We start from the raw sequence: 41,335 nt of genomic DNA on the forward strand, positions 1-41,335 counted from the left end.
CGCTTCCGGCTGCAATCCTGCAGCAGCTTTAAGATTGCCTTTCCCGTCTCATAATCAAGAGCCCCTGTCGGCTCATCACAGAGCAGAAGCTTCGGATTCTTTGCGAGTGCACGCGCGATTGCCACCCGCTGCTGTTCTCCCCCGGATAACTGTGCCGGGAAGTTATTCATACGCGCTTCCAGTCCGACATGCGCAAGTACCTCCGATGGATTCATCGGATCTTTCGATAACTGCGATGCGATCTCGACATTCTCCAGCGCAGTCAGGTTCGGAATCAGATTATAAAACTGAAATACGAATCCGATATCCCGCCGTCTGTACGTCGCAAGCTGCTTCTTGTTATAATCTGAAACCGCTGTGCCATCCAGATACACCTCGCCCTCGGTCAGCCGATCCATACCACCAAGGATATTGAGCAGGGTGGTCTTACCTGCCCCCGACTGTCCGACGATGACGCAGATCTCGCCCTTCCCGATCTCAAAGGATGCATCCTTTAAGGCTTCAACCTTGACATCCCCGGTCTTATAGGTTTTGCTTACGTTCTTAAACTCTACATAACTCATTTGCGTCTTCCTTTCTGATTTATCTGTGATAATTGCAAAATAATCGATATACCTGAGTATAACATATCGTTCACATTCGATATATTAATTTCATTTGCATATAATGTATTGCAACCAAGAAATACTAAATGTTCCAATCTACAATCTCTCATGCTTCCGCAGCCGCTGCCAATTCGCCATCCCTGGCTCAGTGGCAGCTTGTTTGAACATCGTGTTCAAACACTGCTGTTTTATTTATGAAACATCAAGTATTTCTAAGTTGCAAACATATCATATGCTTCATGAAATTATATATCACAGGTGAACAATCATGTTATATCTCACTCATATCCAATTATATTTTGCAATTATCTATAACTAATATTACTTCCTCCAGCTTGCGATTCGGAGCAGTACTTCCTTGTCAAGTGGATATGGACAGAGCGCAAGCTTCGCTTTATTATCGGCTACAATGTCAACGACCTGACGGATGTATTCTTCCGGCAGGATACCACAGTCGCTCACAACCTGGAAGAAATCTGCGAATTCATCCACGGAAGCAAATCCAATTGCTGATAACAGATATTCCTGATCTGCTGCATCTGCCTCACGAATATATCCCGGCAGGAAATATCCGATTGCAATGCCATGCGGCACGCCAAGTTCATACGTGATTGCATAGCTTAAACTGTGCGGAATCGTCGTTCCCGTCTGCACAATCGCCATACCAGCAAGTGTCGATGCCAACAGGAAATTGCTATAATCTTCGTCTGTCATCTCACGTATGCCAAGCAGAGCATCCTTGCTTCGTGCCCAGACCTTTAGTCCCTGGTCAACAAACATCCGGCTGTAATCCGTTGCTGTGGTATTCAGATAGCTTTCGATCATATGACCAAGCGCATCAATCGCGGTCTGTCCGATGACTTTCTTCGATGCAGTCTTCAGATATTTCGGATCGGCCAACGCAAGCACCGGGAATACACGGTGCGGCAGCGATGCCTTTGTCCGCTTCGCATGGACGGTAAGTACAGCGACGCCCGTTACCTCTGATCCGGTTCCACAAGTCGTCGGAATCGTCACGACAGGAAGTGCCTTTGTATATGCAACACTCTCATACAGATAATCTGCATCCTTCTCTGGGTTGGCAAGCATAATCGCAATCGCCTTTGCCGCATCCATCGGCGAACCGCCGCCAATCGCAATCACGAAGTCCACGCCATTTCTCTTTCCAAACTCAGTTGCTTTCATAACTGTTTCCACAGATGGGTTCTCTTCAATCTCATCATACTGGACATGCTTCTTTCCATATGTATCGAGCGCTGCTTCTACATCTGCCAGTGCCCCATTCGCACGCGCAGAATATTTTCCTGTCACAATGAGTGCGCAGTTTCCATAACCTGTCAGCTCCTCCGCATGTGTTTTTACTGCATCTATCTCCTGATATACTTTTGTCGGTATGTAATATTTCATATTCTGCCTCCAATCATCTGTCTTATTCCGAAGTCCGCTTACGGCGCAGACTTCTAATAATATGTTATAATGGATATCCATATTTTTCAAGCTTAGCTTTGTGAATTGTTTGTGTTTTGCGCATCAAAAAAGACATGACATACATTTTGATGTGTATATCATGTCTTTCTTTTTACTCAAACAATCTCATCAATACATCATAGACTTCCTTTGCCACCGCCAGTTTGTACATTAACCGGCTTGGCTGCTGTGGAATCTCAACAACATACGACCGGACACTACCTTTCAAGCTTATTGCGAAATATACCTGTCCGGGAACCGATGCATCCGCATTGTCCGGATCCGTATTTCCCATCGTTCCGGTGACTCCAATTCCGATGTCCGCACCATACATATTCGCGCATGCGGCAGCCATGGCTTCCGCTGTCTCCTTCGAATACACTGTATACTTATGAATCACCTCTGCAGACACACCCTGCATGATCTTCGTCTCATTGCTATATGTAATGCTCGCACCTTTGAAGATGGCAGATGCCCCTTCTGTATCCGTAATCAGAGACGCAATCTGTCCGGCAGTCGCACTCTCCATCGTCGTAATCGACATGTTCCATTCGATCAGAAGCTCTGTCAATTTATGATAGTCCTGGCGGATATCCTTCTCCACATATTTTTTCTTGACCGGACGAGCCTTTGGTTCTTTCTTCTTAGCTGCCTTTTCCTTTTTTGTTTTTTCCAGCTTCGAAGTATCTGGATTTTTCAGGAGATTCGCATCCTCGCAATATGGGCAGATTTTGTATCTGTCTCCGTTATAAAAATGATCATTTTCACATTTTCTGATATTCATAATTTTAACCTCGGTTATGTTTATTCATTTGAAAATTATCTTTATTATAACGTAAGTGCAGGAAAATAACCAGAATTTAATATGAAATAAATCATGCTTTTATCTCGTTTATCTTCTCATACAAATTACTTGCCATATCCCCTATAAACTCATATTTGACAATGCGTCTTTTAAATTCATCTCCGATCCACATGGCCATTCTGCAATAATGCAGAGCTTCTTTCTCTCGTCCTGGTATTTTACAAAGCAGTTCCGCTATATTGATACACGTCCAAGCTATAGCAGGATCATTTTCTATAGGCCAAATCTCATTATAGTCCTTTTTTCTAAAAAATAACGCATCCTTCAACAGTTGTTCTGCCAGATCGAGTTGCTGATTTGTTCTTGATAAGAAACTTCCGAGATTATCTTTTAGCCAGGCAATTGTCGACAGAATTTCCTCTTGGGAATGTGGTTGAAACAACATTCCTATTCTTTTAGCATATATGAGGTTACCATAATCCTCCATTATTTTTTCATACTTACTGATTGCATCTTCGGTAAGTCTTATTATCTCATCCGTCCTTTTACTATCAGAATCTTTTGTTGTCATTTCCATAAATGCAGCCAAAAGTTCTTCTGAAATTGCCTGTTCTATATCTGAATCAGCTTTATTACCTTTCAACAGATCTTCCGCTTTCTGAATATTTTCATCATCCGCATATAATCTTAGGTCATAATAATAAGCTGCCTTCACATCTCTGTAGGTCCAGAACCATACTCCCCAGTCACTTGGGCTTGTTAAACTTTCATCGCTACATTCATCTCGCATGAATGCCAGCGTATGCTTTTCTTTTTCAAAGTATTTTTCTTTTTCAAAAACAGCCATCTCTGCTGCCTCCAGATACATACTGGGTTCAAAACAGACCGGCGCATATATGTGTTCTTTCTGTTTTTTACTGCCAAACGACTGGGTTTCAACTTTACAGATTGGAATCTGATATCCCTCTTTGTTTGCTCTCGGCAATTCAATATCATACTTTGTTAACAACTGACGCACACTTCTTATTAATTGCTTAATACGTCTTCCATCCCGTTCTTCATTATAAAAAGTATCATATTCTTTATCATACACTCGCGCAAATAGCTCCTCTTTTGAGGCTCTCCGTCCATCCACGCTTGCTTTTACAATCACCCGCAACGCCTTCTGTCGGTATCCTATAAAATCCCAGGTTGTTTTCTCCTTGTACAGAAAGTGGTCAAGTGATTCTTCAAAACATAAATCATCGCTTAAGTAAATTTTTCTTATCATACTTCTCTCCTTCTTCCGATTGCTCATATTCTAAGTTGTCTAAACTGTTACTACCTGATCCGTCTCAACACAATAACAGCTCAGGCATCCTCCATTCGCTTTATGTCCATTTCCTGTATCGATATCCATATAAGAATCGCCCTTATATACCCGATATGATCCATCCAGATTAAGATTCGTAGTTGGAACATGTCCACATATGATATATTTATCCAGCTTTCTTCGTATTGCAGCTGCACAATCATGAATATCTCCCGATATCAAAAACTGATATTCGTTCTCCTTTACACCTCTCTGTATAGACTCTTCCACATCCACAAATCCATCTTCGTTATATACTAAATAATCTATGTCGATACCGGAATGAACCACTATCGTCTCTCCATATATTGGACTATTCAGTTTTGTGTATATCGGTAAGTTCTTTATAAACTGTTGCAACTCATGTTTTTCAATCTGGGATATCTCATCTACTTCCTGCCTTGTCTTTTGTCCCCCGAATCGGTCCCAGGTTCCTGCACTAAGTGTTCCCTGTAAATACATTTGAAAGAAAAGCTCATGATTTCCTTTCAAGAGCATCACATTATAATCTTCGCTTTGCACCATTCTCTTCACATATTTTAAAAGCCTTAACGGCTCCGCTCCACGATCAACGATATCTCCAACTAAAATCAGCATATCCTGATTATTGTAACCGATTTTATGTAATATGTTTAAAAAACCTTTATAATCCGAATGTATATCTGATATCAGGTAAGTCATAGACTATCATCCTCCCTCACTTCATCTTAACAGTACACTATATAAATTAGTCAGTTCGTTCCATCTCTATTGCAAGTACTCCATTTTTTTGCTCATCTTCTACAGAATAATATGTATACATCTGCTCTACAGCCAGATCTTTTGAAATATTTGCAAAGCCACACTTCTCAAAAGGGATTTCCTCAAACATATCTCTGAATGATTTATAATGATACAACCCTTTAACAATAACTTCCATTCTTTCATTCTGATCTTCAAGTTTTTTGAAAACAATATGGTCATCAACCTTTATCTGTTTTCTTTTTACATCAAGTAATCTTAATTCATAAATTTTCTCTCCTGATCTTATAGCTTCAAATGGATCTTTTTTCAATTTCATATAATGAATCATTGTCTTATCTCCTTTCGTTAATATAATAAAGCATTTGGAATGACTAAGCCAAAATATCTTCAAAAGAATCACTCTTCTTCATGGTCATAAATTTGTTTAAATCAACTACATTTTCATTAAAAAGCATGAGTTTCTCTTTCTCGCCATCCCATGGGTATAATCTATCTGCATGAAAGTGCCCCCACGCCCAGCGTCGATAATTCAGTGTTGCTTCAATCTCTCCCAGATACATCTCCATCGTTTTATCTATCTGCGATTGGGCAACTATTGTATGAAATAAATCTCTCGGCTCATAAGCGATAGGACAAGTGTGGGAAATGACCAAATCAAAAGTTTTTTCTTTCTCAATAAGCATTCTCCCATACTCCATTTCCTCTTTTGTAAGTTGTTCATTCTCGTACCATGTCCAGTGATTATACAATCGTACCCATTTATCTATGCTGTATGCCCCAGGGATCGACAGTGTTCGGTATCCATCGAACATATAGCTGGCAGGTTTGTCGTCAAGGTACTCGATACTTGGAAACTCCGTTTCTGTATATACTGTACCGCTATATTTCTGTTTGATTGTCCATTTATCCGGATACTTATCAACTACATCTGTCACCCGTGCTTCGTGGTTCCCCCGGAGGAGGATATAGGTAAATGGAAATCTTGACAAATTCTTCTTGAAATTTGCATCCCGGTTACCAGTAATTGCAAAATTACATCCCACATCGCCAAGAAGGATTATAGAATTCTTACAGGCATCAAGCTCTAATCTATCTCTATTTTGATTATAGAAATATTCAATTGGACCTGACTCCCCATGAATGTCCCCAAGCAAAAACCAATTTTCTCTCATATGCTACCATCTTCCTCTTCTCTGACTTCATTTAAAAAAGTATCTTTTTGCTCTGACCAGATAATATTAGAAACGAAACACATCATTATCTCTTCTGCGGATAATAAACTCATATACACAATCACCCTAAATATAATTTTAGTAACTAAAAAGCTATCCACAAAATACCAATCTACAATATTCACTCCCATCTTCACATTGAACGGGATTGTTGAGAGCAAAGTAATCACAAACATCCATATCCTTTCCCATCCTCTCATAAAAGACACACTTTTTACGGCCAAAATTAACAGAATCATAAAAACAGGAATGTTCCACCAACTAAACCTGTTGTGCGCCATACCATATGACTGAAGAATCAGCAATCCAATAGTTATAATCCCAATCATTGTTTTGAATATGTCATATCTTTTGTTCATGAAAACACCCCTCCCACGAAGATACTTATTTCTGCAAGAATTAACAATGGTATAAATATCTGAAATACCAGGACAACCATACTCGTACATATATTTGCGATTCCATTTATACCATTCTTTCTAAAATAATTTCTGCGTTTTTTAGAGGAAAACATTTGTTTTAGATTAGCCTTAGCTGCATCTACAATTGGTCCTCCAAACAACGCACGCATTGTATGTTCCCCATCAAAATTCTCCACAAGGCTAATATTTATAAGTGCCAAAATTACATTTTGCACAACTGCATATAGCATTGCAATTTTCCACTCTCCAAGAAATGAGTTCTCTCGTACAGATGTCATCAAAATCATTAACAGACCAGACAATAAAAGATTCACCTCTATCCCTGCAAGATATATCTGTGCTTTCTTTCGTCGATTCGTAACATCTGTTGCATCTATCATCACATACGCCCCAGGCAAAATTCCACGAATCATAAATCCAGCCTCTAAAAATGCACCTTTCATATTCGCCAAACAAGCAATTGCATGCCCCACTTCATGCAAAATCATCCCCAATAACAGTCCACCAACAATACCTATAATAACATTCGCAAAAAAATAATTACACTCCATGCCAAACTCGATATCATATCTGGATAGTCGAAATAAACCATACAGGAATACTGGAAGAAATGTCAGCCATAATAAGGAATTCAATATCTTAGGAATAATAGTTCCTGCATATTTTCTCTCTGGTATATAAACTGTATGCAACATAATCCCATCAGCGTGAAGTGTCCTTCCTTCATCCCGAATCAGCACTTCACTATCTAAATAGTCATAATACGCCTCACATTCCTGTTTCGTAAAACCCTTTATTTTACAGGGATTCCTATTTCCGTCTAATCTCATGAGATATTTTGCTTGTCTGTCTGTAAGCTTTACCGTTTCCTGATTCAGACAGTTTCTAGCCACTATACCATTCTTCGTAGATTTTAAGATTACCCAATTTGCTTTGCAAGGGTATCTTCCATCAATATTTATCTTTGGCACACCTCTCACATCCCTTTCCTTGTTTAAATACCATATAATCTTTTGGCATTCATTGTAGTTTCTCTTCCTTCCGGTATTACATATGGTGAATCCGTTTCCAAAACAATCGACTCCAACGACACCTGTTTTACAATATCTCGAAGTTCTGAACTTTCCGAATATGTAACGGCACCTCCAATTCCCAACATATATCCCATATCTTTTTGTTCCTCCTTCTATATTATCTTTGCTCATTCTCTGCATTTTCTTGCTTCTTGGCTTCTTTTTCCTTACGTTCCTCTTCCTCAATCTGCCTTTCAAGTTCTGCAATTATACTATCAATCTTTCTGTTATATTGCTCCACTGTCATATTATCTGCAGCCTCATCCAGTATCTTTTTCAGTTCTTCTTCTCCTTCAAAATGCACTTCAGACTCCTCTTCCACTTCTCCAAAGAAAAATTCAATACACTTAATAACTCCTGTTCCAGAATTATTCACAATCCGTTCATATGGATTTGTTTTTATATTGTCTAGCAGATATATCAAAGCATCAATGGTTCCTTTCTCATCCAATTGCTCATTTTCGACGGACATAATATATCCCATCGCCTCTATATAACCATCGGCTTTGATAATATCTCCATCATAACAATACGCTTCTATTTCCGAAAGCCTTTCTACAACTTCATTCATCATAAATGGAATCGGAATTTCATCAAAGAAGTGTTCAAATCTAAGTCGATTTCCTAACTTATTGTCAAAATTCATACGTTCAAAATCGTAAAGTGTAAATAACAAGCCTTTCCAAAACATCTCTTTACTAACTCTGTCAGAATTTAAACGATTCAATATCTGATCTCGTGACATATTTTTGATGTTTCCCAGTTCGTTCCTTGTTCCATTGCTCTTCAGGCAGATAAGCATGCCTTCTTCAACAAATAAAAGAGTTCCATTCTCGAGTTGATCAACAATTTTCCCATTCATCCTTGAGTAACTATATCTTCCACCTCTTATATTTCTTGCCCTTATAATTAATTCCTCTGTTGATTGAACAAACACTGTTCCGTTGTCAAAATAATAGATTCTGCCATCTAGCAATGTTTCATTTCCGAGCTGCGAATCCTCTCTATCATCATACTCCTGACTGAAAAGCGAACTGATATTCTCGTTCTGATGAACATACAAATGAATATCCTGTCCATCTTTTTTCGTAAAAAACACCTTATCCTGGCAAACATAAAAATCAATCCAGTCTTCATTCAATGGAGGCTGAAACGCCTTATCTGCATAACTATTGAGAACTCGCTTAACCCCTTCATAAGATTCCCTGCCACAAAGAGAATTCTTCATAATTGGATCACTGCATAATTCTTTGGTAATCCACATTATAAATTCTCTAAGATCAAATGAATCCTGCTCATGAATCTCAGTATTGACCAATACCACATCATTGGTATGTCTTGAAATTACCTGCATTTTTGATAGATTCATATCTCTGGTCAGAAAATTTTCTATTTTCTTTCTGGTCGTGTTTGCAATCATACCCGCAGCAGCTAATCTGCCACATACATGCCTAAGACGAGTCACACAACTGCCAAACTCTGTTCCACCTGTGTAAATTGTCTTATATGTTGCCTCAACAATATCGCCCAAATAATCAAACGTCATAAACGGATGCATACATTCACCCCCTATTCCCACACATACTTTATTACTTCTTCTACTGTATCAACGGGAACTATTTCTATATTCAATCTGTCAATTTCCTTCCTTTCCACCAGTCTCTTATAACACTCTGATGGAACAATCACTTTCCCAATTGAAGCGCGTTCTGCAGCTATACACTTCTCATACACGCCACCTACAGGGCCTATATTCCCAAAAAGATCAACACTACCAGTGAATGCAACATTCGGAAGTGTTTTCTCTAATAAGCATGAAAGTATTGACATGGTAATCGTTACTCCCGCGGAAGGGCCGTCTTTTTTTGCCGCATCTGTCATATGAATATGGATTTTGGGTAATTCCTTCTTCATATATTTACTTACATAACAACATGCAATTGAAACAGATTCCAAGCAGGAGCCTTCCAGCAACCCAGTTACCTCAACCTTCTTCTCCTGATATGGGTTCACGACCGTCTCCACAGCTGTACTCACTCCAATCCCTCCAGCAGTAACTGCAAGAGCTTGCGCCATACCACATTTTCCTACAGACTGGGGCGGAATATCATTTAATCCAAAAGATCTTCGTTCTCCCAAAAATTCTATAATAAAACTCTTATTAACACTTACCGTTTTCGCAAATTTCCCTTTATTATTTCTGGCTATATTCATAAGAATATATTCAAAATCTCGTTCGACATTTCTCATACCTGGTACAACATCATAATCATGAATGTATAGCTCCAATGCATCATTTTCAATTGTCAACTCTCCAATCGAAAACTTTTCTTTTAGCTTAGGCAATATATAATTCGAGATAATTACTTTCTTATCCTGCATAGAATAATTACTATATTCAATTATTTCCATACGATCTCTGATTGGTAAAGGAATGCAACTAATATCATTAAAAGTAAGCATTACAAGAAAATTATTCTTAGGAATACTGCACTCCAAATACTGATCATATATATATTCCTCGTTAGGATCAAGGAACTCATACAATGCATTAAAAAATTCCGGAGTCGCCTTGTCCACCTCATCTAAAATAATCACATCTGAATAACATCCATGACCACTTTTTGCTAACTCCCTAACAATCATCGAAGGTCCCGCATTACGTAAAACCTTGTTTGTTCCTTTTATTATTTCAGCGCCACCGGCACCACCTACATTTATTTTCACACAATTTCGTTTTAAAGCTCTGGAAACACTAATAGCAGTACTGCTTTTACCTGTTCCCGCATTACCATCTAATCCTATAATCGTCATTTTATTTGTATTATGTTCTAACTGCTTTGAGAGAATAGCTGCCTCTATTCTTTCTCCAAAATCATTCTGGAGATAATGCGTCTTACTTAACTCCTTAATTACTGCCCCAATAGCAAAAGGTTCTATCCGTCCAGTAAAGATATTACTAAGATAATGGATTGCATCTCTTGCATATTCTTTCAGACTTTCATCACTTTCCCAGTTCAGGATTTCAAAAAACTTAATTACTTTCTTCTGTATACAAGCAGGATATTCATCATAACACGTAAAGAATTTATGCTCTGTTCCAGTAATTTCCCGCACATATGTGTTGCGTGTCTTTCCATAATCCTCCTCTGCATAATAAAACTCATTAATATCTCTTACACTGTAGTCTGGGAATATTTTTTCACCATTTGTCACTGTTTTAACAACAATAGAACGTATCAAATTATCCAACTTATTCATATCCCTGTTGGCAAATTTATAAATAAACGTCCTACAACATTCATCTGGAATCATTTTGGAAAATTCAATCCCATATTCCCGACAATACTTTGGTGCAATAATCTTATTAATTGTTTCTATAATCTCATTCTCTTCTGCATCCCGGAAGTAAATAGTCGTCATATTTGCTCTTAGTGACATCAGGATATCCTTTATGTCACTACATGTCACAATCACAAACATATTAGATAAATTAATCTCTACTTCTACAAACTTGTCCAAAAATGAAGTCTTCTGAAGTACAGGGGTCAGTGTGTTCCTAATTTCAGGATCGTAAGATTCAAAGTCCTGAATAACAAGCCCTCCTCGTACCCCTGCCTGTTTGATACGTTCAAATATTAAACCTGATCTCGCATTCTCATATATCTTTGACGTACCTGTGAGTGAATCTGTCTCTTTCATATGGATACCTGCAAGGTTAAGCACTGAATACCCCCGCCCAATGGAAGATGCAATTGTCTCTGCCAGCTGGTTAATACCAGTATCCGGATGGCCAATCAAGCATATCGTTTTAGGCATTATTTCTGATATATTAGCAGCTTCAAACTCAGTATATATTTCTTCTAACTGTTTGCGATGCCCAATATGTGTTGCATTGATTTTCTCCCTGAGATAAGAGATATCTATATATTTATAGTCAGCATCCCTGATCCAGTTAAACTCCATTATGTCTGCCATTTGCTTTAGATAATTTTTCTTTTCAGAAACTGAGCAGTTCTTATCCAGTCTGCATCTCACAGATTCATATATATCCCGGAATTCCTGTGGCATAACCTTCTTTAATACCATATAAAGTGCATCATACTCTTCTGGATCTTTATATAAGATTTTTTCTGATTCTTTAACCTGCTCCTGCTTGTCCACGAGCTCAAGCCTTTTTAAACCAAGATCTCTTTGTATCTCTGGACTGAATTTTTCAATGTTTCGCTGAAACATCTCCTTCTCTTCTTCTGAAAGCTTATTACTATTCGCAATACTTTTCTCTCTGTCCGTCACATCCTTACAGGAACGAATATACCACGTTTCCCCCACTTCCTTCTTACATAAAGATTTCAAGCCCGAAATATATACAGTTCTGTTTTCGAGGCCATCGAAATATTCTGCTTTACGATCGGTTAAAATACACTTTTCCTTTCCGCCTACTTCTACTTTTAAAATAGCCATCCCCTCTGTATTCGCACCTATCTCCAACAATCTGACGGTCTCACCTAAAGTTTTGCACCCTTGATTCGTAATATCATGCTTAACTGCACCAAATGCACGATCCTCCATCTTAGTGTTTACATCATATAATGCATCTTCAAATGTCATCCCCATGTTCCTCCTTAATCTAACCTCATCGATCTGTATAATATTATTCTTTATAAGACATCTTCCTCTCTGATTTTCTATTTCATATATGTTATATCTCTATAATCAAAAAAAGATCGCATAAAAATAGACACATTTTTTTAAATGCGCCTATCAAAGTATTCATTATATTATAACCAAAGAATAAAGCCTGCCCAATAAACAGGGTTTGAAAAAAGCCTAGTATCTTTAGGATAATGTGCCAGTTCCCTCATACTATCCGCAACAAGTCCCATCCGTCGCACTCTCTGTTCCCCAAACCAACCATCTCTTGTAAGTTCTTCAACTGTCACAGACATCAGGTATTTCTTAGCTCTCCACAAAGCTTCAGAAACCGACATATCCTTTAAATTCTTATAAAATCTGGTCATAAGAACGGCAGACGCCAGATCATCAACCTCCCACAAACTAATAATCGCTGCTTGCACTCCTTGAGCTATAAATGCGGTATTCATCCCAAAAAGCCCTTCTTCATAGCTTATATCTCCTGATCCCGAAAAACAAGCTGACAGAACTACTAACTTCACCCCAGTCCAATCATATGTGCATATTTCCTCTGCACTCACAAGCCCCGTTCCATATTGGGAATCAATCTTTCCTGTTGCAATCCAATCATTTGCACCAGACATAAAAAAACACGTTTTTCTAAGTGGCATATCATATAAAAGATACCTATTTTTTTCCAAAAAAGTATTGTCCATCAAATGTTCACCATGCGTTGCTATATGTAATATCGGAGCATGAACTTCCCTAAATATATTTTTATTCGCATTCTGTTTCTGTATTACTTCAGTTTCCAACACATCTGCTACAGCCTGAACTTCAACCTTAGTTAATGGTAATGCCCCAAATGTTCTATCACTTTCCAATACCCGATTCTTGTCTATCGTAAATCTGGGATTACCAACGACCATACATTTCTCAACATTTCCAATTGGAACATTATTTTCTATCCAATCGTTCATCCACAAATCATTTTTTATGTTTCTAAGTGAATTTACATAATTTACATTATAGCTCTCAGCAAGATATCTTCCAGACGAATCAAGTAATATATCAAATGCAAACGCTGATAACTCTATATCGCCTGATATGATTATTTTTTCAATATTACACTCTAATTCTATCACTTTGAATACTGGTAAAATAAGTTGATTATACAACATATTTTGAATATTTTTATTCAACCATTTAATCATCCCTCCAGAAGAATTTCCACACCCCCTACTCCTTCTTATCTCAAGATCCAACGAACTAAATACTGTACGAATATTATATGCGTTTATCATATCTAGTCGCCGAACATAAACTTCTGCTCCTTGTCTGATCGCAACAACTACTCCATATCTTAAATTTCTTTCTGTAACATCCTTCTGCTCGTTCGTAAACTGCACATAATCTATATATATTGTCTTATCCGGAATCAGCAAAAAAAGGTCTTCCACACTCTTCCATGCAAACTCGCTATCATCCGTCCATTCTTGGGAAGTATATATTCTCTTCTCTAATTCATGTATTTCGTATTTCAGTTCACCAACTGCATCATCAACCTGATGACCATAATATCTTACTCCATCCAAATCAAGCAACTTTCTATGTAAGTCATTTAACCTTTTCATTTCAGGAGTATTTGCATATTTTATTTTACGTTTTCTTAATACATCTGGATACACATTTTTCATATTGCATACCAATTCAAAGAATTCATCGTCGCTACATGATATATCGTTTCTATACACGGCTGCAACTATAACCTTAAACAATATACCTACCCTTGATACCTTGTTTATCAGTCCTCTCTCATCTCCTACATCACAGGCCTGTTCCAATCTGAACGGAGTTCTCCTTGCAAGTGAAAACAAGAGCGACCCTAAACTATCCCTGTCCATTATTCCCTTTATTCTATCATATTCCTTAAACACAATCTCTATAACTGCATCCATATCAGGAGAATATCTATTGCTCACACAATATAAATTGTCAAATGCAGACTTACTCCTCTGTATATCTCCTATGTATTCATAAAAAATAACCTTTACCTGCCAGTAAAATAAAATTTCTCCATCTATATCCTCCGGATTCAATTGACTTCCTATCAAATTCAATACCCGTTCCACATATGCTACATCTTTATCCTTTATTTTTTTGTTATTTATATTTAATCGTATACTATTCAGAATCATTCCAAACATTGTTACAGGCAACTTTTCCACATCTGACTGCCATAGCCATGACATTACACGCTGTGCTGCCTCACCACTGAATTCATTCTCTGATAAAAGATTCCACGTATTATATAATACTGCAGCCCCCATAGATTCCTGAATTCCATACTTGTTTATAATTTCAAGTCCCTCATTAAGATACTGTATACTCTCTTCCAACATTTCCTGGCAACAGAAACAGACTATAAGATTGTTTATCAATGCAAGTCTCAGCTCGCTGAACTGCTCTGAATCTTCACACATACCATATCCCTGTAAAGCACACTGCTCTGCATTGGCATATTTCCCTTGTTCCACCAATATGCTGGATTCATACAACCACAGTTTAAGCATTACAGTATTTTTTTTGTCATTATCATCGTTCAGTTTTTCCACCCAGTTCTTCAATTGATCAGCATACTTCTTATACTCCTTATACCTATTTAGAACCATATATGTATCGCACATATTTTCCAGACAACATACATAATCTACCTCTGTTATTTCTTCAATTTTTGAATAAATATCAAGGGACATTTTCCCCATTTCTATACACTTCTCATCCCTCATAACATTCATTAGCTGCATCATTTTATCAGCATAAAAAAATGGAAATTCATTCAAACATTCTCGTATAATTTGAGTATTAATATCTTCATATGCTAAATTAAACCAATCAATATCACCAACATACGCAAAACATACCGCCAATTCTATACACACTACCTGAAAAACTTTGCTATTCTTCGAAAATGATTTACAAAACCTCTGGTATACCATGCCTAAAAGTCTATCCGCCTCATCAATTCCAAACTCATCACAACACGCACCTAATACAGCCTCAAACATCTCCATAACAAAGTATACATTTACTTGTTCACATTCATATGCTGATACAGGAATTATTTCATCATCAAAACACGCAAAAAGAGCAGAGACATCCTTATCAAATTCTTCACACATTAATTCAGGTGTCTCTGCCACTAATTCACTGAACACATTATTCTTTATATCTTCTACAATTTTTAATAGCCTGTCTTCCATATCCTTCGCAACACAAATTATTATCTATTCTTCCATATTTCCAATACTAATCTCATATCTACCTGATACATCAATTGGTATTAAAGCTTCATATCGATCATTTCGTCTTAGCATATTTACGCTGCAACTCTTGCCGTCCAAAGTTTTCGCCTCTAATACAGGTTTTCTTCCATCCCACTCATCAGCGTCTAATGTAATTTTGAGCCCTTCTGTATCAAGTATAATTTTATTGTAATCATTTTCTTCATCAACAAGTGCCATTTCATTTTTTTGAATTTCACTTGATCTAGTAGCAAGTGCGATCGGATGCTCAAAATTATATTCAAATGAATTCAAAAAATTATCAATACCATCAAGTGTCAATCTTATTCCTTTTTCTATAGAAACTACTATTCTCGTTGTTACCCTCATCCCCCCTGTTTTATTTACTTCATATTTTTCAGACGCATATTCTTCAAGTGTATTATCCACAACAATATCATCCTGCACCTGCTTTACTCTCAATAATTTATCATACACATCACGACATTCACGACATTTCAATATATGGGACTGAACCTTATGAAGTAATTTCATATTGTCTGGAGTGATATCTCTCATATACACACATTTTTCTATATCTTCAAAATTTATGTGTTTTGTCTTCAAAACTCATCTCTCCTTCCAAACGTTCAAGATAAACCTTATACATGTCTTGAACTTTCTGATTTATACGATTTGACCCATCAACAATCTGCCTTACTGTAAGATTAAAACGTCTGTTACCCACCAAACTGCCATCTTTCTGCCTTATATTAAGTTTCTCCTTCAATGGTGCAAACACCGTCTCATCTATATTGGAACAAAACACCCCTTTAAAATCTGCTACTATATTATCATATATTTCATATAGAGTCACATTTCTGAGTATTTTTTCTGCTTCTGTTGGCTTACCACTATATTTACTCTGTATCATCCGCGGAATAATCATCTTAGAATAAACAAATCCAATCAATCTCTCCGGAGAAACATTGATTGAAAATATATCATGTAACACACTCCCCAAAGCCTCTGATATAGTTTCATCCATATGTATTGACTCTGGCTCATTTTGCATACTAGCTGTCGCTTTTTCAAGTTCTTTCGGAAAATATTCGTTGCCACCTTCATCCTTGACTGTCCTGTCAATCGAATCATGCTTTCCGTTGTCTGGTTTTTTTCTCCAATTACTTATTTTATGCTCAACGATAGCATTCAACCACGTCTGTCTCTGTGCCTCATGCAAAGTTTCCGAATTAAGAATATAATTGGGTAATCCTTTTATAACAGCCATCTTTATCTCTTGAAGGATGTCCTCCCTATCCTCTTCTTTATCCACTGAATTCAGGAGTTTCCATTTCGTTTCACGCTCTACCATTTTACTGATATCAGCATATATTTGTACATCGCCGTTTTCGTCCTGCAACTCTGACTTCAAATGATTAAAAAATTCCTGAGACGCAAATCGCATTCAATGTCACCTCCTTCTTAACACCATTAATAAATTTCATACATATTATTATAATTATATAATATTACTTTTTTTCTAACTTTTCTAACTTTTCCAGCTCTTCCAACTCTTCTATTTTTTTTTCTAAATCCTTTATCACATCCTCCAAGAACATCTGTTCAGTTATCCCCATTATATCAAGATTATAATAACTTATGAAACTGTTTATTTCTTCATATAGTAGACTAGATCTGTTACTTTTCTGCGCTATTTCCTTACCCTTGTTTGACTCATTCCATTTCTGCACTATTTCCTTATATTTGTCTGACTCCCTTAAAATGTATATGCTTATATCTGATCTAACTTCACGAATAGAAATTTTTCTATAATCAATCTTAAACCGTTTCAATAGTTCATATATATAACTATCCTCAACATATCCTTGTATCTGTTGCATTTGAGCCGCTGCCGATACTACAACTCTATACTCTCTAGTCTGTCTAACATCGATATTTCCTGTCTTCTCCTTGTTATCAGATTTTTCTTGCATTTTCTTTCTTTCAGTTTCCTCTAAGCACTTCTTTATATCAACTCTAACATCGTAAATAGAAATATTTTTACAATCAACTTTATTTTTTCTTAGGAGTTCAGAAATATAACTATCAGTAACATAACCTTGTATTTTTTGAGTTAAAACCGCCTTCGTTATTACATTTTTATATTCACGAGTCTGCCTAACGTTATTATTTGTTTTATTTTCATTATGACATAGCGTTATCGTTACTTCTTCTTCCATGTACTCCTTCATATCTATATCATTTCTAACATCATAATTTGAAATATTATTACAATCAGTTTTATATCGTCTTAAGAATTTAGAAATAACACTTTGGGGTGGCTCTTTTTTTTCACTTTTTTTAATTATTTCTTTTGGAGTTATACAATCCTCTGGAACTTTAAACAGCATCAGTACAGGCATACAACTATAAACATTATCTTTTTCCATTACATTACCTCCATTTACTCAATACTATTTCACATTTTACATCATACCCATATACACAAATCAAAATATCCTTATATACATAAATTATAATTTATCTTTCTTATAAACTTCCTGCAAAGATCCTCTATTAACTGCGACGTTTCCACAAATCTCCATCTCCAATACAGGATAAAGTTTTGCTTTCTTAAACCTTATAATATCTATTCTATCCATTACATAACCATAATTATCCATGTACTTATACCTTAATAACTTATCTTGTATCCAACAATCACAAAATAAGTTAATATTTAAATATTTTCCAGCAATATAAATTTCCTCTACAATAGGCAATCGTACATATTTTATTCTAAATTTATCCTTTCCCTGATATTGAAAATTAATCGGTGAAAATTGATCCTGTAACCGTTCACGTATTCTATCGTAATACACCGTTTCTTGATGATCCAAAGCAATCAATTCAACCCTGTTTCCATTCTTAGATAAAACTAGCCATGATATGTTTCCATACCGACCATTCCCCAAATATATAACATCCCAAGTCTGTAAATCGGCTACATTACAAACATTGCCTTTATCCGAACTTTTCCCCTTAGAGTTTGCCTCAAGATATGCTATATCTTCTTTAACAGCTTCTAAGCTCAATCCATCCTTATCAAATCCATTTGAATGAACTAATTCAATAATTTTATTATCCGATAATCTCCCTATTTGGGACAGTTCAACCCAATATGGTAAAACTTGCATATATCGTGAAGATCGACATTTGCTTTCCGATTTTATATTATAAAATTTATTACTAGTATTATCTAAAAATGGTATTTTAAATAAAGTAACTATATTTTGACAATCTTTACATATTCCCTCATGATTCTCCATAAACTTCCCACATCGCAAACAAAAGCTATCCATACTCTTCTTCACCCTTTTTTCATTTTATAAATGTATTTGTATATCTCCTGCATATTTCCATACTTCTATTTTATCTAGATTTATCCAAAGTGCGGGACATACTCCAATTCCAACACTTTTAGCTCCCCACCCATAAGAATAAACTTTTCCGCTTCTCAAAACTGCCATAACCAGATCGTTATCATATCCTTTTGTTCTTAACCACCACGCTCTTTTATTAATATTATTAATTAATGTATTTTCTTTATTCATATTATGTATGGCATATGGTGACATTCCCCTATATCGCATTTCATCATCACATTCCGCTAATGATTGAAATCCATACTGTTCATTACAAATTTCACTGTAAGACAACAAAAAAATCTTATCTGATGAGTTAACATCCGGCAAATCTGTATTAAGAATAGCTTCTCTTTCAGAGTATGTAAAAGCAAGATGATAAAAAAAACTATTTAACCATGCACGCAAAGAACTATATTTCCATCTGTTCTCTGAATAGCCAATATCAAATGGCCTACTATCTATACAAATATCTGCAATTACAAATGCTTTATTACCCTTAATATCTAATACACGCCACTTTATAGGATCCCTCGTCTTTCCGCTATTAATAAATTGAGGATATTCCCCGAAGTAAATACAATCATATATAACTGTATTATTATCTTTATCTATCATAGGGGACCTTAAACTTTTCAGTCCAAATTGATAAACACCTGTGTTAGAAATTATTTGCTCTTTATCTCCACTTTCTTCTTTGATTTGTAATACTTCTTCTTTATTGTGACTATATGTTTTGTCCAAATTTGGTACGCTGAACATCATATATATTGTCGAACATTTATCACATAAAACGGCATTAGTATTTATCTCTCTTCCACACTGCAGACAAAAATTAACCATTGTTTTGCACCTCCTGTCATAAATTTTACCATAATCCTCTTCCACAACACATCTTATATTTCATTCCACTTCCACAAGGACATGGTTCATTTCTTCCAACCTTTGATACATCTTTACCTCTTACCGGATATGTTCTATATTCATCCGCAAATTGTTGAGATTTTATATATTTATCTATTGATCCCCGAAGTCTTAAATGTTCTCTTCTTAATGTATCTATATCATCACACACTACAGGAATTTCAAACAACGACAGTATGTGCTCATAATTACAACATTCTATTCCATTTTCTTGCATCAATCTACCACATTTCATACAATATTTTATCATGTTTTAATAACCCTCTATATATCCTAAATATAATCACTTAAACAGACAATTCACATTGACCATCTTTAGCTGTTATTTTATGCCACTCCTGAAGCGTTGTCTTAGTCGGAACACCAACCATAACAACATTTTTGGGGGTTGCATAAATCTCGATATTTCTACCTTTTTTATTAAATAAATCCCTATATCCCTTATATCGATCTGTCATAAATATTACATTTTGATTTGACGATCCCCTAAGATTAATTCCATCATTCAACGCATCTATATATTGCCCATCTATCAATATATCTACATAATTATCTAATATTTCATCAATCCTATCGTTTCCTAATTTTCTCAGTTCTGTAACTGTATATCCTGTGTATAACATCACACCAAGGGTGGTTCGTTTACATATTTTAGCCAGTAATTCATACAAACCATCTATCTGCAAGAATGGTTCACCTCCGCTAATAGTTATCCCCTCTATACTTTTCTGTTGAAGTATGTATTTATAAATATCCTCTGTCTCTACAAGATGTCCAGATTTAACATTTCGGGTCTCTGGTGACATACATCCTTTACACATGCGATTACACCCTTGAAACCATATAGCAAATCGCTCCTCCGGACCTAATGCCCTTGTCTTAGGAACAAAATCATGAATTCTTATAAACATTATATAACCTTTACTCTCCTTGAAAGTCTTATACTCATCTTATCTGTTATTCCCATTATATAATCTAAATCCAATAAACACTCTGACACTTCCAAATCCACATTCTTTCTAAGAGACTCGTCATTATACATCTGATCCACTATATACGACAACTCATCTTTTAATTGCGCTACATCTACATCCGTGGATTTACCTCTATATGTCATCTCCGCAATATCTAATAACCTGTTTGATAATAATTTTAACTTCATTAATAAATCATAATTTTCAAAATATACCCTTGCTTCCTCACTTACATTAAACATAGGTTCTATAAAGGCCTCAATCAACTGGCGTTTCTGCACATCATCCATATTTTTGCTCATCGCATCCAATCCATTATCCTCCACATAATGAATTATTCCCTGTTCAAGCTTTTTCTTATCCGAATACTCAATATGACGCTCTTCAACTATATAATTATAAATAATTTCTTCAACGCTCATTCTTACACATCCTTTCAACCCATATATTTATTCATATATATCGTCTTATATTGAATAAACAATCGTTCCTTTGCATGTCTGATCTCATCCATATCCTGACTGTTCTCTACAACATCAATATCCTTAGAAAATCTGTTCCATGCACTTTCATCATTTCCACTCAATCTATTAAACTCTCTTTCTATACTCTTTTTATCTGTGCCGAAATAAGCTGCTTCTACATTTTCTTGACCTACCAACTTTTCAAGACGTTCTGCCCATACTCTTGCTTCTGGATAAGACACAATTGACTCACTTGCGTCGTCCAGTTCTTGCGATCTTAACTCCCTCATTGTATACATTTCTGTAATTCCTTCATTAATTTTCTCGTTTTTATCCGTGATTCTCCCATCTTCATGAAAGGTCGTTTCTCTAAGACCGCTAACCAATTTTGTATCCCCATTTTCCATATTGATTTCTTGTCTATCAGCACATAAATGCATTGTTTCATGAACAGACACATGCTCGATTACTGGCATTGAAATATCTTTTATAAATATATTTCCTTCCTTATCGCAATGCCCAACAACATTAAACGGAACCTCCTCAAATCTATCAACATATTCCTGACTTGAAATAACATTAAGATGATCTTTAGTTTCGTCCGAATCGAGCATTTCCCGCTGTGACTCATTCATGACGTCACCATGCTCTTCCATCATATCTCTCTTTGTTTCATCATGCACTGCATCAGCAATTTCCTTGGACGTTATTTCTTCATTAGAAGAGAAATCACATTCGTAGGATATCTCATTATTATTTATATCCCTATTCCCTGCTTTTGTCTCATAGACTTCAGGTTCTTCCTCGTATAATTCTTTCATATCACACCACTCCCAATCGCATAGGCGTACAGCACAATACGCTTTTCTCTCATTCCATAGTTGTTCGAATTATAATTAGTTACAATATATCCTAATGCACACAGTTTATCATGTACATTCAAATTATATCTTCCAAAAAATTCATCCACCATCCGAGTAACTACATTTCTATCATATCTATTCATCATAACCTTCTCTATAAACATACGTGTATTTATGTCCAAAGGTACAATTCTTTCTATCCGCTCATCACGACCAAACAATCCTTTTTCACAGTACAAATAAGCCAAATTCAAAATTTTGTCATGGCATCTTTGTCCGACATCAACCTGCGCAGCAATTTCATTTCCAAGACTCGAAATTACAGCCTGTCCACATCCCAGCATAGATAACAACCCTCTCTGATATTCATTTAACCGCAAATGATATGCAACCATATCTACATCTTTTTCACTTGCTGTTGCATGAATGATCTTTGTACCCGTAGTGTTGACCGCTTCCATATTCAACTTTGATGGACTCTGATCTGCTATAACAATTCCTATTCCATACTCACGAAGTTCAGTCAGCATACTAGTAAAATACTGACTTGCCAAAGCTTTTGAACTGATTTCTGTTCCTGGTAAAATATTGGAAATAATATTATGTGCCTCTTCCAAAACAAGAACACTCTTCAAACTTCTAGAACCATTCTGTTTCCTGATATACTCATTTATCTGAATCAACAATATATTTGCCACAAATGGTTTCATTTCTAGTGACAAATCATCTAATTCTATAACACAACAATGATTACACAGAAATTCACCGGTTATTTGCTTATCACTGCCTCTACTATCTAAGCATCCCGTATTCATCAAATCATTAAGTCTTGCAGAAAGAGCACCTTCTATATCCTGCTTGACCTCTCTTCCTGAACGAATGTAGTTGTCGGAATATTCATCTAAATTGTTCAGTACATCTTTGATTGTTGGATACTTTTGACGATTTTTTATAGCAATATCCGAACACAACCAATTAAATTTCTTATATGTATATGTAAGTAGCCCCTTAAATTCTATTCCTATTCGTTTTTCTAAATCAAATGCCCCTGAAAACGCATACATTAATTCATCAATATGATTACCTATTTTTACCCCATCTTCTGGTTCAAGAGGATTAATCAACAATGGTCGTGCATCATATCCTGAGGAAAATACATACAAATCATCAACGACATTCATCATTTTCCAATAATCTTTCTTGGCAGGTTCTATGACACAAAAAGTCTTTGAACTTCTATACACATTTTCTAATATAGACATGACCGTGTTGGTTTTTCCGCCTCCTGTAGCACCAGTAACCAGAACATGTCTAAGCAAGCTGTTAAATTCCACCCTATATGGTTGCTTACTATTACTCATAACGCCCAACTCAAATGACTGTGCAACATCTGTGACAGGAGCCATATTATATCTAAAATCATGTTTACTATCTGAACTAACATTTGTATCAATTACTTCCAAACCACGGTGGCTATATAACGGCAACTGAAACAGACTTGCCAAATCATTTCCTGAAACATATGACACCAAACTGCCCTTTAACAGGCTCTGGTCTATATTGTATGTTGGAATTGCATATCTTGCCTGTGGAATAATCATTCTGTTCCTTGCAAACTCATTTCTGTCAATAAAAAAATATTTTACATTTTCTAACCCCAATGTATCTTCACTTTTTAAACAGCCTGCAAGTGTCGTACCAAGTTTTTGTGCATCTGTAACATTTGAAGCTGTAAACCATACAACACTTTCCCATAAGCCGCCCACAAGGTTGTTATAGTACTCCTTCAATTTTTCAAGATAATTTGCCAATCTACTATTTCCAGGAAAATCATTGTGTATCTCTATTCTCGATCCACTTCCGAATGTATTATTTATGTTCAAAAAAGACTGTGATAAATTTAGTAATTCATATATTGAATTTTGAATACGACGCATTTTTACATTTTCTACAGGTCTGGCTAAAATACACACCATGGAATCCATATCCTGCATTACATTCATAATGCTATCCACAATATCGTTTTCTATACTCACTTTACCTGTTACTATTCCCGAACACCTGCTAATCCTTCTTCGATCAATATCTGTTATAAACTTATTCATGCAATTCATGCTTGGCAAAGCATTGCGCAAAGCATTATCGATTCCCGGGGTTGTCTCAGAAGCCAAATAAATCTTCTGCATTCCATCTATAGATACAATAATATATGCTACTGCCGCACCAATGTTATGATATGAACTCAATGTATCTAAAACTGCTCTTTTTATTTCTGATATATTTCTATCATCATTCTGTAATTTCCTGTATGATGCAATCTCCACGTACCTCATATTTGAAAGAACATCATAATCATTTTCATACGACATCCATCTGCCGTTAAACCCTTCCATATATTCACCAGACAGAAAGTCATATATCTCATCTGTATGTGCCAAAAAATCTTCATATATATGAGTATAGTAATTTGCCATAATTCATCTAATCTCCAAAAAAACTTTTAATAAATATCAAAAATGCAATAATCAATATTGCATATGTTACAACCTTCGCAAGCAGTGCCACCACTATCCCCGAACTAACAAGGTAGTAACTGAGAAAAACTACAAGAAGCAAAAGTAATGAAAAAAATATCGCTGGTATCTGAGGTGTTGGCCTTATCTGTGACTCTGTCTCATTTGAGTATATTTTTGTCGCTACATATCTGTCTCCTCTTTTCTTCACTACCACACGCACATCATCTCCATAATTTAAGCGCCCTTCTATATCTCCATAAAATATCAAGTCTCTTTTTTTACCTGACAAACGTCCTCTGTGAAATTCTTCTAGTCTGAAAACCGTCTCATGAGATGTATTTCCAAACTGATATGGTTCTCCTCTAAATATCGCATTAATTATTTTTTTTAGTCTATTATGGTATCTTGCATGAGAATTTACCTCTGTAACCGTTCCTCTGTAAATATATCGAAAACCTTCTCTTGTCTCAAAACTCGGTTCTGCGCTGACAGAAGACGACTGTGAATCCCCTGTTCCTGATCTGTTTACGGTGGCATTACTTGACACAGGTTTTACCACACTACCAGTTGCTCTATGTACTACAGTACGTCGATATGTAACCAATGTAGCTCCACATAATGGGCATGTTGTTATCTCATCATCATATAACGCATAATCATTACAACTTGGACACTTTTTCATGTATATTCTCCCCCGTGTTAGGCTAATGTTATCTCATACGGTCCAGCTTTACTATATTTCTTATCTGTTCCTACATAAATCCATAAATTTAATTTTGCATCAATATATAACCCAACTCGCCAATAATCATCACACTTTATCGGCTTAATCTTTGCATATATAATATACTCTTTACCAGCATATTTATAAGACAGTTCCAGATCCTGTGCCTCTTCACTATATAACCACTGCCCAAACGACACTGGAGACCAATAAATTCTATCTGAACACATAACTCCATCAGCCAAAATAATTTTTTTCCTGCCCTTGCTCTCCAATCCGCCATCTGCTCCTCTTAACTGATATTCATATGCATTTACAGCAATCTCCGTTATCTTAGGAAGTATGATTTTGTTTCTCATATCCTGGCATCTCTGAATCTCTCTATTTTCCGCGTCATCATCTAATGTATTTACATATTGGCAACCACATCTGGTGCACTTCATTTCAGAGTTCTCCATCGAGCGACCACAACATCTACATATCTTCATATATTTAACCCCTCCTTATTTACCAATATCCTTATTTCTCTTTACAATCAGATCTAATATCTTTTTATATTCCTTGCCATATATATATATTAATTCTTTTATTACTTTCTCCATGGAATCAAACCACAAGTTTAATTCCTCTACATTTTGGGGCGTTCTTGGAAGAATACCTACTCTGCCATCTTCATCTACCTTTAATATTTCCTGTGCTCCATCAATTGAATACAAATCTATTACTACTTTATCATCACATACCATTTTATATATCCCTGACAGTTCTTTGATGTCCTCATCCACTCCCCTCTCTTTTACTTTAATTTCTTCTAGTTTATCCTGCAGATTTTTCTTTTCTTCCTCCAATTTTTTTGTATTCTCTTCATATATGCTCTCCTGCTCATCTACGTCTCGTTCTAGTTTCTTTATTTCGTCGGGCAACTCTTCTATCCTTTTAACTGTTTCTTTATATCTCTTTTCCAGTTTTCCTTTTTCCGCTTCTTTTTTCTTTTTTTCTTCTGTTGCTTCCTGTAAGTTATTCTCAACCATCTCATAGTCCTGTTTTGCTTTTTTTAGCTCACTATCAGCAGTGATAAATTCCTCATTCCGTTTATTAAAGTCACTTTCATACTTTTGTTTTTGTTTCCGTAACGCATCCAAATCTACTTTTTCGAGTTCCTCTATCTTTGCCTTATTTTCTGATATTTTTTCACTTACGTCTTTATATGCTTTCTCTTTTTCGACAAGAGCACCTCTTGTTTCCTGAAGTGTTTTTTCTTGCTCTTCCATTTTCTTTAATTTTATGCCAAGATCTTTCAGCTCTTTATCTGCATTATTCAGTTTCTCTGAAAGTTCATTTATTTTTTTCTGCACAAATGCAGGCACTTGTGCCAGTCCTTTTCTTATACTAACATCATACATACACTTTTCAGCATTACGCATTCTTAAAAGCTTTGCTGGTAAAGTATTTGGAGCATCCACTTCCATCTCCTGCAAAGAGCGTTCTGGATCATCGTCATATTGGAATACATCTTCATTAATATTATTGTGTAATTCCACCAAATTATCAATTGAGATTGGATAATCATCCTGTACTTTCTCCTCTAAAGTTCTTATGTATTTTTTTGTAATCTCAAACATTGGCAACCTCCTTTTTACTTGACGGTTCGCAAAGACCCTAATATTGAATCTATATTTCCTAATCTAATTGGTTTCGGTTGAGTATTTTCAGGCAGGTCTACATATTCACCATTCTCATTCTGTTTTTGAACTCTAACATGCACAGTTATCACTAACGATTTATCCAGGGATATCCCAAATTTGAATACATCTGCCTTAGTAATACTATCTAAACTCTCCAAATACTCTCCATCGAGTTCCCCATGTTCCACATGAATATCCATCCTTGCATCCTCGATTGTCGTATCCGCTCTGTTTATAACAATATCCCGTAATCTTCCACTAAAATTTTCACTACGCCAATAAACCTTGTCTGGAGCAATCACATCTCCTTTATGTACTGCATAGTAAACCTTATCAAGTTTGCCATTTCGCATACTTGCAAACCCTATATGATATGGTGCAACCCGCTTGATATCTATGACTCCCTCAGCAACTAATGCTGCTCCATACGATATAGCTTTTTCACAATCACTGACATTGCTCATCATATCTTTAAATCTTGGATCATCCATCCCACCATAAGAAAAGCTCTTACATATCTGTTTTTGAGTTAAGTAAAAATTACAAAAACCTCCAACCATTGCAATTTTTAAATTTTCATTTTCTATTTTTTTAGCATCTATATACCCTTTCATATCATCCAGTTTTTCTTTTAATACCGGATTAATCACAACATCATATGCCTTCTTTAAATCCCCATATGTGATATTATAATTTTCTCCTGATACATATATATCACAAAATGTTTCCTCCAGAAGTTCTTTCATTCCTCCATCAAACACATAAGAAAATACCAACTCATCAGTCATTTTATTATTGTCAAAAAATGAATCAGTTCCTTCAATTAACGCTCCCTCAATATCATTAATGCAATCGTAATAATCTTTATCTTGGTTATTCATTTCAATTCCATTTCTTTTACAAACCAATTCCAAAATTTTTTCGATAAATGCCAGACCTGCACTTCCTAAGTTGTTGCTTCCATCTGATATTCCCGCACCTGATCGCCTTACTAAAGTTATTTCACAACGTTCTCCATTATATTTCACATCGCAGAGTGACAAATCCAATGTACCTCCACCATAATCTACTAACAGAATCTTTCCATTATAATGTTCTTTCCTGTTCTTGTAATAATTATCTGTAAAATACGCACAAGCAAGTTCCGGCTCACTTATTACCTCTACCATCTTTGCTCTACTGTTTTCTTTTACAATATCCTCTATAAACACTCGACTATCATTTGCCTTATTACTATCAAACCATACGGCAGGAACACCTACTACCACTTTATCAAATTCCACAGGGATTCTTTCACAAGCACGTGCTTGATCAAACAAAAATCTTATATAAATCTCTGTAACCTTTTCTGGAGTAATAACTTCATCATATCCACGATCATGGCGTTTTTGCTTGCTTTTCTCTGTAAGCATCATTTTAAATCCTCTATACACTACAGATCCAGCTTCTTTCATTTTTCCTAACGCGTTTCTACCACACACTAAATTACCACTTGAATCCTTTACAACCAATGAACTTATGCTTTCCTTTAAATTTGCTGCTTTAAGTCTTAATGCATCTATACTATAATCATCTGCCGCATCAGATCTTTTGTTTACTCTTGATATTACAGAATATGTAGTTCCAAAATCCAATCCTATGTTCATACTGCTTACCTCTCTAATCGTTTATTGTTTAATTTTTAACTAAACATCCAAACTTAGAACCTGTTTCATGTTATTTATTCGTTTTTCCCTTAGTGCCTCATACTCTTCATACATTGATTCTTTTCCTTTAGGTTCATATTTAGTTACTCCTCCTCCATTGAACTTACTAATAATTTCTTCCCATACGATTCTGGCTCCTTCTTCACTGTAACCATATAAATTTAAAACAAATTCAATATCTCCAGTCTGATATTCGGTTTTTCCATTTCGAAGTCTTACCTTGTTTACATTTCTACATGACAACACCTCCAGAACTGCATCTTGTCCTGCCCCATTGTCAAATTCACCAATATAATTTTTTCTATAATCTCCGTCTACAAATTTACTTCCTGTCTCCGTCCAGCCTTCTGACTCCATTATATTAGTAAGCGTTTCAGCAATACTTATCAAAGCATTAAAATCCTCCGCTCTGCGAAGGGCATAATCCAAACAAGCTTGAAAATCCTCAAGCAACTTATTTAATAAATCATACGATCTTTGCAGACCCTCAATATCCATCTGTTTTTCATAATTAACCTCATCTGCTGTAATTACATTGTAATTTTCTATCAGTATTTTATGAACGCCATCTGACCAATACTTTACATTTTCCTCCTCTGGTACACTCCCATCATTTGATGCCATCTCCTCATATGGAATATCCGCATATTGGTTTATTTGTTCTTCTACACTTCTAATTTTATTGCATAGACTTTTGAATTGCTCATTCTTAATCTCTAGCTCTGCATAATACCTTGTAGCATCAACAATTTTCTTCTGCGCAAGCGCTATAGCAGCTTCATACGACTCCCCTTTTATATCTTCCTGAATGAACCGAATACTTTCTCCTATCTCATTTACCTCATTGGGCAAGAGTAATTCCCCGTATAATTTTTTCATTTTATCAAAGCAATCTTTAAGGCTGATTTTATATACCAGAGCTTTTTCTTCGTTTGTTTTTAATTTCTTTTGAATTTCGGCAAATCGATCATTTATTTCCTTCGTAACCTTTTCGACTTTCCTGTTCACATTATCAACATCCCACTTAACTTGTGACAATTCAGCCTTAATCGCATCAATTTTTTGTTTATTTTCGACATTCATGCGTCCGATATTTAATCTTATTTCAGTGTCTAAACTGGACAGTTCGTCTTCAAGAGTGCCTTTTACCCCCTCTAATTTAATATCCATCTCCTTATTTTGTTTTGTTATTATTTCATCCAAGGATGCATCAACCTGTCTGGCTTTTTCCTCTTTCAGCTTAAGTTCATCTAAAAAACTCCTCTTAGCATCTTTTAAATTTTTTTCTTTCTTCTCGAAGTTTTTATATACAGAATTATTTACATACATAACGTACCTCCGAATCTCCATTTCACCTAAAAATCTACTTATTAGCAAAAACAAAGAAAACTTATTACTAAATCAACGAATCTGTCATGGTCTTGTCTACAAAATCATCTGCTGAATTGATTCTTTCGCAATTCTTAATATCCCTCTCCGTATAAACTGTACCTATTCCACAATCACATAACTCATTACGAAGTGCCTCTTCCTTCATCTCCTTCTGAACCGAATCGTCATCATCGATATACCATGACACGGAAGGACTTTCACCACCTGATGAAATAACCACCGCAACTTCATTACCTGCACCATCATCCCCTTTCATTGTAATAGGATCTCTTTCATCATTATTTTCTACCGTCGTTATATCCCAACCTGCAGCATTTAATGCCGATACCATCGACTCTGCAGTGCTTGCTGCTGCAACAGCACCCATCATAAGTTCTCGTGATTCACTGTCACAAAGTGAAAGTTTTCTTTTAATTACATCTAAATTCTGTTTAATTATTTGTAACTCCTCTATAGAACAAGTTCTACCAAGTTTTTCCTCTTGCTGACAATATTCTTTCTCGATATCATTAAAACTCAATCCATCACAAAGTCGTTCCGACCAGCGGCGAATATTGTATTCATACTCCTCTGTTTCTCCATCAACCACAATTGATAACACTGCTTCATCAGATGTCAATTTCATCATGTTTTTCTTTACATCTGAACATTCCTTATATATTTCCTCTAACATAATATTCGCACGCTCATTAATTGCAATTAATTCAGTTAATAGCTTACTTGCTTCCAATATACCTGTTTGAGCTACTGCAATACCTGCCAGATAAGTTCCAGAACTTATATTGTTATTTAAATTGTTATATATATTGACCAAGCCGTTATACTCCATTGGTTTATGTATCTCTGGATATAAATGTGAAATCTGATCTAATATGTCTTTCAAATGAGTTGCATAACAATTCGCCTTATCAGCTTCACTATTTTGAGCATCTACAATACTTTTAAATGTCTCATTAAAAGCAGTTGCTACTTCATTAATTTTTACATTTATTATTGATATATCTGCTCCAGTCTTTTTAATATCGCTCCGAATATCAGAAACTTGATTTTCAAAATTATTTTTTGCATTAATTACAGCCATATCCCCTGCTGTTTTTACGCTATTCATGGATTTATTAAACGAATCCATCAACGAGGATAACGCATGATCCAGCCTTTTTTCATTGTTGTTACATATATTGGCATAATCATTTTTCTTATTGTTAATATATCTATCTATCTCCTCTATTTTTGATTTTGTCTTTATTACAAATGCCTCGTCTTTCTTAACTTCTTCTTGACGTTTTCTCCATGCATCATCATTAACATAAGTCTCGTTATAACTCATTTTTCTACCTCCAACTTTCTCAAATTTTTTTATTTATACTGTTTAACATCTAAAATAATATGCTATGATATCCCATTAATGTCTTCCGCAATTATCTTTGTTAGTTCTTCTTTCCCTACTTCTTTTTTTGATAATCTTAAAGCTTGCCGGCTTATTGATGCCTCCATCAGATTTCTAACATATCTACCATTTCCAAAATGTTCTTCATGACTAGCAGTTTCTAGTTTGCTTCTCAGTGCATCAATTGCCTCTTCATCTAATTCATATTTTTGCGCACTATACATTTCCTGCGCAATCTGCATCAACTCATCTACTGTATAATCAGGGAACTCGATAATATTGGAAATCTTAGCTTTTAATCCATCGTTTTTATCTAAGAAATCATCCATCTCTTTACCATATCCAGCTAAAATTACCACAAGTCTATCCCAATTTTCATACATCATCTTAAATAGCTCACTTATTGCTTCTATTCCAAAATCATTTTCTCCTCCTGCTAATAATGAATATGCTTCATCAATAAATAAAACTCCATCTAATGCAGATTCAATTACTTTTCGTGTTTTAAGAGCTGTTTGTCCTACATACCCTGCCACTAGATCAGAGCGGTCTACTTCTACCAACTTATTTGTTTTAAGAATATTCATATTATATAAAATATCTGCAACTATCCTTGCCATAGTTGTCTTTCCTGTACCCGGATTTCCCTTGAAAATCATATGTCTCGTCATAGTGTTATTAATACCAGTATCCTTCTGTACCTCTAACATATCTTTCCACTCACGAATTATATTTTTTACACTGTCCAATCCAATTAATTCAGAAAAAGCATCCTCAAGATTGAAATTCTTATTTGACTTTATAACTCCATTAGCATAATTTTCATTACAACTCATTTTTTCTACCTCCAAATTTCTCATCTAAATTTCTCAAATTTATACTGTTTAACCTTTACAGTAAAAAATGCTATAATATCCCATTAATGTCTTCTGCAATTATCTTTGTTAGTTCTTCTTTCCCTACTTCTTTTTTTGATAGTCTTAAAGCTTGCTGGCTTACTGATTTCTCATATATATTCCTAACTGTTCTTCCATTTCCAAAATGTTCTTCATGACTAGCAGCTTCTAGTTTGCTTCTCAATGCATCTGTTGCCTCTTCATCTAATTCATATTGTAGAGCACCATACATTTCCTGAGCAATCTGCATCAACTCATCTACTGTATAATCAGGAAACTCAATAATATTGGAAATCCTAGATTTTAATCCAGCATTACTATCTAAGACATTATTCATCTCGTCACCATATCCAGCTAAAATCACCACGAGTCTATCCCGGTTTTCATCCATCATCTTAACAAGCTCATCTATTACTTCTTTACCAAAATCATTTTCCCCTCCTCTTGATAACGAATATGCTTCATCAATAAATAAAACTCCATCTAATGCTTCCTCAATTTTCTTTCGCGTTTGAGGTGCACTTTCCCCTACATATTTTCCCACTAAATCAGCTCGTGTTACTTCTACCAACTTATTTGTTTTAAGAATATTCATATTATATAAAATATCTGCAACTATCCTTGCCATAGTTGTCTTTCCTGTACCTGGATTTCCTGTAAACATCATATGCATGGTTTTAGTTTCATCCACTGGGAGGCCATTTTCTTTTCGCTTCTTTTGTATCTCCTGCTCCGATTTCCATGCTCTGATAATTTCTTTAACAGTATCTAATCCTATTATCTTATTAAAAACCGCTTCAAGATCAAACTCCTTTCCTTTCATTTGGGTGTCAATATCTTCAGTCAATTGAGCGTCAATATCTTCAGCCAATATAATATTCCATTCAGATGGTGAATAATCTTTTTTTTGAGTTAATCGATATGCTTGATTATTTATTGATTCCTCCATCAGATTTCTAACATATCTTCCATTTCCAAAATTCCTTTCATGACTGGCAGCTTCTAGCTTGCTTCTCAGTACATCTTTTGCAGCTTCATCTAATTCATATCTTTGCGCACTATACATTCCCTGTGCAATCTGCATCAACTGATCTACTTCATAATCGGGAAACTGAATAATATTGGGAATCCTAGATTTTAATCCATCGTTTTTATCTAAGAAATCATCCATCTCTTTACTATATCCAGCTAAAATCACCACAAGTCTATCCCTGTTGTCATCCATCATCTTAACAAGCTCATTTATTGCTTCTATTCCAAAATCTTTTTCTCCTCCTGCTGATAACGAATATGCCTCATCAATAAATAAAACTCCATCTAATGCAGACTCTATTACTTCTCGTGTTTGGGTAGCTGTTTGTCCTACATATCCCGCCACTAGATCAGAGCGTTTTACTTCTACCAACTTATTTGTTTTAAGAATATTCATATTATATAAAATATCTGCAACTATCCTTGCCATTTTTGTCTTTCCTGTACCAGAATTTCCCTTGAACATCATATGTCTCGTCATAGTATTATTACTACCAATATCTTTTTTTTGCTCCTGTACCTTTAATCTAGCTTTCCATTTACGAATCAAGTTTTTTACATCGTCTAATCCAATTACTTCGGAAAAAGCCTCCTCTATGTCAAATATTTTATTAGACTTTATATTATCCTTAGCATATCTTAAGTTAACTCTCTCAAGACCATAACTACTAACATCACTGTGTGGTGTATAGTCCCATTCTTCATCATCAATCTTATCTTTATATTCCTCCACTATAGAATTCGCGTAATTTTTCAATATATCGAAAATTGTTCTAGTTCCAACATCAGAACTAACAAAAGTATCATCATTATCTTCCACAATAGGTTTCTTATTTTCAACATGTTCGAATATAGATCGTCCTAATAAATAAGACTGAGTCACATTTAGATTAGCAAAATACCTTTTTTGACTATCTGACTCTATATATTTTAATCGCAATATACAATTAGCTATATCACTACTATTTAATCCTGACACTTTTATCAATCTTTTTTTTAAAATATCTGAAATACTTGCCTTTTTCCCAGCTACATGGTTACCATAAATTGTTGCCATATCGCCGTCCATCGTCCTAACCGCTTCATCATTTGCCCAATTTACCAAAAATTGATCTTCATTATCAAGTTTGAAGATTACTACATTTTTCGTCCTAGCCGCATCATTTAGGTTTCTCGTTAACATACGCCCTCGCTTCTTATATTCTCCTCCAAAAAATCGAGATATTGGCATAACCAAAGCGGTTTTTATATATTCCGATGACAAGCACTCCCCCACATGAGAATTCCACTGTGTTTCTGTCCATATTACTTTTCTTTTACCAAACATTGGCTGCTTTGGCTGTTTCTCATCTGATTCAGGTTTTGTGGGTGTTCCCGCCCTCTTTAAATTATTTAATTTTAAAGCACTTAAACCATTATTACCGGCACTTTTTTTTATATTATCTATCAGCTCCGCTTTTTCCTCTTTTGACAATCTTCTATTTTCCTTCTCAAATTCCTTAACTTTTTCAAACGACATTTTCGAGAATTCATCATAAGAAAAGGCTGATACATCTTCATCAAGGAATACTATCCTCTCGTATCCTTCATTTATAAGAACCCTATACAAATACTCATCTGCTGTTATTAATTCCAATGTATTCATAATAATTTCTTCACTTGACTTGCATACAAAATATCTAATTCGCGATCCCCCTGAACCAATATCAAATAAATTTGCCATCTTAAACCTCCAGTTATCTTTATGTCATATATTGTATGAAGCATCTTGCCCATTTGGATTTTCCCTAAAAAGCAGATGTTTTTTGTAGTTCTACATTAAAAGGGATGAATGTATATATTAATGTTCACATTCATCCCTTCGTCCTATGGATTACTTTCTTGTAAAGTACCCACTACATCCATTCGAACTTTCGTAAGGATAATAGTATGCCTTATTTCTTGTACACCAGATTTTTCCACTGCTGTCTCCACCAGGTTCAGACCATCCGCAGTCTCCACAACAATACGCACAGCATGTTCCCTCACTTAATTTTACTGTTTTCTTTTCCTCCATAACGTTTTTCCCCTTTCTCTTGTACTTTATACATAAACAAAGATCTACAAAAATCTTTGTACATGTAACATATTCTCTAACATATTTTATCTATAACACTTACCCCACATTGATATATACTGTTACTTTTAATTAAATACATATAAAATGTTTTTCTCACAACTAATGGAAAAATAACATACTCAAGGCTATTCTCTTGTAATATTTTTCTTGCATAATGTATATCCGCATATGATAACTCATTTACATCTTCTGGATGACTATGTATGATCCCCGCAAACTCAATATCATCTTTTAACCATTGCGCTAATATTGTATTTATTTTTTCTACATTAGGGACATATTCATACTGATTTATGTCTGCATTACCATCATAGAAATATTTACATATTATTCCATTTTTTCTCCCTAACACTCCACCGGTTTCAGGAGGCTGAACTGCAATTGTATCCAATATTTGGTTATATACTTCTTTTGTCATCAAAATATTATTAATCATCATATCATATTTATTAATACTATATAATTTCACTATCTGCTTTTAAAACATTATTTATTGCCTATCAAATACTCACAAAATATATACAAATAATAAAGTCCATATGTCTCTGCTACTACACCAGCAAGCCTAATCATGTTACAAATAATTCCCCCAAATATAGTTATGATAATTTCAAATACAGTTTCTCTATCTTTATTTCTAACAAAATTAAACATTGATAGACTAACTATTATGCATGAAAAAATTATAACTCCCTTAGGAGCATCCACAAAAAATTCTATGCATGTTGATCCTACTACTATATTTTCAAATATAAAAAGTATCCATATTAATATGTCCCTCAAACGGACTTTTTGTATACGTTCAAACTTTAAATCCATCCAAGTTCCAACTAAATATTCTGCTCCAAGCCAATCTATTAATGGATTTCCTGATGATTTATTTTCTGCATATTCTTGTTTTTCTTCTATCTTTCGATTATCATTTCTTTTTTTACTGTAACATGTATAATTTGTATTAATTTGATTATTCTTTAAATGTTCAATTACAACTAACGCAGCGGCGGCGGCACTAAACTCATCATATCCCTCATAATATCCCATATCTCCCTCTTTTGGATTATATGAGTCTGTATACCATGATCCATCTGTAATTACTCCATTTTCGCATCTACCTATTCGTTGTCCTCTCAAATACATATATCCATCTGTATTTACTTTACCTATCAATGTATTATTTCGATATACATTTCCTTCCATATCAAAGCATCCAATTTCCTTTCTTATAAAGGCATTGCTCGAATCGTATACCTTATTTCCTTCATACGAACATAACTGTTTTCTATCATTATTAAAAATACTATACATATACTGTAATCACCTACTTTTAGCACTTTTTAAATCAGTACTTCTCATCTTCCTCTATCCCCATTACCTCTCTAAACTTCTTTCGCCTTCTGTCATTAATATCCTTTGCTTTCGTCCGGAATTGTTGATATTCTGTCGGTCTTCCCGCCTCTTCACTCTTATGAAGAAGCTCCTGTATCGCTTTTATCTCTTCCTCCGCGGACTCTTTATTTACAGAAGACTCTTCTTGATTACACTCTATTTCTAATTTACGGATACGTATTTCAAGCATACGTACATAATTGATTAACAGATCCGTCTTTTCGTTCAGACTTTGCGTGTCTACTTCCAGAATATCATTTGACTCTTTCATATTCCATATATTTACATCTTCCTCTGGATCAAAGTCACATGCAATCTCTGGTTCTGTTTTTCTTGGAATGATCATTGCTCGCAACAACATAAATAGCAGTAATGCATAGGTATGATCCGCTACAAGAGAATCACATCTGTCATACGGCTTCGTACATCCTACTCCGATCTGCCATACAGTTAACATTACAAACATAATAGTCACCCAGCGTAAAATATCCGCTCTGCTTGCCGAATACTTCGATGTACACTTTACTTGGGCTGCTGAAAAGACAATATTCACAGCAAGCATTCCCAATAAAATCATAAAGGAAGAGGAATGAAACTCCGACATACTAGAATCCACGTACTGCATATATAAGCTATGGAGTTTCAAAGTAAATCCATCTTCCCCCGCCATACCTAAAAGATTAAACACAATAGCCCAACAAAAGATTGCTATGATCGCTATCCCTGTAAATACTAAAATATTATATTTTAAAGAACCTTCTTTTTTAGTAATGCACAGTCCAAATGCAGCAATTATTATCGAAAGAAAAATAAACAATATAAATAAATACTGTAATCTGTCTTCAGGCATTTGGAATCTATAGAAATCATTTGTATACTCCGGTTTTTGATACAATGTTAACACATAGATTAATACCATGCTGATAAAGCCTACTAACGCAAGATATCCTTGATAATTTATTTTATTTTCAAATAATGGAAATACAAAAACACCAAGAGCAATCACACTGCCTGCACAGCAAATGATTGCCATATCCGGATGACCTGTGGGAATTGCAATGGCTAACAACGCTGCTACAATTGGTAACAAAATGCCTGCGCCTATAATCGTGCAGATTCTATACGACGCTGATTTTTTTAACTTTTTTTCATGACTCTTTATGAATTTATCTGCCAACCACTCATATGGGATAAGCATAAGGATGATTCCAAGAACAATACAACCTATGTCTCTATTTATTACCCACTTGAGAAAGTCAGTCTCCACACGTTCCCCTGTAGATTCTAGAATCGGCAGATTACAAAACATCACATATTGACTTGCTATATATACCATCACAGCCAGAATTCCAATTACAATTGCCTTGATCTTATAAGTTCTCGTTGTTATTTGTTCCTTATTATCCATGCATTCTCTCCTTTGTCTTTATCACTCCAGAATCTTCCTCAACTCCCCGTAATACCTCCGGCTCACTGGAACATCTATGTTCCCGCACTTTATAGCTGTGCGGCTTAATTTCGATATATCTGACACGCGAACCATAAAGCTCTGATGCACGCGAACAAATCCATTATCGACCAATTGCTCCTCGATATCGGAAATTTTGGAATAAAATGTCATCTCGCCACATCCCAGATGCAAGACGATCTTCCGCCCTCTGCTCTCTACATATTCGATGGATGCAATCGGGATTGTCCTCATTTTCCGATTGACAATCGCCTCTAAATAATGCTCATTATCCCGTACTGGTTTCACATTATTTCCAACCATATCACACACGTTCTCCTAAAATAATTTTTCTTTTGTAAATTCACCTGCTAATTATCTTATAAATTTTTACTTTTCACATAATAGCACAAACAGATATACATTTTCGTGTTTATGCATAATTGGTATATAATCCGTCAAAATTGGCATTTGTGTTCCATTTTATTCCTCTTTTTTGCTCTGTTTATACACCTGATTGATCCCCGTTGAAGCAAAGCCTGACATAATTCCAACCGAAATCGCTGTAATGATATCTTCTGCCGGAAAATTCTTCATGATATACAAGGCAGGCACCGCAACAATCCCTCCCACGATACCAACAATCACCGGAATCGCCTTATCGCTGATCTTCTTGCTCGCCTTACACCCGATTCCAACCAGATAACAGATAATCACAATCGGCAGCACCGTTACATAACTTGAAATATCCATTCGTTCTCCACAAACCTTCTCTTATACTATATCTATGTCGTAACGATTCATATTGACAGCAAAACGACCCACAAATGATATATTTTCTTATGTAACTGCGGAAAATATATTTGACGCTCATTTCGGACAACTATATAATGAACTTGATTTTAGAAACACAATGAGCAACACCATAGAAATATAAATCTGCAATTTGCACATTTATAAAAAGGAGATTATAAAAATGATACAAATAGATTTGATTACCGGATTCTTAGGCTCCGGCAAAACAACCTTCATAAAAAAATACGCCACCTACCTGATACAGCAGGGAATGAATATCGGCATCCTCGAAAATGATTTTGGAGCAGTCAATGTCGATGCCATGCTGTTGCAGGATATCTTAGGCGATCACTGCACATTGGAAATGGTTGCAGGTGGCTGTGATGCCGACTGCCACCGCCGCCGGTTCAAGACAAAGCTGATTGCTATGGGCATGTGCGGCTATGATCGTGTCCTCGTAGAGCCATCCGGGATCTTCGATATGGATGAATTTTTCGATGCACTGCACGAATCCCCCCTCGACCGCTGGTATGAAATTGGAAATGTAATCACGATCGTAGATGCCGATCTGGAACAGACATTATCTGAGTCTTCCCGCTATCTGCTTGCGTCACAAGTGGCACAGGCAGGTGCCCTTTTATACAGTCATGTCCAGGAAGTAAGTGAAGTGAAACTTTCCTCTACCAAAAACTATGTAGACCAATCCTTTGAGATTCTCCACACTGAAAAGAAACCGGTTCCTTCTGTTACGATAGAAAAAAACTGGGATGATCTGACCGATGCAGATTATAAAGCGATCCTTTCATCTGGCTATCATTCCGCAGATTACACCAAACTATGGTTTGATGATAAGAAAACATACGACAGCTTATACTTTATGAATATGGATTTCACAGAAGATTTTCTGAAAGAATCCTGTACCAAAATCTTAAATGATCCTGCATGTGGAAAAGTATTCCGAATCAAAGGATTTCAGAAGCTCTCTGATGGTTCGTGGATTTCCCTCAACGTTACGCATCAAAAAACAGAAATTCAGCCAATCCCGAATGGTCAGGCAATCCTAATCGTCATTGGAGAAGGACTGAACCAGGCAGCCATTGAAAGGTATTGGGGAAAATCCAATATCTAATTCTGCGCACTTTTTGCGCACCTAGGCGATTTTTCAACCATTAAAAAACGGCGGAAACCCTTGATTCTACGTGGTTTCCGCCAAATAAAAAAGATGCCCAGAGCCGGAATCGAACCAGCGACACGAGGATTTTCAGTCCTCTGCTCTACCAACTGAGCTATCTGGGCATGTATCTTATGTAATTAGTAGCGGGGACAGGATTTGAACCTATGACCTTCGGGTTATGAGCCCGACGAGCTTCCAGACTGCTCCACCCCGCGATATTAAATTATTCCTAAATAGGAAAAAGTGGGCGGAGGTGGATTCGAACCACCGAAGCATAAAGCAGCAGATTTACAGTCTGTCCCCTTTGGCCACTCGGGAATCCGCCCAAATTTTTTAAACTGATAAGCCGATGATCGGACTCGAACCGATAACCTGCTGATTACAAATCAGCTGCTCTGCCAATTGAGCCACATCGGCATATACGATGCTATTCATCAATCAGTTTAAGTGGGACCTATAGGGCTCGAACCTATGACCCTCTGCTTGTAAGGCAGATGCTCTCCCAGCTGAGCTAAGATCCCTTATATTTAATTATGTAGCTATAGCTACAAGCGACCCGGATGGGGTTCGAACCCACGACCTCCGCCGTGACAGGGCGGCGCTCTAACCAGCTGAGCCACCGGGCCATCCACCATTGTTTTCACAGTGGAAAAAGGTAACATGTACCTTCAGAACTCCATACAAAGATCTTATATCTAACCTTTAACAATCCATCTTTCCGTTCTCAAAACCTCTAAGGATAAGCCCTCGACCTATTAGTACTTGTCAGCTGAACGTGTTGCCACGATTACACTCCAAGCCTATC

Annotated in this window: 37 protein-coding genes and 6 tRNA genes (1 of these 43 only partly in view); 1 reads left to right on the forward strand and 42 read right to left on the reverse strand. The window is 35.8% G+C overall.

What is annotated here, in order from left to right:
* The 36 genes from ACZQK9_RS07600 to ACZQK9_RS07775 form a co-directional block, all read right to left on the reverse strand.
* Nucleotides 1-563, reverse strand: partial view of an ABC transporter ATP-binding protein gene (locus ACZQK9_RS07600; RefSeq protein WP_483270201.1) — the 5' portion only. The gene continues 139 nt to the left of window position 1, outside the view; the window shows 563 of its 702 coding nt (coding positions 1-563); the start codon lies at nucleotides 561-563; its stop codon lies beyond the left edge, outside the window.
* 363 nt (nucleotides 564-926) lie between these two features.
* Nucleotides 927-2,012, reverse strand: coding sequence for an iron-containing alcohol dehydrogenase family protein (locus tag ACZQK9_RS07605; RefSeq protein WP_483270202.1), 1,086 nt, complete (start codon nucleotides 2,010-2,012; stop codon nucleotides 927-929).
* Between the two features lie 172 nt (nucleotides 2,013-2,184).
* Nucleotides 2,185-2,856, reverse strand: a complete 672-nt coding sequence (locus tag ACZQK9_RS07610; protein WP_483270203.1) for a CinA family protein — start codon at nucleotides 2,854-2,856, stop codon at nucleotides 2,185-2,187.
* Between the two features lie 91 nt (nucleotides 2,857-2,947).
* The gene (locus tag ACZQK9_RS07615; RefSeq protein ID WP_483270204.1) at nucleotides 2,948-4,147 is read right to left on the reverse strand and encodes a hypothetical protein; all 1,200 of its coding nucleotides are present in this window, start codon (nucleotides 4,145-4,147) and stop codon (nucleotides 2,948-2,950) included.
* Nucleotides 4,148-4,186: 39 nt separating this feature from the next.
* Complete coding sequence (locus tag ACZQK9_RS07620) at nucleotides 4,187-4,909, reverse strand: metallophosphoesterase (RefSeq protein ID WP_483270205.1); 723 nt, start codon at nucleotides 4,907-4,909, stop codon at nucleotides 4,187-4,189.
* A 46-nt stretch (nucleotides 4,910-4,955) separates the two neighbouring features.
* A complete protein-coding gene (locus tag ACZQK9_RS07625; RefSeq protein ID WP_249321673.1) occupies nucleotides 4,956-5,300 on the reverse strand; it encodes an ASCH domain-containing protein in 345 nt (114 codons plus the stop codon).
* 43 nt (nucleotides 5,301-5,343) lie between these two features.
* Nucleotides 5,344-6,144 (reverse strand): metallophosphoesterase, encoded by an 801-nt coding sequence (locus tag ACZQK9_RS07630; RefSeq protein WP_483270206.1) that lies wholly within the window; start codon nucleotides 6,142-6,144, stop codon nucleotides 5,344-5,346.
* The gene (locus ACZQK9_RS07635) at nucleotides 6,141-6,563 is read right to left on the reverse strand and encodes a hypothetical protein (protein ID WP_483270207.1); all 423 of its coding nucleotides are present in this window, start codon (nucleotides 6,561-6,563) and stop codon (nucleotides 6,141-6,143) included. The genes ACZQK9_RS07630 and ACZQK9_RS07635 overlap by 4 nt, the downstream gene beginning before the upstream one ends.
* Nucleotides 6,560-7,840, reverse strand: coding sequence for a zinc metalloprotease (locus ACZQK9_RS07640; RefSeq protein WP_483270208.1), 1,281 nt, complete (start codon nucleotides 7,838-7,840; stop codon nucleotides 6,560-6,562). Before ACZQK9_RS07640 ends, ACZQK9_RS07635 begins: the two co-directional genes overlap by 4 nt.
* Complete coding sequence (locus tag ACZQK9_RS07645; RefSeq protein WP_483270209.1) at nucleotides 7,818-9,257, reverse strand: hypothetical protein; 1,440 nt, start codon at nucleotides 9,255-9,257, stop codon at nucleotides 7,818-7,820. Before ACZQK9_RS07645 ends, ACZQK9_RS07640 begins: the two co-directional genes overlap by 23 nt.
* Before the next feature lie 11 nt (nucleotides 9,258-9,268).
* Nucleotides 9,269-12,310 (reverse strand): S16 family serine protease, encoded by a 3,042-nt coding sequence (locus ACZQK9_RS07650; protein ID WP_483270210.1) that lies wholly within the window; start codon nucleotides 12,308-12,310, stop codon nucleotides 9,269-9,271.
* Between the two features lie 170 nt (nucleotides 12,311-12,480).
* Nucleotides 12,481-15,597 carry a CHAT domain-containing protein gene (locus tag ACZQK9_RS07655; protein ID WP_483270211.1) on the reverse strand — a complete coding sequence of 1,039 codons (3,117 nt, stop codon included), beginning with the start codon at nucleotides 15,595-15,597 and terminating at the stop codon, nucleotides 12,481-12,483.
* A gap of 24 nt (nucleotides 15,598-15,621) precedes the next feature.
* The gene (locus ACZQK9_RS07660; protein ID WP_483270212.1) at nucleotides 15,622-16,245 is read right to left on the reverse strand and encodes a hypothetical protein; all 624 of its coding nucleotides are present in this window, start codon (nucleotides 16,243-16,245) and stop codon (nucleotides 15,622-15,624) included.
* A complete protein-coding gene (locus ACZQK9_RS07665; protein ID WP_483270213.1) occupies nucleotides 16,220-17,086 on the reverse strand; it encodes a hypothetical protein in 867 nt (288 codons plus the stop codon). The genes ACZQK9_RS07660 and ACZQK9_RS07665 overlap by 26 nt, the downstream gene beginning before the upstream one ends.
* 64 nt (nucleotides 17,087-17,150) lie before the next feature.
* Nucleotides 17,151-18,071, reverse strand: a complete 921-nt coding sequence (locus ACZQK9_RS07670; protein WP_483270214.1) for a hypothetical protein — start codon at nucleotides 18,069-18,071, stop codon at nucleotides 17,151-17,153.
* An 84-nt stretch (nucleotides 18,072-18,155) separates the two neighbouring features.
* Entirely contained in the window at nucleotides 18,156-18,950 is a 795-nt protein-coding gene (locus ACZQK9_RS07675) for a hypothetical protein (protein ID WP_483270215.1), read from the reverse strand.
* A 57-nt stretch (nucleotides 18,951-19,007) separates the two neighbouring features.
* Nucleotides 19,008-19,889, reverse strand: coding sequence for a DUF6273 domain-containing protein (locus ACZQK9_RS07680; RefSeq protein WP_249321654.1), 882 nt, complete (start codon nucleotides 19,887-19,889; stop codon nucleotides 19,008-19,010).
* Between the two features lie 25 nt (nucleotides 19,890-19,914).
* Nucleotides 19,915-20,220, reverse strand: a complete 306-nt coding sequence (locus ACZQK9_RS07685) for an SEC-C metal-binding domain-containing protein (protein WP_249321652.1) — start codon at nucleotides 20,218-20,220, stop codon at nucleotides 19,915-19,917.
* 37 nt (nucleotides 20,221-20,257) lie between these two features.
* Entirely contained in the window at nucleotides 20,258-20,881 is a 624-nt protein-coding gene (locus ACZQK9_RS07690; RefSeq protein WP_249321650.1) for a 4Fe-4S single cluster domain-containing protein, read from the reverse strand.
* The gene (locus ACZQK9_RS07695) at nucleotides 20,881-21,366 is read right to left on the reverse strand and encodes a hypothetical protein (protein ID WP_249321648.1); all 486 of its coding nucleotides are present in this window, start codon (nucleotides 21,364-21,366) and stop codon (nucleotides 20,881-20,883) included. The genes ACZQK9_RS07690 and ACZQK9_RS07695 overlap by 1 nt, the downstream gene beginning before the upstream one ends.
* Before the next feature lie 14 nt (nucleotides 21,367-21,380).
* Complete coding sequence (locus ACZQK9_RS07700; RefSeq protein WP_483270216.1) at nucleotides 21,381-22,229, reverse strand: hypothetical protein; 849 nt, start codon at nucleotides 22,227-22,229, stop codon at nucleotides 21,381-21,383.
* On the reverse strand, nucleotides 22,226-24,745 hold the full coding sequence (locus ACZQK9_RS07705) for an ATP-binding protein (protein ID WP_249321645.1): 2,520 nt from the start codon (nucleotides 24,743-24,745) through the stop codon (nucleotides 22,226-22,228). The genes ACZQK9_RS07700 and ACZQK9_RS07705 overlap by 4 nt, the downstream gene beginning before the upstream one ends.
* Before the next feature lie 7 nt (nucleotides 24,746-24,752).
* A complete protein-coding gene (locus tag ACZQK9_RS07710) occupies nucleotides 24,753-25,469 on the reverse strand; it encodes a hypothetical protein (RefSeq protein ID WP_249321642.1) in 717 nt (238 codons plus the stop codon).
* A gap of 17 nt (nucleotides 25,470-25,486) precedes the next feature.
* Nucleotides 25,487-25,999: a hypothetical protein gene (locus ACZQK9_RS07715; RefSeq protein WP_249321641.1), complete on the reverse strand. Its 513-nt coding sequence runs from the start codon at nucleotides 25,997-25,999 to the stop codon at nucleotides 25,487-25,489.
* 15 nt (nucleotides 26,000-26,014) lie between these two features.
* Entirely contained in the window at nucleotides 26,015-27,133 is a 1,119-nt protein-coding gene (locus tag ACZQK9_RS07720) for a GumC domain-containing protein (RefSeq protein ID WP_249321639.1), read from the reverse strand.
* Between the two features lie 14 nt (nucleotides 27,134-27,147).
* Nucleotides 27,148-28,842, reverse strand: a complete 1,695-nt coding sequence (locus ACZQK9_RS07725) for an Hsp70 family protein (RefSeq protein WP_249321638.1) — start codon at nucleotides 28,840-28,842, stop codon at nucleotides 27,148-27,150.
* Between the two features lie 39 nt (nucleotides 28,843-28,881).
* Nucleotides 28,882-30,231 (reverse strand): coiled-coil domain-containing protein, encoded by a 1,350-nt coding sequence (locus tag ACZQK9_RS07730; RefSeq protein WP_249321636.1) that lies wholly within the window; start codon nucleotides 30,229-30,231, stop codon nucleotides 28,882-28,884.
* Nucleotides 30,232-30,298: 67 nt separating this feature from the next.
* On the reverse strand, nucleotides 30,299-31,621 hold the full coding sequence (locus tag ACZQK9_RS07735; protein ID WP_249321635.1) for a hypothetical protein: 1,323 nt from the start codon (nucleotides 31,619-31,621) through the stop codon (nucleotides 30,299-30,301).
* A 62-nt stretch (nucleotides 31,622-31,683) separates the two neighbouring features.
* Nucleotides 31,684-32,517, reverse strand: a complete 834-nt coding sequence (locus tag ACZQK9_RS07740) for an AAA family ATPase (RefSeq protein ID WP_483270217.1) — start codon at nucleotides 32,515-32,517, stop codon at nucleotides 31,684-31,686.
* A 70-nt stretch (nucleotides 32,518-32,587) separates the two neighbouring features.
* Complete coding sequence (locus ACZQK9_RS07745; protein WP_483270218.1) at nucleotides 32,588-35,332, reverse strand: AAA family ATPase; 2,745 nt, start codon at nucleotides 35,330-35,332, stop codon at nucleotides 32,588-32,590.
* A gap of 150 nt (nucleotides 35,333-35,482) precedes the next feature.
* Entirely contained in the window at nucleotides 35,483-35,665 is a 183-nt protein-coding gene (locus ACZQK9_RS07750; protein ID WP_483270219.1) for a hypothetical protein, read from the reverse strand.
* A gap of 76 nt (nucleotides 35,666-35,741) precedes the next feature.
* Entirely contained in the window at nucleotides 35,742-36,197 is a 456-nt protein-coding gene (locus ACZQK9_RS07755) for a Mov34/MPN/PAD-1 family protein (protein WP_483270220.1), read from the reverse strand.
* Between the two features lie 17 nt (nucleotides 36,198-36,214).
* Nucleotides 36,215-36,925 carry a hypothetical protein gene (locus tag ACZQK9_RS07760; RefSeq protein ID WP_483270221.1) on the reverse strand — a complete coding sequence of 237 codons (711 nt, stop codon included), beginning with the start codon at nucleotides 36,923-36,925 and terminating at the stop codon, nucleotides 36,215-36,217.
* A gap of 142 nt (nucleotides 36,926-37,067) precedes the next feature.
* Nucleotides 37,068-38,522: a hypothetical protein gene (locus ACZQK9_RS07765; RefSeq protein ID WP_483270222.1), complete on the reverse strand. Its 1,455-nt coding sequence runs from the start codon at nucleotides 38,520-38,522 to the stop codon at nucleotides 37,068-37,070.
* A gap of 21 nt (nucleotides 38,523-38,543) precedes the next feature.
* Nucleotides 38,544-38,885 (reverse strand): LytR/AlgR family response regulator transcription factor, encoded by a 342-nt coding sequence (locus ACZQK9_RS07770; protein ID WP_483270223.1) that lies wholly within the window; start codon nucleotides 38,883-38,885, stop codon nucleotides 38,544-38,546.
* Nucleotides 38,886-39,044: 159 nt separating this feature from the next.
* A complete protein-coding gene (locus ACZQK9_RS07775) occupies nucleotides 39,045-39,314 on the reverse strand; it encodes a phage holin family protein (protein WP_216508007.1) in 270 nt (89 codons plus the stop codon).
* A gap of 223 nt (nucleotides 39,315-39,537) precedes the next feature.
* Here ACZQK9_RS07775 and ACZQK9_RS07780 point away from each other — a divergent pair, with 223 nt between their 5' ends.
* A complete protein-coding gene (locus ACZQK9_RS07780; protein ID WP_483270224.1) occupies nucleotides 39,538-40,485 on the forward strand; it encodes a GTP-binding protein in 948 nt (315 codons plus the stop codon).
* Nucleotides 40,486-40,579: 94 nt separating this feature from the next.
* Here ACZQK9_RS07780 and ACZQK9_RS07785 read toward each other — a convergent pair.
* The 6 genes from ACZQK9_RS07785 to ACZQK9_RS07810 all read right to left on the reverse strand — a co-directional run bounded on the left by ACZQK9_RS07785 (nucleotide 40,580) and on the right by ACZQK9_RS07810 (nucleotide 41,156).
* Nucleotides 40,580-40,652: transfer RNA gene (locus ACZQK9_RS07785), tRNA-Phe, on the reverse strand.
* 19 nt (nucleotides 40,653-40,671) lie between these two features.
* Nucleotides 40,672-40,745: transfer RNA gene (locus ACZQK9_RS07790), tRNA-Met, on the reverse strand.
* A 29-nt stretch (nucleotides 40,746-40,774) separates the two neighbouring features.
* Nucleotides 40,775-40,856, reverse strand: a tRNA-Tyr gene (locus ACZQK9_RS07795).
* An 18-nt stretch (nucleotides 40,857-40,874) separates the two neighbouring features.
* Nucleotides 40,875-40,947: transfer RNA gene (locus ACZQK9_RS07800), tRNA-Thr, on the reverse strand.
* Between the two features lie 31 nt (nucleotides 40,948-40,978).
* Nucleotides 40,979-41,051: transfer RNA gene (locus ACZQK9_RS07805), tRNA-Val, on the reverse strand.
* Nucleotides 41,052-41,082: 31 nt separating this feature from the next.
* Nucleotides 41,083-41,156 (reverse strand) — tRNA-Asp (locus tag ACZQK9_RS07810).
* Between the last annotated feature and the right edge of the window lie 179 nt (nucleotides 41,157-41,335).

It is taken from the genome of Wujia sp., from assembly GCF_056872695.1.

Coding starts and splice junctions, on each gene's coding strand:
- ACZQK9_RS07710 (WP_249321642.1), bottom strand. CDS start 25,469: ATGAAAAAGTGTCCAAGTTGTAATGATTATGCGTTATATGATGATGAG.
- ACZQK9_RS07690 (WP_249321650.1), bottom strand. CDS start 20,881: ATGTTTATAAGAATTCATGATTTTGTTCCTAAGACAAGGGCATTAGGT.
- ACZQK9_RS07705 (WP_249321645.1), bottom strand. CDS start 24,745: ATGGCAAATTACTATACTCATATATATGAAGATTTTTTGGCACATACA.
- ACZQK9_RS07730 (WP_249321636.1), bottom strand. CDS start 30,231: ATGTATGTAAATAATTCTGTATATAAAAACTTCGAGAAGAAAGAAAAA.
- ACZQK9_RS07650 (WP_483270210.1), bottom strand. CDS start 12,310: ATGACATTTGAAGATGCATTATATGATGTAAACACTAAGATGGAGGAT.
- ACZQK9_RS07625 (WP_249321673.1), bottom strand. CDS start 5,300: ATGATTCATTATATGAAATTGAAAAAAGATCCATTTGAAGCTATAAGA.
- ACZQK9_RS07675 (WP_483270215.1), bottom strand. CDS start 18,950: ATGGAGAATCATGAGGGAATATGTAAAGATTGTCAAAATATAGTTACT.
- ACZQK9_RS07605 (WP_483270202.1), bottom strand. CDS start 2,012: ATGAAATATTACATACCGACAAAAGTATATCAGGAGATAGATGCAGTA.
- ACZQK9_RS07655 (WP_483270211.1), bottom strand. CDS start 15,597: ATGGAAGACAGGCTATTAAAAATTGTAGAAGATATAAAGAATAATGTG.
- ACZQK9_RS07620 (WP_483270205.1), bottom strand. CDS start 4,909: ATGACTTACCTGATATCAGATATACATTCGGATTATAAAGGTTTTTTA.
- ACZQK9_RS07735 (WP_249321635.1), bottom strand. CDS start 31,621: ATGAGTTATAACGAGACTTATGTTAATGATGATGCATGGAGAAAACGT.
- ACZQK9_RS07780 (WP_483270224.1), top strand. CDS start 39,538: ATGATACAAATAGATTTGATTACCGGATTCTTAGGCTCCGGCAAAACA.
- ACZQK9_RS07695 (WP_249321648.1), bottom strand. CDS start 21,366: ATGAGCGTTGAAGAAATTATTTATAATTATATAGTTGAAGAGCGTCAT.
- ACZQK9_RS07610 (WP_483270203.1), bottom strand. CDS start 2,856: ATGAATATCAGAAAATGTGAAAATGATCATTTTTATAACGGAGACAGA.
- ACZQK9_RS07640 (WP_483270208.1), bottom strand. CDS start 7,840: ATGCAGAGAATGAGCAAAGATAATATAGAAGGAGGAACAAAAAGATAT.
- ACZQK9_RS07750 (WP_483270219.1), bottom strand. CDS start 35,665: ATGGAGGAAAAGAAAACAGTAAAATTAAGTGAGGGAACATGCTGTGCG.
- ACZQK9_RS07645 (WP_483270209.1), bottom strand. CDS start 9,257: ATGCATCCGTTTATGACGTTTGATTATTTGGGCGATATTGTTGAGGCA.
- ACZQK9_RS07700 (WP_483270216.1), bottom strand. CDS start 22,229: ATGAAAGAATTATACGAGGAAGAACCTGAAGTCTATGAGACAAAAGCA.
- ACZQK9_RS07670 (WP_483270214.1), bottom strand. CDS start 18,071: ATGGAAAAAGATAATGTTTATAGTTGTATGCCTGTACTGATGCTGTTT.
- ACZQK9_RS07745 (WP_483270218.1), bottom strand. CDS start 35,332: ATGGCAAATTTATTTGATATTGGTTCAGGGGGATCGCGAATTAGATAT.
- ACZQK9_RS07685 (WP_249321652.1), bottom strand. CDS start 20,220: ATGATAAAATATTGTATGAAATGTGGTAGATTGATGCAAGAAAATGGA.
- ACZQK9_RS07665 (WP_483270213.1), bottom strand. CDS start 17,086: ATGCGATTTGCGTCTCAGGAATTTTTTAATCATTTGAAGTCAGAGTTG.
- ACZQK9_RS07760 (WP_483270221.1), bottom strand. CDS start 36,925: ATGGAAGGAAATGTATATCGAAATAATACATTGATAGGTAAAGTAAAT.
- ACZQK9_RS07615 (WP_483270204.1), bottom strand. CDS start 4,147: ATGATAAGAAAAATTTACTTAAGCGATGATTTATGTTTTGAAGAATCA.
- ACZQK9_RS07720 (WP_249321639.1), bottom strand. CDS start 27,133: ATGTTTGAGATTACAAAAAAATACATAAGAACTTTAGAGGAGAAAGTA.
- ACZQK9_RS07775 (WP_216508007.1), bottom strand. CDS start 39,314: ATGGATATTTCAAGTTATGTAACGGTGCTGCCGATTGTGATTATCTGT.
- ACZQK9_RS07680 (WP_249321654.1), bottom strand. CDS start 19,889: ATGGTTAATTTTTGTCTGCAGTGTGGAAGAGAGATAAATACTAATGCC.
- ACZQK9_RS07630 (WP_483270206.1), bottom strand. CDS start 6,144: ATGAGAGAAAATTGGTTTTTGCTTGGGGACATTCATGGGGAGTCAGGT.
- ACZQK9_RS07765 (WP_483270222.1), bottom strand. CDS start 38,522: ATGGATAATAAGGAACAAATAACAACGAGAACTTATAAGATCAAGGCA.
- ACZQK9_RS07770 (WP_483270223.1), bottom strand. CDS start 38,885: ATGGTTGGAAATAATGTGAAACCAGTACGGGATAATGAGCATTATTTA.
- ACZQK9_RS07725 (WP_249321638.1), bottom strand. CDS start 28,842: ATGAACATAGGATTGGATTTTGGAACTACATATTCTGTAATATCAAGA.
- ACZQK9_RS07715 (WP_249321641.1), bottom strand. CDS start 25,999: ATGAAGATATGTAGATGTTGTGGTCGCTCGATGGAGAACTCTGAAATG.
- ACZQK9_RS07635 (WP_483270207.1), bottom strand. CDS start 6,563: ATGAACAAAAGATATGACATATTCAAAACAATGATTGGGATTATAACT.
- ACZQK9_RS07740 (WP_483270217.1), bottom strand. CDS start 32,517: ATGAGTTGTAATGAAAATTATGCTAATGGAGTTATAAAGTCAAATAAG.